This window comes from Spirosoma areae, assembly GCF_054781775.1.
The window spans coordinates 1-42762 of the sequence record NZ_BAAGTT010000044.1; the positions used below are offsets into that span (position 1 = coordinate 1).

The 42762-nt window shown below is 51.2% G+C and carries 46 protein-coding genes and 2 rRNA genes; 21 read left to right on the forward strand and 27 right to left on the reverse strand.

Translation table 11 applies throughout. From position 1 onward, the window contains the following. The 5 genes from ACYVI1_RS27020 to ACYVI1_RS27040 all read left to right on the forward strand — a co-directional run. Nucleotides 1-121 (forward strand): 23S ribosomal RNA (locus tag ACYVI1_RS27020); the annotation flags it as partial. A gap of 155 nt (nucleotides 122-276) precedes the next feature. Beyond that, a 5S ribosomal RNA gene (rrf, locus tag ACYVI1_RS27025) occupies nucleotides 277-389 on the forward strand. 148 nt (nucleotides 390-537) lie between these two features. After that, nucleotides 538-1032: a (2Fe-2S)-binding protein gene (locus tag ACYVI1_RS27030; RefSeq protein WP_460914245.1), complete on the forward strand. Its 495-nt coding sequence runs from the start codon at nucleotides 538-540 to the stop codon at nucleotides 1030-1032. A 2-nt stretch (nucleotides 1033-1034) separates the two neighbouring features. Beyond that, on the forward strand, nucleotides 1035-3194 hold the full coding sequence (locus ACYVI1_RS27035; protein WP_460914247.1) for a xanthine dehydrogenase family protein molybdopterin-binding subunit: 2160 nt from the start codon (nucleotides 1035-1037) through the stop codon (nucleotides 3192-3194). Between the two features lie 52 nt (nucleotides 3195-3246). Then, nucleotides 3247-3543, forward strand: coding sequence for an antibiotic biosynthesis monooxygenase family protein (locus tag ACYVI1_RS27040; RefSeq protein WP_460914249.1), 297 nt, complete (start codon nucleotides 3247-3249; stop codon nucleotides 3541-3543). 52 nt (nucleotides 3544-3595) lie between these two features. On the opposite strand, the gene ACYVI1_RS27045 is transcribed toward ACYVI1_RS27040, so the two are convergent. Further along, nucleotides 3596-3958 carry a hypothetical protein gene (locus ACYVI1_RS27045; RefSeq protein ID WP_460914251.1) on the reverse strand — a complete coding sequence of 121 codons (363 nt, stop codon included), beginning with the start codon at nucleotides 3956-3958 and terminating at the stop codon, nucleotides 3596-3598. Nucleotides 3959-4340: 382 nt separating this feature from the next. On the opposite strand from ACYVI1_RS27045, the gene ACYVI1_RS27050 reads away from it, so the two are divergent. The 3 genes from ACYVI1_RS27050 to ACYVI1_RS27060 all read left to right on the forward strand — a co-directional run bounded on the left by ACYVI1_RS27050 (nucleotide 4341) and on the right by ACYVI1_RS27060 (nucleotide 7174). Continuing rightward, nucleotides 4341-4865, forward strand: coding sequence for a GreA/GreB family elongation factor (locus ACYVI1_RS27050; protein ID WP_460914253.1), 525 nt, complete (start codon nucleotides 4341-4343; stop codon nucleotides 4863-4865). Between the two features lie 84 nt (nucleotides 4866-4949). Then, nucleotides 4950-6026: an endonuclease/exonuclease/phosphatase family protein gene (locus tag ACYVI1_RS27055; protein WP_460914256.1), complete on the forward strand. Its 1077-nt coding sequence runs from the start codon at nucleotides 4950-4952 to the stop codon at nucleotides 6024-6026. A 65-nt stretch (nucleotides 6027-6091) separates the two neighbouring features. After that, entirely contained in the window at nucleotides 6092-7174 is a 1083-nt protein-coding gene (locus ACYVI1_RS27060; protein WP_460914258.1) for a Gfo/Idh/MocA family protein, read from the forward strand. A gap of 244 nt (nucleotides 7175-7418) precedes the next feature. On the opposite strand, the gene ACYVI1_RS27065 is transcribed toward ACYVI1_RS27060, so the two are convergent. The 13 genes from ACYVI1_RS27065 to ACYVI1_RS27125 form a co-directional block, all read right to left on the reverse strand. Next, a complete protein-coding gene (locus tag ACYVI1_RS27065; protein ID WP_460914260.1) occupies nucleotides 7419-7754 on the reverse strand; it encodes a potassium transporter KefB in 336 nt (111 codons plus the stop codon). 352 nt (nucleotides 7755-8106) lie between these two features. Then, nucleotides 8107-9762 (reverse strand): D-alanine--D-alanine ligase family protein, encoded by a 1656-nt coding sequence (locus ACYVI1_RS27070; protein ID WP_460914262.1) that lies wholly within the window; start codon nucleotides 9760-9762, stop codon nucleotides 8107-8109. 281 nt (nucleotides 9763-10043) lie between these two features. Continuing rightward, on the reverse strand, nucleotides 10044-10268 hold the full coding sequence (locus ACYVI1_RS27075) for a DUF433 domain-containing protein (protein ID WP_460914264.1): 225 nt from the start codon (nucleotides 10266-10268) through the stop codon (nucleotides 10044-10046). A gap of 12 nt (nucleotides 10269-10280) precedes the next feature. Further along, a complete protein-coding gene (locus ACYVI1_RS27080) occupies nucleotides 10281-10547 on the reverse strand; it encodes a NifU family protein (protein WP_460914266.1) in 267 nt (88 codons plus the stop codon). Between the two features lie 41 nt (nucleotides 10548-10588). Next, entirely contained in the window at nucleotides 10589-11692 is a 1104-nt protein-coding gene (locus ACYVI1_RS27085) for an Mrp/NBP35 family ATP-binding protein (protein ID WP_460914268.1), read from the reverse strand. A 69-nt stretch (nucleotides 11693-11761) separates the two neighbouring features. Then, the gene (locus tag ACYVI1_RS27090; RefSeq protein ID WP_460914270.1) at nucleotides 11762-12760 is read right to left on the reverse strand and encodes a GSCFA domain-containing protein; all 999 of its coding nucleotides are present in this window, start codon (nucleotides 12758-12760) and stop codon (nucleotides 11762-11764) included. Nucleotides 12761-12833: 73 nt separating this feature from the next. Further along, the gene (locus ACYVI1_RS27095; RefSeq protein WP_460914272.1) at nucleotides 12834-12977 is read right to left on the reverse strand and encodes a hypothetical protein; all 144 of its coding nucleotides are present in this window, start codon (nucleotides 12975-12977) and stop codon (nucleotides 12834-12836) included. A gap of 34 nt (nucleotides 12978-13011) precedes the next feature. Beyond that, nucleotides 13012-13143 carry a Uma2 family endonuclease gene (locus tag ACYVI1_RS27100; RefSeq protein ID WP_460914274.1) on the reverse strand — a complete coding sequence of 44 codons (132 nt, stop codon included), beginning with the start codon at nucleotides 13141-13143 and terminating at the stop codon, nucleotides 13012-13014. 4 nt (nucleotides 13144-13147) lie between these two features. Then, complete coding sequence (locus ACYVI1_RS27105) at nucleotides 13148-13576, reverse strand: Uma2 family endonuclease (protein WP_460914275.1); 429 nt, start codon at nucleotides 13574-13576, stop codon at nucleotides 13148-13150. A gap of 31 nt (nucleotides 13577-13607) precedes the next feature. Continuing rightward, a complete protein-coding gene (gene rplI / locus ACYVI1_RS27110) occupies nucleotides 13608-14051 on the reverse strand; it encodes a 50S ribosomal protein L9 (protein ID WP_460914277.1) in 444 nt (147 codons plus the stop codon). Nucleotides 14052-14159: 108 nt separating this feature from the next. Then, nucleotides 14160-14411, reverse strand: coding sequence for a 30S ribosomal protein S18 (rpsR, locus tag ACYVI1_RS27115; protein ID WP_012925715.1), 252 nt, complete (start codon nucleotides 14409-14411; stop codon nucleotides 14160-14162). Between the two features lie 2 nt (nucleotides 14412-14413). After that, nucleotides 14414-14788 carry a 30S ribosomal protein S6 gene (rpsF, locus tag ACYVI1_RS27120; RefSeq protein WP_460914279.1) on the reverse strand — a complete coding sequence of 125 codons (375 nt, stop codon included), beginning with the start codon at nucleotides 14786-14788 and terminating at the stop codon, nucleotides 14414-14416. A gap of 112 nt (nucleotides 14789-14900) precedes the next feature. After that, nucleotides 14901-15842, reverse strand: coding sequence for a hypothetical protein (locus ACYVI1_RS27125; RefSeq protein ID WP_460914281.1), 942 nt, complete (start codon nucleotides 15840-15842; stop codon nucleotides 14901-14903). 192 nt (nucleotides 15843-16034) lie between these two features. Between ACYVI1_RS27125 and ACYVI1_RS27130 the strand changes: the two genes are divergently transcribed. The 11 genes from ACYVI1_RS27130 to ACYVI1_RS27180 all read left to right on the forward strand — a co-directional run bounded on the left by ACYVI1_RS27130 (nucleotide 16035) and on the right by ACYVI1_RS27180 (nucleotide 25842). Continuing rightward, complete coding sequence (locus tag ACYVI1_RS27130) at nucleotides 16035-16691, forward strand: YggS family pyridoxal phosphate-dependent enzyme (RefSeq protein ID WP_460914283.1); 657 nt, start codon at nucleotides 16035-16037, stop codon at nucleotides 16689-16691. A gap of 80 nt (nucleotides 16692-16771) precedes the next feature. Beyond that, nucleotides 16772-17149: a DUF423 domain-containing protein gene (locus tag ACYVI1_RS27135; protein ID WP_460914285.1), complete on the forward strand. Its 378-nt coding sequence runs from the start codon at nucleotides 16772-16774 to the stop codon at nucleotides 17147-17149. A 115-nt stretch (nucleotides 17150-17264) separates the two neighbouring features. Beyond that, nucleotides 17265-18860 carry a peptide chain release factor 3 gene (locus ACYVI1_RS27140; protein ID WP_460914287.1) on the forward strand — a complete coding sequence of 532 codons (1596 nt, stop codon included), beginning with the start codon at nucleotides 17265-17267 and terminating at the stop codon, nucleotides 18858-18860. Nucleotides 18861-18961: 101 nt separating this feature from the next. Further along, nucleotides 18962-19285, forward strand: a complete 324-nt coding sequence (locus ACYVI1_RS27145; protein WP_460914290.1) for a hypothetical protein — start codon at nucleotides 18962-18964, stop codon at nucleotides 19283-19285. A 108-nt stretch (nucleotides 19286-19393) separates the two neighbouring features. Next, the gene (locus tag ACYVI1_RS27150) at nucleotides 19394-19630 is read left to right on the forward strand and encodes a hypothetical protein (RefSeq protein WP_460914292.1); all 237 of its coding nucleotides are present in this window, start codon (nucleotides 19394-19396) and stop codon (nucleotides 19628-19630) included. Between the two features lie 167 nt (nucleotides 19631-19797). Next, complete coding sequence (locus ACYVI1_RS27155; RefSeq protein ID WP_460914294.1) at nucleotides 19798-20655, forward strand: ATP-binding cassette domain-containing protein; 858 nt, start codon at nucleotides 19798-19800, stop codon at nucleotides 20653-20655. Further along, on the forward strand, nucleotides 20652-21488 hold the full coding sequence (locus ACYVI1_RS27160) for a hypothetical protein (RefSeq protein WP_460914296.1): 837 nt from the start codon (nucleotides 20652-20654) through the stop codon (nucleotides 21486-21488). The genes ACYVI1_RS27155 and ACYVI1_RS27160 overlap by 4 nt, the downstream gene beginning before the upstream one ends. 2 nt (nucleotides 21489-21490) lie before the next feature. Further along, nucleotides 21491-21862, forward strand: coding sequence for a GntR family transcriptional regulator (locus ACYVI1_RS27165; RefSeq protein ID WP_460914298.1), 372 nt, complete (start codon nucleotides 21491-21493; stop codon nucleotides 21860-21862). A gap of 118 nt (nucleotides 21863-21980) precedes the next feature. Continuing rightward, nucleotides 21981-22676 (forward strand): hypothetical protein, encoded by a 696-nt coding sequence (locus ACYVI1_RS27170; protein ID WP_460914300.1) that lies wholly within the window; start codon nucleotides 21981-21983, stop codon nucleotides 22674-22676. Between the two features lie 606 nt (nucleotides 22677-23282). Beyond that, nucleotides 23283-23504 (forward strand): heavy-metal-associated domain-containing protein, encoded by a 222-nt coding sequence (locus tag ACYVI1_RS27175; RefSeq protein WP_460914303.1) that lies wholly within the window; start codon nucleotides 23283-23285, stop codon nucleotides 23502-23504. A gap of 1 nt (nucleotide 23505) precedes the next feature. Beyond that, nucleotides 23506-25842 (forward strand): heavy metal translocating P-type ATPase, encoded by a 2337-nt coding sequence (locus tag ACYVI1_RS27180; RefSeq protein ID WP_460914305.1) that lies wholly within the window; start codon nucleotides 23506-23508, stop codon nucleotides 25840-25842. A 112-nt stretch (nucleotides 25843-25954) separates the two neighbouring features. Here ACYVI1_RS27180 and ACYVI1_RS27185 read toward each other — a convergent pair whose 3' ends face one another. The 9 genes from ACYVI1_RS27185 to ACYVI1_RS27225 form a co-directional block, all read right to left on the reverse strand. After that, complete coding sequence (locus tag ACYVI1_RS27185; protein ID WP_460914308.1) at nucleotides 25955-26521, reverse strand: 50S ribosomal protein L25/general stress protein Ctc; 567 nt, start codon at nucleotides 26519-26521, stop codon at nucleotides 25955-25957. A gap of 110 nt (nucleotides 26522-26631) precedes the next feature. Then, nucleotides 26632-27573, reverse strand: a complete 942-nt coding sequence (locus tag ACYVI1_RS27190) for a ribose-phosphate pyrophosphokinase (RefSeq protein WP_460914310.1) — start codon at nucleotides 27571-27573, stop codon at nucleotides 26632-26634. A 110-nt stretch (nucleotides 27574-27683) separates the two neighbouring features. Further along, nucleotides 27684-28061, reverse strand: coding sequence for a hypothetical protein (locus ACYVI1_RS27195; RefSeq protein ID WP_460914312.1), 378 nt, complete (start codon nucleotides 28059-28061; stop codon nucleotides 27684-27686). 74 nt (nucleotides 28062-28135) lie between these two features. After that, nucleotides 28136-29449: an AAA family ATPase gene (locus ACYVI1_RS27200; protein WP_460914314.1), complete on the reverse strand. Its 1314-nt coding sequence runs from the start codon at nucleotides 29447-29449 to the stop codon at nucleotides 28136-28138. A gap of 52 nt (nucleotides 29450-29501) precedes the next feature. Further along, a complete protein-coding gene (locus ACYVI1_RS27205; RefSeq protein ID WP_460914316.1) occupies nucleotides 29502-29735 on the reverse strand; it encodes a DUF433 domain-containing protein in 234 nt (77 codons plus the stop codon). Between the two features lie 261 nt (nucleotides 29736-29996). After that, entirely contained in the window at nucleotides 29997-31280 is a 1284-nt protein-coding gene (locus tag ACYVI1_RS27210; RefSeq protein WP_460914318.1) for an acetyl-CoA hydrolase/transferase family protein, read from the reverse strand. Nucleotides 31281-31388: 108 nt separating this feature from the next. Then, the gene (locus ACYVI1_RS27215) at nucleotides 31389-32813 is read right to left on the reverse strand and encodes a GH1 family beta-glucosidase (protein ID WP_460914320.1); all 1425 of its coding nucleotides are present in this window, start codon (nucleotides 32811-32813) and stop codon (nucleotides 31389-31391) included. A gap of 118 nt (nucleotides 32814-32931) precedes the next feature. Further along, a complete protein-coding gene (locus ACYVI1_RS27220) occupies nucleotides 32932-33324 on the reverse strand; it encodes a hypothetical protein (protein ID WP_460914323.1) in 393 nt (130 codons plus the stop codon). A gap of 163 nt (nucleotides 33325-33487) precedes the next feature. Next, a complete protein-coding gene (locus ACYVI1_RS27225) occupies nucleotides 33488-34486 on the reverse strand; it encodes a bile acid:sodium symporter family protein (RefSeq protein WP_460914326.1) in 999 nt (332 codons plus the stop codon). A 154-nt stretch (nucleotides 34487-34640) separates the two neighbouring features. Here ACYVI1_RS27225 and ACYVI1_RS27230 point away from each other — a divergent pair, with 154 nt between their 5' ends. Further along, on the forward strand, nucleotides 34641-36245 hold the full coding sequence (locus tag ACYVI1_RS27230) for a sodium:solute symporter family protein (RefSeq protein WP_460914328.1): 1605 nt from the start codon (nucleotides 34641-34643) through the stop codon (nucleotides 36243-36245). 5 nt (nucleotides 36246-36250) lie between these two features. Beyond that, a complete protein-coding gene (locus tag ACYVI1_RS27235; RefSeq protein WP_460914330.1) occupies nucleotides 36251-37201 on the forward strand; it encodes a dihydrodipicolinate synthase family protein in 951 nt (316 codons plus the stop codon). A gap of 42 nt (nucleotides 37202-37243) precedes the next feature. Here ACYVI1_RS27235 and ACYVI1_RS27240 read toward each other — a convergent pair whose 3' ends face one another. From ACYVI1_RS27240 to ACYVI1_RS27255, 4 genes are all read right to left on the reverse strand, one after another. Then, entirely contained in the window at nucleotides 37244-37768 is a 525-nt protein-coding gene (locus ACYVI1_RS27240; protein WP_460914332.1) for a pyridoxamine 5'-phosphate oxidase family protein, read from the reverse strand. A 134-nt stretch (nucleotides 37769-37902) separates the two neighbouring features. Then, a complete protein-coding gene (locus tag ACYVI1_RS27245) occupies nucleotides 37903-39588 on the reverse strand; it encodes a hypothetical protein (RefSeq protein ID WP_460914333.1) in 1686 nt (561 codons plus the stop codon). Nucleotides 39589-39734: 146 nt separating this feature from the next. Continuing rightward, entirely contained in the window at nucleotides 39735-41360 is a 1626-nt protein-coding gene (locus ACYVI1_RS27250) for a hypothetical protein (RefSeq protein WP_460914336.1), read from the reverse strand. 124 nt (nucleotides 41361-41484) lie between these two features. After that, a partial coding sequence (locus ACYVI1_RS27255; RefSeq protein ID WP_460914338.1) for a methylmalonyl-CoA mutase family protein occupies nucleotides 41485-42762 on the reverse strand: 1278 nt, incomplete at its 5' end.

Consider the following 42762-nt stretch of genomic DNA (forward strand, 5'->3'; position numbering starts at 1 on the left):
TGGCCTGAAGATGAGTGTTCTAAGGAAGGGGTGTCGGAGACGACGACGTGGATAGGCGGCAGGTGTAGGCGCAGAGATGCGTAGAGCTGAGCCGTACTAATGACCCCGGGAGCGTGTGCTTCGGCTTATAGGTCCGTGGTAGAGGGGGGTTTGTTGCTGAGCCGGTGGGCTGGTGGGCTGGTTCTGGATAAAGGAGGTCTCTCTCTGTGGGGTTCAAAGAAGGAACAGGTCTTGATGACCCTGTGTTAGGCGGGGTTGTCGTTGAGCTTCAGTCAGGTTGGTGCCGTCAAGGCGGGTGGCCACCTCTTTTCCATTTCGAACAGAGCCGTTAAGCCCCGTACTGCCGATGGTACTGCTGTCACAAGCGGGAGAGTAGGCAGGTGCCACCTGAGTGATATTGCAGCGGAAGCTGGCCGTGAGCCGTTCTTCGAGAGAGGAACGGCTTCTGTGCGTCTAAACGGGTAGATATGTAAGTAGAGTTGACCAAATTCACGCTTTTCTCTACTTCAGCTTCTCTTAGTTAATAAAAAATACTCGATGGCTATCTTCAAACTACAGATCAATGGTCGTGCTTATCAGGCCGATGTTGACGCGGATACGCCCCTACTATGGGTACTCCGCGATAATCTTGGATTAGTTGGTACAAAATACGGGTGTGGCATCGCGCAATGCGGTGCCTGTACAGTACATGTAAATGGCGAGGCCACCCGTTCCTGCGTATTGCCTATATCGGCAATTGGTAAATCGAAAGTGACTACGATTGAGGGCTTGTCGCCTGATGGAAACCATCCTGTTCAGCAAGCCTGGGACAAAATAGATGTTCCCCAGTGCGGGTATTGTCAGAGCGGTCAGATCATGACGGCGGCTGCTTTGCTAAAACGAAATCCGAAACCAACATCGACTGAGATTGATAATGCCATGACGGGCAACATCTGCCGGTGTGGAACTTACCACCGCATTCGTGAAGCCGTAAAAGTAGCAGCTGAAACTACGCCAACTTCTGGGTCTACTAAAACGTCAAAAACGAAATAGCCATGCAGACGTTAGAAAATACGAATCGACGGAATTTTTTGAAACTTACTGCTCTGGCTGGAGGAGGATTGATATTAGGCTTCAACTGGTCGGGAGCGAAAGCTGCAACATCGGTTGTTGATACGGCCGCAACGGCTTTGCCCGGTGTTGATTTTAACAGCTACCTGTCCATCAATCCGCAGGGTATTATCACGATTCTATCACCAAATCCTGAGGTTGGGCAGGGCATCAAAACCGCCTTCCCAATTATTGTGGCTGAGGAATTAGATGCCGACTGGACGAAAGTTGTGGTCGAACAGGCCCCTCTTGATACCAGGAAATTTGAACGGCAGGTTGCCGGAGGCAGTGGCTCCATTCCGCATTCCTGGAAACGCCTTCGGACTGCCGGAGCGACCGCCCGCCAGATGCTGCTGGGAGCGGCCGCCAAGCGCTGGAACGTAGCCGTTGCTGACTGCACAACAGACAATGGCTACGTTCTTCATGCCGCCAGCAACCGTAAACTGAGTTATGGTGAACTGGCTACGGAAGCTGCTCAACTGCCCGTTCCGGCGGACGTTAAGCTAAAAGAAGTCGCCGATTTTAAGCTGATTGGCAGTACCGTTAAGAACGTCGATAATTCTAAAATCATAACGGGCAAGCCGCTCTTTGGCCTGGATTTCTATCGGGAAGGCATGTTGTTTGCGATGCTTCAACGACCGGCATTCGGCTATAAACTGAAATCGCTGGATTCGACGGCGGCTAAGGCCATGTCAGGCATTGTCGATGTGGTGACGTTTGAGAATAACGTGGCTATTGTCGGAAAATCGACCTGGCAGGTGAAGAAGGCCAAAGACGCGCTGAAAATTGAGTGGGAGAAAGCCGGTGTCCTGGAAAGTACGGCTGATCACAATCGGTTGTTTAAAGAATTGTTAGACAGCAAAGATGTAGCGCCTAAGCGCAAGGATGGCGATGTTGAAACGGCCTTCGCTGGTGCGGCTAAAATCGTTAAGGCAGAGTACCAGTGCCCTTTCCTGCCCCATAACCCGTTGGAACCCATGAACTTCTTCGCTCATGTCCGGTCCGATGGTGTGGAACTGGTTGGCCCAACGCAAACACCCGAACTGGCGCGTAACACAACGGCTAAACTGCTGGGAATTTCGCCCGATAAAGTAACGGTGCAACTTACCCGGATGGGCGGTGGATTTGGTCGGCGACTCAAAACTGATTACGTACTGGAAGCGGTACAGGTGTCGAAGTTGGTGAATGCACCGGTGAAACTCATCTGGACGCGCGAAGATGATATGACTGGGGGCAGCTACCGACCCGCCGTTCGCTACCGTTTTGAAGCGGCTTTGGACGCGCAGAACAATCTGATTGGCTATAAACTCCGGGGCGTTGGCATTAATGCTGGCAATACAACCCGCGAAGATAATTTTCCGTCGGGAACCGTTGATAACCTGCTGATTGACAGCGTTGACCATAAATCACCAATCACGACTGGTGCCTGGCGTGCGCCCATTACGAACTTTCTGGCATTTGCCGAACAGTCATTTCTGGATGAAGTCGCCCAGGCAGCAGGCAAAGACCCGGTGCAATTCCGGCTGGAGTTGCTGGACAAAGCCAAACAAAAGCCTGTGGGAGCTATCAAATACGACATCGACCGGATGAAAGGCGTTATCGAATTAGCCGCCGAAAAATCGGGTTGGGGCAAAAAGAAAGGAGCCGATGGCAAGCCCGTTGCACAGGGTTTCAGTGTTTATTTTTCCCACCAGTCCTACGTCGCGCAGGTGGGTGAAGTAGTCATGCAGAAAGGTAAACCCGTCTTACAAAAAGTTTATTCGGCGGCTGATTGTGGCGTAGTGGTCAACCAGAGCGGAGCGCAACAGCAGGTGCGGGGTTGCGTTGTCGATGGTATTGGCCACGCGATGTACGGAAAAATCACCTTTAAAGACGGCGTGCCGGAGCAGAAAAATTTCAACGACTATCGGCTTATTCGACTCAACGAGATTCCCGAAGTAGAAGTACATTTTGTCAAGAATAATATTGACCCAACCGGCCTCGGCGAACCCTCATTACCACCCGCTGGGGCGGCTGTTGCCAATGCTATTTTTAAAGCCACCGGCAAACGTTTACGAAGCCAGCCCTTTGTGGAGCAGGACGAATTTAAGGGTGCGTTATCCTAATAGGTTATAGTCAGTAAAACTATACCTTCCTCAACCTTAATCACTTACTGTTATGTATGCACGGGTTATTCAAGTTCCGTTAAAGCCAGAAAGTATTACCGAAGCAGTTGACTTTTTTCGCAATTCAGTTGGTCCGGCCCTGAAGGAAATCGACGGATTCAAAAATAGCCGTATGCTGACCAATCCGTCCACCAGCAAAGGGCTGATGGTGACTATGTGGGAATCGGAAGCACATCGACAGGCGGCTGAGGCCAGCGGCTTCCTGCAGGGAGTTTTAAAGCAAATGGCGGACTATTTCGCCGGGCCACCCACGATTGATTATTACGAAGTAAATGTACAGGTAGTGTAAAAACAAAAGCCCGGACTTCCATCCGGGCTTTTGTTTTTACACTACCTGTTGCTTATTGCATAGCAATCAGGCGGGTTGTTTTCTGAACGGGTGTGGTCGACAGGTTAAGTTGTTTACGAATACTACCTTCGCTCGACTTTACCTCAATTTCATACTGCCCGTCGGCCAGTTCATTCACATTCAGTTTCACCGCATACTTCGACTCTTTTTTGCTGATGTTTTGCCGAAACAGAATTTCATTCGCTTTGTTGCGGAGAAAAACAACAACATTTACATCGGCGGTCTTTTGTACGGCGACCCGAACTTGGTTGTTGACGGTGACGTAGGCGCTGGCATCGAAAGACAGAGCAACGGGCGTAGTTGGGTTGGTTAACGTAGCGGCACTCAACAGAACGGAGGCAGCAATTTGGCTCATTAGTGAAAACATGGTTGTGTATGTTTAGTGATGTATGATTGGTTGTTTACTGTTCGAGTCATATATGCCAAAGGACGTGCCAATTAGTTTACTTGCTGATAATCAGCATTTTGTCTGCTGGCAATTGATTGGCTATTGTCCGTAACTGGACATCCTTTGTTCACTTGCGGACAAAAGCAGCGGATGCTTTTTGCGCCGGAAACGAGCAAATCAGGAAAGGTAAAACTTGGCCCCTAAAGCGTATGAACTTTGCTCGAAGCCATTTAGGCTACCTTGTAGAACGTGCTGAAAACGACGAATAATGAAGGAAAAGACCATGACACGAACACCGATTTATGAACAACAGGTGCTTTCGGTCGTTAGTGAATAAACTAACCGCGTTATGAGCAGGGCGTTTCTTAAAAATGAGTCGGCGGATGATCCGGTCGTAATTCCCGCGCGTGCTCCCTTGCCACCGGGCGTACCCAATTACGTGACGCCACGCGGTCTGGCCTTACTGCATACCGAACTGGAGGAACTGGAAGCGGAGCGTGGACACGTTCAGACCGGCGAACCCGACGAAACCGAACGCACCCGCCGTCTTGCCGAACTAAACGGGCGTATCGGTGCGCTCAATCAGCGCATTGCCACCGCCAGCGTTGTACAAGGTCACGATCACGCACAAGACCCGCTCATCCGATTTGGTGCAACGGTGACGCTACAGAGCCGCCCGGCTAAACCTGGTGTTGCTGACCGAAAACTAACCCTCGTTGGCGTCGATGAAGCCAATGCCGCACAAAGCAGGATTGCCTTCACAGCCCCCATTGCGCGACAGATGCTGGGTAAGCGTGTTGGCGACCAGATTCCCCTCCGTACACCCCAGGGCGAAACCTCGATGGAAATTACGGCCATCGCCTACAGTGATTGATTACCGGATGGTATAATTAAGACAATTTGCCTTTGTTTAAGCATTAGGCCCTGAGAAGGGTATGCGTATCCCATTCACGTATTTATGCAAGCTATTGACCGTGTTTTGTTTATTTATGCCCTTGTTATTACGGTAGCGTCTTTTATTAACTTCATACGTCTTGATTACTGGTGGATTCGAATGTGGGACTTCCCGCATCTGCAACTTACGGCGCTGGCTTCGGCTGGGCTGATTAGCTGGGCTATCCTGAGTCGTGATAGTAGCTGGCCGATGGTGATGGTACCGGTTAGCCTGCTGGCAACATTGCTTTATCAGGGATGGCTCATTTATCCGTTTACGCCCCTGCATCGGAAGCAGGTGTTAGGCTTACCGCGTCATCGAGCCAACCGTATGGCTAAGGAAAATACCATACGGTTGCTGGTTGCCAACGTGTATATGGAAAATACACAGTCACCGAAAGTTTGTGCACTGGCCAAAAAATACGAGCCGGACGTTGTGCTGGTACTTGAGGCTAACCAGCGGTGGCAGAACGAGTTAGCGCCGATAGAGGCCAGTTATCCCTACCGCATTTTTCATCCGCTCGACAATGCCTACGGCCTGCTGCTATACGCCCGCTTACCCATGCGGCACCACGAACTGCGATTCCTGATTCAGGATGATATTCCATCCGTTTATGTGCAGTTTGAACTAACGTCGGGTCAGGTCGTGCATTTTTATGGGGTTCATCCAATGCCGCCCAGCCCAACGGAACACTACCGGTCAGCCGAACGCGACGCCGAACTGCTGCTGGTTGGTAAAGAAGTCCGAAAACAACAGGAACCGGTCATCGTGGCAGGCGACCTGAACGACGTAGCCTGGTCGCACACAACGCGGTTGTTTCAGCGTGTTAGTGGATTGCTCGACCCACGCATTGGCCGGGGATTTTATAATACGTTCAATGCCCGGTATTTTTTTCTGCGCTGGCCACTCGACCATGTGTTTGTATCGCATCATTTCAGGCTGCGTCAAATTCGTCGCTTACCAAACTGCGGCTCCGACCATTTTCCGATATTTACAACCTTAACCTTTGCTCCCACACCGGGTAAACCAAAGGTCGGGATTCCAGAACCAGAACACGACGATCTGAACGAAGCCCATGAAATAATTGAGCGGGCAACGTAATCGCTCCACGCCGATTCCCGGCTTTTACCAAACGTAGTTAGCCTTTTACCAAAACAAATTAATTTATGTCAATGCCAACTAACTCGCTGCGGGTTCTCGTGGTCGGATGCGGTAATATGGGTGCCTCGCATGCCATCGCTTACCAAACCATCGACGGATTCGAGATTTGTGGTATCGTATCCACCGGAAATAGCAAAGTTGTCCTCAATGAACGTCTGGGTGGCGGATATGCACTCTACGAAAACTACGAAACGGCCCTTCAGGAGACCAGACCTGACGCTGTTTGCATTTCTACTTATCCCGACACGCATGAATCCTTTGCGTTGATGGCCTTTGAGCAAGGGTATCATGTGTTCATGGAGAAACCCATTGCCGATACCGTCGAAGGCGCAAAACGCGTGATGGCGGCTGCCGAACAGGCCGGCAAGAAGTTAGTCGTGGGCTATATTCTGCGGCATCATCCCTCGTGGGAGAAGTTTGTTGAGGTAGCACAGAGCCTGGGCAAGCCCTTAGTGATGCGAATGAACCTCAATCAGCAGAGTCACGGGACAATGTGGACCGTTCACCGGAACCTGATGAAAAGCTTAAGCCCGATTGTGGACTGTGGCGTACATTACATCGACGTTATGTGCCAGATGACCCGTTCCAGGCCTTTGCAGGTCAACGCCATTGGCGCACGGCTCACCAACGACATACCCGCCGACAACTACAACTACGGCCAATTGCAGATTCGGTTTGAAGATGGGTCGATAGGCTGGTATGAAGCGGGTTGGGGACCCATGATGAGCGAAACGGCCTTCTTCGTCAAAGATGTAATCGGACCGGAGGGCTGCGTGTCGATTGTAGCGAAAAATGCCGGAGCCGCCGGGAAGTCAGACAATGTCGATTCACATACGAAGACGGAATCCTTGCGGGTGCATCGGGCTGCATTGGATGCCAATGACCAGTTCGTTGAAACCGACACCTGGATTGATATGCAGGACGAACCCGATCATCAGGAACTCTGCAACCGTGAGCAACGCTATTTTCTACGCGCCATCTGCGAAAATCTCGACCTCACCGATCACATGCAGGACGCTGTCAACAGTCTGCAAATTGCCTTCGCCTGCGATGAATCAGTGCGGACGGGGCAGTCGGTTTTGTTGTAAACTATAAAGTTGAGTCGAGTTGCCAAAGGAAACACAATCCCTCAAGAGCTGATAAGACTACTTCATAAGACACGCGTTTCGGGTAAATAAGCAGACATAAGGCTGCCAATATTTAGCTCGTTAGGTCTTTAGTCAGTTCTCCTCCACTTGCGTTTCCATCGATTCTGTTGAGGCAGTTGTAGCTGACAAGCAGGGTAATAGAATCCAGAGAACCCGCAGAATCTATTTTAGTGAAGTACTTCGGTTAATTCCACAAAGTGCCGTCCAACCCCAACACTGTACCAAGCCAAAGCCCAATGATGTATACAATTAAGCTCACTATATTAATCAATGCTTTTCTCCAGCTTTTCTGGTGAGGCAGATGATTCATGAAGTAAGAAAAGACACTGCCGAGCGCACCGGCTAATGGAACTATAAGTAGAGGCTTAATCATCCACAACCTGGGCCAGTTTGGATTAGGCTCTCCAGCGTTAAGGAGGAAAATACTGATTAATACCAGGGCAATTCCTGCTCCCAGCAGTGCCCGTTTGCCAAGCGATGCCGTTTCTATCGGCTGCTTTAGTTCATTTTGTTCGTACATATTCGTTTAGTTTTAATGCTTCTTTACTCAATAGTTTTTGCTGATTGGTTTCCCATAGTGGTGTCTCCACATAGAAAAAATCGATCCGTGGGTACTCTATGTGCAACAGCCTGCAACTGTCACCTGTGTCGATGACAATAAAATATGGCGGTAGCGCCATCCCAATGACTTATCTTGCTTCTTTTTTTAAAAGTACTTTGTATTGCAAAGTACAAGCCTGTATCTGAAACAAACAAATTAATGGCTAAAAAAATGTTGTTTGTATGGTGGAAAACACGACTCCACTTACCCATGCAACGGTCACGTAAGTGGAGTGAGTTAATGTAAGTGTGGCATCTACCTACTTCGCCTGCTACACATATCGTTCTGTTATATGCCGGGCTAACTCATCGGTTTCAATCAGCAGCGGGTGGCGCGGCTGGCTCAAGGCTGCTTCCAGGTCGTCAATCGTATCTTTGAAGAGCAGATTCACTGGGATTTCGTGCGACTCCAGTTTACTTTTGATATACATCAACGATGGGCGAACCGTACCGGATGCGGCCAGTTCGTTGTATTGCTGTTTAGCAGCAGCGAAGTCCTCATCGCTGCTGCCAAACGATACTACCCGCTCCGGCAGCGGATTGGCTTTTCGATTGGCTAATTGAGCATCGAGGTCGGCAAGCAGACGTTTGAGGTGAAAGGTGTCTTTACCCGTGCGAATGCGCTCGCGCAGCGATTGGCGAATGAGGTAGGTTAGCGAATTAGCCAGATTGAGACCAATTTCGGCCATCTGCTTAAAAATAAGCGAGGAGGGCGACATGCCTGGAATCGTGTTCGGGTCGTGGAGCAGCACATCGCCAGTGGGCGTCAGAAAGCCGTCAATCCGCGAGTATACATTGATGCCCAACCGGGTAAATACCTCGGCTACAGCTAATTGAATCTTGCGATTATTTTCTAAACTTGTCTCGACCGGAATCCGTTTTTTGGTGGTGCTGAGTTTGTACTTCGAGTCAAAATCAAAACTCGTTACGTTATAAATCTCCGTTGGCGGCAGGGCAATGGCAATCTGGTCATCATCCTGAATAACCCCGCACGAGAATTCCTGACCGCTGATAAATTCTTCAAATAAGACTTCATCTTCGGCGTTCAGCGACGCCAGGGAAATCGCCGGGCCACCTTGTTGGGTAATCGCATCGAGTTTGTCAACGAACGCTTTGGGGTGCTTGATTACCTCACCGGTTTGCTCGATAACGACCGGGAAACTGATACCCGAATCCAGACTGACCATTTTCTGCGCCAGTTCGCGCTTGTCATCGGTCGTTAAATCTGCCCACTCACTCAGTTTGCTCCAGCCGTCGGGTTGGAGGCTCATCGTAAAAAAGCATTGTTCAACCGCCCGGCAAAACTCGTTCAGATTAGCTTCACGCACAATTGCTACGCCGATGGACGAGCCCTGATGCGGGGCTTTCACGACAATGGGTAAACCCAGATGCCCGGTCAGCGATTGAAAAAACTGGGCTTTATCGGTTTGCTCATACGTATCCCGGCTGATGGTTGCCGTTTTCTTTTGCTGTCCATTTGCCAGCGCAATCAGTTCGTTTTGCAGGATTTTGTTGATACCCACCGCCGACCCAACCAGGCCCGGCCCGGTATAGGGCATTTTGTACCATTCCAGCAATCCCTGAATGGCCCCGTCTTCGCAATCGGGGCCGTGCATGGCCAGAAACGCTAAATCGAAGTGGTCGCGAAACTGTTCGGGCCGAAGTTCAGGCAGTGCTGCGTCGAGTGCATCGGTGCCGAGCGATTCGTCATAGACCGAAAACCCGGATGCATCCTGCGGCAGGGCTTCGCGCAGGGAGGTATACCGCAGAAAATCGGGTGTGACGAGCCGAAACCGCCCGCGTCCATCCACGAATACCAGAACCGGCTCGAACAAGCCTTTGTCTAAATTTGCCAACGCCGTGCGGCCACCCGCAAACGACACCTCGCGTTCCCGCGCCGGTCCACCAAAGAAAATGCCTATTTTCACTGAATCAAGGGATAATTGCAGGTGCAAAGAAACAAAAAACGCCCAAATAGGCGTTTCAATATTTTCTGATAGAAGGAGTCAATCTGGCGAAATAATAGTGACGCCTTCGGGGATACCACTGGCTAAAGCCGCTCTTATTTTGTCGACCAGTGGTAGTAGAAACTCATAATCGCTACGCTTCACGTTTAAAACAAGAACCGGAATTGGATATTTGATAAAATTTTGCTGATGCTCAAAGCCTTATTTTAGCTTATTGTGAACATTTTCATCCAATAGTATCTTCATGCAACTTCAAGCATTTTATCTGATAAAATGCTTCGACTTATTAGTTGTATAAGAGCGATTGCCTGTTCTTTAGACACGGAGGGAAATCCACTAATGAATTCATCAATTGTTGCATTATTTTCAAGATGGTCCAGCAAGTGTTGAATCGGTACCCGCGTTCCTTTAAACACGGGTGTTCCTCCCATAACCTTTGGATTGATTAAGATAACGTCGGGTAACATAGCCGGAATAAATTAAAACGCGGGCGTAAGATTAACTGCTTCCACTTTCGTTATCTCCGGTACAGCTTTCAGAATGGCTTCTTCCAAACCGCCCTTGAAGGTCATGGCCGACATTGGACACGAGCCGCATGAACCGATTAATTCAAGCCGCACCGTCTTATCCTCGGTCACTTCCAGCACCTTAACATTGCCGCCGTCGGCAGCCAGATAGGGACGCATGCTGTCGAGTGCCCGTTCGATTTTGGTAATCAGTTGGTCGTTAGTAACTACCGTCTCCATTGATTATTTGATTTACGGTAAATTTATACCTTCTATATGATTTATGCAACCTGAACGCGCTCGGTTCGGTCGATGGTTGCGTTGCGGATGGCCACTTGTTGGGCCAGCGCTTCGGCAGCCGACCGAAAGGCTTCGCTGGCAACGGGTTCGCCCACGCTAATGGCCGGGCGGCCTTCGTCGCCCGCTTCGCGAATGCTCTGCACGAGCGGAATCTGCCCCAGCATCGGCACGTCGAACTGATCGGCCAGAAGCTGACCACCGCCCTTACCAAAAATATAATATTTGTGGTCGGGGAGTTCGGCGGGGGTGAACCAGGACATGTTTTCGATAACTCCCAGCACCGGCACGTTAATCTGCGGTTGTCGGAACATCGAAAGCCCCTTCGTCGCATCGGCCAGGGCCACTTTCTGGGGCGTAGTCACGATGATAGCGCCCGTAACGGGCACGGTTTGCACTAAGGTCAGGTGAATGTCGCCCGTTCCCGGTGGCAGGTCGATAAGCAGGTAGTCCAACTCGCCCCAGTCGGCATCGGAGAAAAATTGCTGCAAGGCCCGCCCGGCCATCGTGCCGCGCCAGATAATGGCCTGTCCAGGGGCAACCAACAAACCCATCGACAGTAGTTTGATGCCAAACTGCTGAATCGGCTCCATGCGGGTTTGACCGTCTTTCTGGAAAATTCGCGGCTGCATGTTTTCTGCGCCAAACATAGTTGGCATCGAAGGGCCATAAATGTCGGCGTCGATAATGCCCACTTTCGCGCCCGATCTGTGCAGGGCAATGGCCAGGTTAGCCGTAACAGTTGATTTGCCAACCCCACCCTTCCCCGACGAAACGGCAATAATGTTTTTCACTCCGGGTAGCGTCGGCGCGTTAGCCCGCGTTGAGGTCACGTCCGACGTCATGTCGATTGCAACCTGAATATCCGGGCCAATATGGGTATGAATCGCGTCTTCGCAGCGTTTGCGAATAACTTCTTTGAGCGGACAGGCGGGTGTGGTCAGGACCACCGTAAAGCGAACGGAGCCAATGCCCAGCGTTACATCCTTGACCATGTTGAGCGAAACGATATCGCGCTTCAAATCGGGTTCCTCAACGGTGCTCAACGCCCGTAGAACGGCATCTTTTGATAATTGATAATCAGACATTCAGAAAATGGATAATGAATAATGGATAACGAACAATGTGAAATGGCTGATTCCGCAAACCATTCTCCATTATACATTGTCCATTATACATTTTTCTAAACGCCTTCGCACCTCAGCCAGTTCCGCCGACACATCAACCCGCTTCGACATCGTTTCTAATTTGGCTGACAGCGTAACCAGAAATGCCTGATGCGCCGGGCTATTTTCACCATAAAGTGGCCGGTGCCCCAATGATTTGCTCACCTCTGTCCACTCGCTAACGAAGCCGCGAAGTTCGGTGTCGAACGCGCTTTCAGCAAACTTCCCGAAAATATAGTCGTGTGCCTGCGCGTTTGGGTGAATCAGGTCAGCTTCATAAAAACGATAGTCGCGCAAATCGTCCAGCATCAGTTCATAAGCCGGAAAATACGACACCCAATCGTTCCAGACGGTCAATTCATGCGTGATGACGCGCAACGTGGATTTACTCACGCTATTGAGCGGCAGCGTGTCGCGGGTGTGCCGGACCGGACTAACCGTCAGCAGAACGTTTAGTTTCGGATTGACTTTGTGCAGTGTTTTCAGCAACCGCGTCAGGTCGTCGCGGAGGTGGTCGATGTTATACAGGTATTTCTCGAACAGTGAACCCGGCATTTTGTGGCAGTTGGCCACTACTTTGCCCGTTTCGATGTGGCGATACACCACTGCCGATCCAAGCGTCAGGAGCAGAAAATCAGCCTTACGGATGGCGTCGGCGGTTTGAGCTAAACAGGTTATCAGTTTATCACGAAGCTCAGGCTGGCTATTCGCCCAGAGCGATGAGTGAAAATCATAGTGAAACCAGACGCCCTCGCGCTCGACATAGCGGTTTTCGTCGGGGGAATTGCCATACAATGCCATCGTCAGCAGTTTCGCGATGGAAACCGGGTTGAAAATGGTGCCGAATGGGTTGTTCAGCACGGTTAGTTTATGATCGGCCAGCCGACGCCCCATGACCTCGGCAAAACACGAACCCACCGTCACAATCTGGCTGTTCAGGCCAACGCGATGGAGAAGGGGTTCGGGCGAAAATTCGGTATGAAACTGCATACTTTTTTAACAAAAAAACGGGCCGTTTAGGTCCGTTTTTTTTAACTATTATAGCTTTGTAAATTCTTGTTTATCAGTGCGATAACAAGTTGTTTAGTGCTTCAATATTCGCTTGTTCATCGAACACGGCCAGGACCGGAATCCGAAAGCCAATAACCTGCTCCGACGCAATTTCTTCGCGGTTCGTAACCGTTTTTACGTGGGCATACTCTTCCATATCAAGGTCAAGTATATACTGCTCAATCGTCTGTTTACCGGGGGTTAACAATCCAGTATTCGGCAATGCCGTTGGCTGCATAATCCGTGAATTTAACCCCCCGGTCCCGGCGGGCCGTGCTTTTTGACAATACTTCAATAACCAAATCGGGCGCCGGTAATTTCATCTGGTCAGCCGTGAACTGACTTGCCTTTTCCTGCTTCCAAAAGCAGATATCCGGCCGCGTCGGCGGTCCGATCGTAGTCGTTACGCAACAGGGCAATCAGGGCTTTCTCCGAAGCTACCCGGCCTACTTTGTGCTTAATGGCGTAGGAGCTTAGCAGGCGATGAATATTGCCAACCGCAGCCCAGTGCCGCTCCTTCACGGGCGAGTGCATAACAATATGGCCATTAATAAACTCGGCCTTAACGTCATCCCGCAACCAGGCATAAAAGTCGTCACGACGCCGGGCCTCTAAGCGCAGGGCAGCTTCAGCCTGCCGCAGGAGTTGCGGCAAATTAGGGGCGTCTAAGAGTTGTTCTAAATCCAGTGCAGCCATCGGATTGGTTTGTTTCTCTTCAAAGATAACAAAAAACCGACCGGCTTCGTCGCAAAACAAGCCGGTCGGTTTGGGTTAAAATCAGGATAGCTTATTCAGCCGAAACGACTTCAAATTTCACTTTATGCTTCACATCCTTGTGGAGATCGAGCGAAGCCTCGTAGGTGCCAAGGGTTTTCACATCTTCAACCGTAATTTTCTTGCGGTCGATGTCGAAGCCTTTGGCGCGGAGCGCGTCGGCAACCTGTGTGTTGGTGACGCGGCCAAAAATTTTACCACTTTCACCTGCCTTCGCCGGAATGGTCAGCGTCATATCGCCGATCCCATCGGCGATAGTCTGCGCGTCAGTTTTAATTTTTTCGGCTTTGTGGGCCGCCTGGCGAATGTTTTCGGCAACGATTTTTTTGTTTGAATCAGTCGCCATCATGGCAAACCCCTGGGGAATCAGGTAGTTGCGGCCATAGCCGGGCTTCACCGCAACGGTGTCGTTCTTATAGCCCAGGCCGGCAATATCGGTTTTTAGGATGATGTCCATTTTTTGAAAAAGTTATAGAGTTGTATAGTTATAGAGTTGTATAGTTGTTACTGCCGTAACTGGTAGCCACTGGAACTCTACAACCTTACAACTTTATGACTATACAACTTATTTTAGTGAATCGCCTACATAAGGCAGGATGGCTAAATGACGAGCGCGTTTGACAGCCTGGGCCACTTTGCGCTGGTTTTTGAGGCTGGTGCCGGTGAGCCGACGGGGCAGAATTTTGCCTTGTTCGTTCAACAGCTTCAGCAGGAAGTTGCCATCCTTATAATCGATATATTTGATACCGGCTTTCTTGAAGCGGTCGTATTTTTTGCGGTTCTCGGTTTTTGAAACAGATTCGTTCTGTAAGCTCATGATTACTTGGCCTCCGCGGCGTTTTCGGTTTGTTTTTTCTTACCCACTAAGCCATTGCGCTTCCGGTCGTTGTAGGCAACAGCGTGCTTGTCGAGCGAAATCGTCAGGTGACGGATGATGCGCTCGTCGCGGAGATACTCGGTATTGAGTTTCTCGATAATCGTGCCGGGGGCTTTAAACTCGAAGAGTTGGTAGTAACCCGTGTTTTTGTGCTGAATGGGATAGGCCAGCTTGCGAAGGCCCATGTTGTCTTCGTGAACAAGCTCCGCACCGTTTTCGGTCAGCACTTTGCGGAACTTGTCAACGGCGTCCTTCATCTGAGCATCAGATAAAACGGGAGTTAAAATGAACACCGTCTCGTAGTTATTAGGAAACATTTTTTTGGAATTGATTTGAAATGAGGGCGCAAAGGTAGTTAAAAAAAAGCACGGTGCCAAGAGCAGGGGGCAGAAATACGCCATGCTCCTGGCACCGTGCTCCTCGCTCCGGCTACTTCACGGTAAACTCGCCTTCGCCAATGCGGAAGCCCTCGCAGTAGATTTCAATGGTATGCGCTCCTTCGTTGAAACGCTGCCCACCCCGGCCGAAGATGAAATCGACACGCTGGCGGGTGTTATCGAACGTAAAGCGCTGCATGGCGGTGTAGATCATGCCCTGGCCGTTGTAAGTAAACTCACCCGAACCAGTCGCCATGTCGGATATTACAGCGCCACTGGGGTCTATGATTCGCATGTAGAGTTCTTTTTCTTCCTGCTTCGCCAGGCCGTTAGGCGCCAGCTTTACGGACACGTGTATTTTATCGAGTCTCTTCGCTTTATAAGTACCGCCGTCGCTTTCTTTCCCGCGGGTATTGATGGCATTCACGGTCACCGCTTCAGCCCGCAGGGCGGCTGCTATGGTAACTTTCTCGGCTAACTCCTGATTCTTGGAGGCCACCGCCACCACCGAGTCGCTCAGGGTCTGTTTCTCGGCTTTCAGGCCGGTGTTCTCCTGCGCCAGCGTCTGATTCTGCTGCGCCAGAACGCCGTTCTCTTCTTTCAGCCGGGCTATTTCCTGATCTTTCTGGGCCAGTATGGCCTGATAATTCCGGATTTTCTGATCATATTTTCGGCTGTCAAACGTGCCCACATTTTTCAATTCGCGTTTGTCAATTTCTAACTGGGCTTTCACTTTCATCAGTGAATCGACGCTACCGCCTAATTGTTGAATTTCGGCAATTTTGGCGTCCAACTGGGCCGAAATAGAATCGAGTTTGGTTTTAGCAATCAGTACTTCTTCGGTTTTAGCGGCAATTGTTGCGTCTTTCGTTTTGTTATCCTGCCGCTCCTGATAATAGAAATACAGCAATAATACATTCAACGCGGCCAGAATGAGTAATGCTGCCAATAAGTAGCTGCGGCTGTTGTTTCGGGACTGAGGGCGAGGTTCCATAGGGGGTGTGTCCTAACGTGGGTGGTTGCAGTTTAAGTCGTTACCAAAACCAAAGCAACACATGAATTATTGTGCTGTTGGCGCAGTTTATTATGTATTTCGGCCAAAAACTACACGTTTCTACGTAGTTCTCAAACTTATATTTGTACAATATTAACAAACGACAGTTAGTAAGTCGCTACTATAGAAAATATGATTGCTGAAACGATTCGCGTGATTGAGACTGAATTACAGACTAAAGCCAGGCTAATTGCTGTTACCAAAACGAAGCCCGTTGCACTGCTACTGGAGGCTTACGAAGCGGGCTGCCGTCGGTTTGGGGAAAACAAAGTACAGGAAATGACGGATAAACAGCCCCAATTGCCCGCCGATGTCGAGTGGCATTTAATTGGTCATCTGCAAACCAACAAAGTTAAATACATCGCCCCGTTTGTAACGCTGGTTCATTCGGTCGATAGCCTGAAACTGCTCCAGGAAATTGATAGGCAGGCCGCTAAAGTCAATCGCATCATCGACTGTCTGTTGCAAATTCACATCGCCAGCGAAGAAACCAAGTTTGGTCTCTCGCCAGACGAAGCCGAAGCGCTGCTCAATGAGCCGACAGTAAGCAATCTGCATCATGTCAACATTATTGGCCTGATGGGACTGGCAACTAATACCGACGACGACGACCAAATTCGCCGGGAATTCAGAGGCTTGAAACAACTCTATGACAAACTGGCTCAACGTCAGCGCCCGGCTGTTCACTTCAGTGAACTGTCGATGGGCATGAGTGGCGACTACCGCATTGCCATAGAGGAAGGCAGCACACTGGTTCGGGTAGGGAGTGCTATTTTTGGGAGTCGATAATGTAAGGTAGCCTGGACGGCCACGTCCGGGTGAAAATAATCTCATCCTCTCACCCGGACGTGGCCGTCCAGGCTACTTCCATGAAATTCTTCATTCAATCAGGTGCGGTGTTAGGGTTACTTGGCGTGGGGCTGGGCGCTTTTGGCGCTCATGCGTTTCGCGCCATGCTCGATGCGTCGGGAAGAACGGCTACGTTCGAGACCGCCGTTAAGTACCAGTTCTACCACGCGCTGGCCCTTATACTGGTGGGCCTGTTGATGCATACATTTGGCAGCAATCCAGCCATTGTTAAACTGCTCAACTGGGCCGGGTATTCATTTCTGGGGGGTGTACTCATTTTTTCCGGCTCACTCTACGTGCTTTGCTTCACGGGCATTACCTGGCTCGGTGCCATCACACCACTGGGCGGCCTGGCCCTGATTGCAGGCTGGGCACTGCTGCTGTGGGCTTTTTTATAGAATGATGAATGATGATAGGCTTATGCGTCAGCCAATTCATCATTCATCACTGGAACGCCAGCCCGGTCATAATTCATCATTCAATTCGTATCTTTGTCCTCTGATTCTGAGAATAATGCAAACAAATATACAGGCTGAAACCGCTCGTCGGCGGACGTTCGCCATTATTAGCCACCCCGATGCCGGGAAAACTACGCTCACCGAAAAGCTACTGCTTTTTGGGGGTGCTATTCAAACTGCCGGGGCGGTAAAGTCAAACAAAATCAAGAAATCGGCAACCTCAGATTTCATGGAAATCGAGAAGCAGCGGGGAATTTCCGTGGCTACGTCGGTGATGACATTTGAGTACGACAAGCTGAAGATAAATATCCTTGATACGCCCGGCCACAAAGATTTTGCCGAAGACACCTATCGAACACTCACTGCCGTAGACAGCGTTATTCTGGTAATCGACTGCGTGAAAGGCGTGGAAGAACAAACCGAGCGGCTGATGGAAGTTTGCCGGATGCGCGATACGCCGGTGATCATTTTCATCAATAAACTCGACCGTGAAGGCCGCAACCCATTCGACCTCTTAGACGAACTGGAAGAGAAACTCAACATCCGGGTGCGTCCCATGACATGGCCGGTAAACATGGGGTCCAACTTTAAGGGTGTTTACAGTCTCATCGAGAAAAAATTATATTTCTTTAAAGCAAACAAGACCAAAGTCGAGGCCGATGTACTGCCCATTGACCTGGCCGACGACTTGCTCGACCAGAAAGTGGGTGAGCGCGATGCCGCCCAACTTCGCGAAGATGTTGAACTGATTGATGGCGTTTATGACAGCTTCGACCGGCAGGCGTATCTCGACGGGAAGTTGGCTCCGGTATTCTTCGGATCGGCGGTCAATAATTTTGGGGTGAAAGAATTGCTCGAAGGCTTCTGCGACATCTCGCCCGAACCCATCGCCCGCCCGACGGCTACCCGCGAAGTGCTGCCCGGCGAGAAAAATTTCAGTGGGTTTGTCTTTAAAATTCACGCCAACCTCGACCCGCGTCACCGCGACCGCATTGCGTTCCTGCGTATTTGCTCCGGGGTGTTTGAACGAAATAAGTTTTATCACCACACCCGTCTGGATAAAAACGTGCGGTTTGCCAGTCCGTTTAGTTTCATGGCCGACAGCAAAAGCATTGTCGATGAGGGTTTCCCCGGCGATGTGGTGGGGCTGTATGACACCGGTACGTTTAAAATTGGCGATACCCTGACCGAGGGTGAAGATCTACAGTTTCAGGGCATTCCAAGTTTCTCGCCCGAGATTTTTAAGGAACTTATCAATCTTGACCCCATGAAATCCAAGCAGTTGGAGAAGGGCATTCAACAACTGACGGATGAGGGCGTCGCTCAATTGTTTACCCTGGAGTTGGGTAACCGAAAAATAGTGGGTACGGTTGGTGAGCTTCAGTTCGAAGTCATCCAGTATCGATTAGAAAATGAATATGGCGCCAAATGCCGATGGGTGCCGCTCAACTACACTAAAGCTTGCTGGATCACCGCCGAAAATCCGGTCAAACTGACGGAGTTCATCCGCCTGAAAGGGAATCAGATTGCGTATGACAAAGATAAGAATCCGGTTTTCCTGGCCGAGTCTGACTGGATGCTGCGGATGAATCAGCAGAATAACCCCGATATCACGTTCCACCTCACATCGGAGTTTAAAGTGGCTGCGTAGCCTTCACAAGACCTTTTCGTATAGATTTTTCAAGTCTGAATAAAACTCCCTGCCGCGAGTGGAGTTGTTAAGGTATTACTCACGTTAATCAGTGTAAAGTCATGACAAATTCACTCGCAACCCTTGCCCTCGCATTCCTCCTCAGCGGAACAGCCCTGGCGCAGCAACAACCCCGACGCGCCAAAAGCAGCAAAGCTGCAACCAGTTCATCAACTGATGCCACTGGCTCAACCTCGTCGGCGGCCAATACGCAGGATGCCACAAACGGGGCTACTGCCGGAACCGGTTTAACAAATGAACAACTTCAGGCTCAGGGGGCTGGTAGTTCGACAAAGCAAACGACAAAAGTTGATGCCCGCAGCAGTACCCGAACCAGCGCGTCGTCGGTGAAAGCCCGTAAGAAATCGACGAAGCCAGGCAATTGATTGTTGGCACTCGCCGGACGTGTTCAACTGCAGATTACTGATTAGCCGAAACTTTCCGAAGGCTGGCGGGTTGTAGTTGAGTCACTACCACTTAAACCAAATACATACATGAAAAAGCTAATGATCATTGCCACTGCCACCCTGCTGATGACAGGTGCTGCTTTCGCTCAGGATAAGGTAAAGAAAGAGGCAAAAATGGAGATGAAGGAGATGAAGCACGATGCCAAGATGGAAAAAAAAGAAGCTAAGATGAAGGGCGACCACATGAAAGCAGATGCGGCAAAAGAAATGAAGCATGACGCCAAAATGATGAAGAAAACAGCCAAAAAAACGGCTGAGAATTGATTAAATACCCCTTATTCGTAAAAAAGCTTCTCAGTAAGAGAGGCTTTTTTTATGCTTGCATAAATCTTGTGAAAAATAAATAACAGCCGTTGCTTGACTTGTAGAGCTAAGAATACGTACTATTGCAGTGTACTATTTATCTAATACACTATAACAACTTCTCCTGTATGATTCAACTACGCAATGTGTCCTTTGGCTACCGGCGCGGAAAATCATTGTACGAAGGATTAAATCTGACGCTTGCACCCGGTTCAATTTATGGGTTGATTGGCCCAAACGGGGCGGGTAAATCAACACTGCTTCGGTTACTGGCTGGTTTGCTGTATCCCAAAGCCGGTAGCATTCAGGTTGGTACATACAGACCTGGTGAACGCCTGCCCGCCTTTCTGGAAGACTTGTTCATGGTGCCGGAAGAATTTTATCTGCCATCGGTACGAATTCGGCAATACATCGACTCCAACGCGCCATTTTATCCTCGTTTCGACTGGGAACAAATGGCGGATTACGTTCGCGAGTTTGGCCTGACCGACGATCAGAAACTGAACGAGTTGTCGTATGGTCAGAAAAAGAAAATACTGATCGGTTTCGGGCTGGCAACGAACACCGCGGTCCTGCTGCTGGATGAACCCACCAATGGGCTGGATATTCCGTCGAAGAGCCAGTTCCGGCGGCTGGTAGCCGGAGCCGTTGATGACCGGCGGACGGTGCTGATTTCGACTCACCAGGTGCGCGACCTCGAAACCCTCATCGACCCTATTGTGATTCTGTCCGAGCGGGGTATTGCCCTCAAAGCAGGTGTAGAAGAAATCACCAGGCGGCTGTGGTTCGGGATGGTTGCCGATCTGGACATTGGTCGCCCGGTGCTTTATTCAGAACGGGCGGTAGGTGGCTATGCCGTTATTGCCGAAAATCGCACGGGCGAGCCCAGCCGATTAGATTTAGAGCGGCTGTTCAATGCCGTACAGGCTGACCCAGCGCGTATTAAGAATATATTTTCGGCCACCTCAACCTACGCAAACGTATGAATCAGACTTTCTCAATAACCCGTTTTGGGCGTCTGCTGCGCCAGTATTTTACCGATAACCGGGGAGCTTTAGGTGCAAACATTGGCTTGCTCATCGGCGGTTTGCTGGTGGCGAGTGCAATGGCTTATCAGGGCTCTCCGGGTGCGGTCAGTGAGCAACGGTTTGTACTCTTTTTTGTGTTAGGATGGCCCTGCTGGTATGTGTTTACCGTGCAGCAGACGGCGGTTCTGAATCAGAAAGAACGGGCCATTAACTACTTCATGCAACCCGCATCGCAGCTTGAGAAACTCCTGCTGATCTGGCTTATTTCGGGTGTAGGCTTTGTGGTTGTCTACGCATCCACTTTTGCTTTGTTCGATGCGATGTGGATTTCTTATGTCAACAACCGCGACTGGTCGCCCGAACAATTGGATATGATGCGTCAGCAGGGCAGTCTTTTTGAACTCCGGTCCATTTTCGGTGAAAAAAGTATGGACGACATACCGAAGCAACTGTGGGTGTTTACGGCCCTGCTGCATTCGTTCACGATGGCCTTTTCGCTGCTGGTCCGCCGATATACATTGCCGTTAGTCGTTGTGATTGCCTTTGCGCTGCTGATTTTCAGTCACTTCGGTAATAATTTTCTGCTGCATGCACTGACCGGTTCGGGGAGAATTGGCAGTCCTACTCCGTTCACCGACGCCAATGCTATGTCGCCCACGGAGCAGTATCGGTATCGAACGGTCGAGTTGCCCCAACCGATTGGTAATCAGATTCGCTACCTGGTGGGAATCATCGCGGTAATCCTGCTATACCTAACAGCGTATGTTCGGCTTAAAGAACGGGAGGTATAACGATGGATTTTCGGGACAAACAAGCCATTTACCTGCAAATTGCTGAATACGTCAGCGAGCAGGTGCTACTGAGCCGATGGCCGGTGGGCGAGAAGATACCGTCGGTGCGCGACCTGGCCGCTGAACTGGAAGTAAACCCCAACACAGTGATGCGGACGTATGAATTCCTGAGTCAGAAGGAGGTGATTGCCAACAAACGGGGTATTGGCTACTTTGTGGCCGACGAAGCCCCCGACCGCATCCGGGCCTATCGGCGCGAACAGTTTTTAGCCCACGATCTGCCGGGTTTCTTCAGGAATCTGTACTTGCTGGGCATTGAGTTGCCAGAGATTGAAACGCGCTATGAGCAATTCGTAGCGGCTCATTATCAATAATTTAATGAATTATGTGCAATAACTTAATGAATAATGTGCAATGGAAAATGTAGAATAAAGCTACGCCTGAGCGCATGTTCATCCTGTTCCATTATACACTCTCCATTGTCTGTCAGCCATGAAAACAAGCTATATCCTCCTGGCAATCCTTGCTGTTGTGACGCTCACCAGCATGATTGCGACCGATGTGCTGCTTAAACAGCAGTACGATAAAATTGACTGGCGTAATCCGTATCAGCATTTCGAGAAACGAAGCCTGCCTTCGGCGAAACACGTAGTGATCGAAGGCACACCGATTAATGAAATCATTGTTTTACAGAGTGCCGATAAACCGCAGGCGCTGATTGAACCCGGCGACGTGAAATTTTACCGCAGCCAACAACAGGGCGATACGCTTTTTGTGAACTTCACTCCCGACTACAGCGGATACAAGAACAGCCCCCGTGACGACGCCGGTCCTGAACATCGTATTCTTATTCGGTTGGTGCTCCGGCTGCCTACCCTGCAAACGCTGCGCGCAGCAAATTCCCGGCTGACGGTATCGGATTTTACGACTGACAAACTTGGGATTATGTTGATGAACAGTCGGCTCCGAACACATAAGCTAACCATCTCAGATGCCTTTAGCCTAACTATTAGCCAGCATAGTTTTGCCGTGCTGGGAACTGCCGACCGGTATACGTCAGTCCACGCAAGTGTGCAGGATTCGAGTGGCATCTACTTAAACAATACATCCGTTAACACATTAACGACTGACGTTTCACCAAAAGCTGAAGTGCAGTTGCGAGGGCAGGCCTTGAAATGGCTTAGGTAGTAAATAGTGAACTATACGGGCGGACACAGGGAGGTATATACGCTGCCATCCCCATTTTACTTGTACGCAGGTAACTTTTTGTCTTGTAATTCGGCAGAAAACAAAAAAGCCGCTCCGAAAATCGGAGCGGCTTTCCGCTTCTATCCACACCATTTCAAGACCGGCGACCGGGCGGCCGCCAAATCTTGATGTTCAACCTTCCCTTTGTAAAGGATCGTTTGCGCTAAACTAAGCAATTTCTTTTACAGTACAAGAAAACAGGCTTCTATGTTAACTGCGTGATACTGCAAAGGTTGCAATATCCTGTTAATAAAACGATAATAAACGGCTAAAATTATTTAACGCGCAAAAAATGCGCTCTCGGTTCAGATTCGTGCCAGTATACAAGTGGGGAATTGCTGGAAACAGGCCTTTTCTGTGAACAAAACAATTGATGAAAGCTACTGAATACCAATGTTATAGTCTTACTAACTGGGGTAGAACTTGTAGCCAGACTCCTGCTGGGTCTCCTCAAAACGGCGCGAATACTATATAACACATACCAACAATTGTGTAAAACTAACGCACCTGTCAATGACGACCTTTGTTATGTAATAAACAACCAATATGGAAACACTCAACCCAGTATCAGCCCGATTTAAAACCAATATCAAGTGTGGCGGTTGCATAGCCACCGTAACGCCTTTTCTCAACGAAGCCGTTGGCGACGGGCACTGGCAGGTCGATACGCAAAGTCCGGATAAAATACTAACCGTTGAAACGAGCGATGCTGCCCTTGTGAAACAGGCCATTGAAAAAGCTGGCTATAAAGCTGAGTTGCTGAACTGACATGTCAACCGAGGTAATTACGCAACAGAAACGAAGCACACCAGCCAGTCCGTCATCGGAAATTCGGGAAACCTTTCCCGTACTGGAGATGAGTTGCGCGGCCTGTGCCGTCAGCGTTGAATCGACATTGAAGCATACGCCCGGCGTTAGCGATGCCGGCGTAAACTACGCCAGTCAAACTGCCTGGGTGCAGTTCAATCCGGCTGCTGTAACACCGCCCGATTTGCAACAGGCAGTTCGGGCGGTGGGCTACGATCTTGTGGTGGAAACCGAAGACCCGTTTCGGGTACAGGAAGAAGCCAGGCAACAACGAAGCGAGGACATTAAAAAACGAACGATCTGGGCCTTGATTCTATCCGTGCCGGTCGTCCTGATTGGGATGTTCTTCATGCGTATGCCGTATGCGAACGGGATCATGATGGCCTTATCGGCCCCGGTTGTGTTCGGGCTGGGTCGATTGTTCTTCGTCAACGCCTGGAAACAGGCCCGTCATGGCAAAGCCAATATGGATACGCTGGTGGCGCTTAGCACTGGCATTGCGTTTTTGTTCAGCGCATTCAACACGATTTATCCCGAATTCTGGCATCAGCGCGGTCAGCATCCGCACGTCTACTTTGAAGCCGCTTCGGTGGTAATTGCCTTTATCCTACTGGGTAAACTACTCGAAGAACGGGCCAAATCAAACACATCATCGGCGCTTAAAAAACTCATGGGCCTGCAGTCGAAAACGGTTCGATTGATTGAGGACGACAGCGAACGTGAGGTTTCTATCGCATCCGTGCGGGCGGGGAATCTGCTGCTGGTTCGGCCCGGCGAGAAAATTCCCGTAGACGGACGGGTCGAATCCGGGCGTTCGTATGTAGACGAGAGCATGATAAGCGGGGAGCCGGTGCCGGTCGAAAAACAAGCTGGTAACCCTGTTTTCGCTGGAACGATTAACCAGAAAGGAAGCTTTCGGTTCCGGGCCGAAAAAGTGGGAGCTGATACCCTCCTGGCCCAGATCATCCGACAGGTGCAGGAGGCCCAGGGAAGTAAAGCTCCCGTGCAGCAACTGGTTGACCGAATTGCGGGCGTTTTTGTGCCGGTCGTGCTGGGCATCGCCCTGCTGACGTTTGTTATCTGGGCGCTGTTTGGTCAGGTGCTGGTGCTGGGGTCCGATTCGCTTACAACAGCCTTACTAACCTCGGTAACCGTGCTGGTCATCGCCTGTCCATGCGCGCTGGGCCTGGCCACGCCAACGGCAATTATGGTGGGCGTTGGGAAAGGGGCCGGAAACAATATTTTGATTAAAGATGCTGAAAGCCTGGAAGTAGCCCAGCGGGTCAATGCCGTTGTGCTCGATAAAACCGGCACCATTACCGCCGGAAAACCCGTTGTAACCGACCAGTACTGGTCGGTATCCGACAAGGAGAAAACGCAGGTACAGCGCGTGCTGTTGTCGATGGAAGCACAATCCGAACATCCGCTGGCCGAAGCCGTCACAGCCTGTCTGACCAGTGTAGAATCGGTAGCACTGGATTCTTTTGACAGCCTGACAGGCAGGGGTGTGATGGCGAATTATCAGGACGATACGTATTTTGTAGGTAACTATTCTCTTCTGACAGAGAACCAGATTGCCTTATCGGATGACCTGATTCAGCAAGCCAGTCAATGGCAGGAGCAGGCTAAAACCGTCATCTTTTTTGCCCGGACTGGAGGGTCCCGGACTGGAGGGTCCCGGACTGGAGGGTCCCGGACTGGAGTTGATAGACTGGAGAACGTACTGGCCATCCTTGCCATTGCCGATCCGGTGAAAGCCACCTCGAAGCAAGCCGTTGACACATTGCAGCGCCGGGGAATTGACGTCTACATGCTGACCGGCGATACGAGTCAAACCGCAGCCGCCGTAGCCAGGCAGGTTGGGATTCAGCACTATAAAGCCGGGCTGATGCCCGTTGATAAAGCCAATTTTGTGAAGGCATTACAAGCGGCTGGCAAGGTGGTTGCGATGGTTGGCGATGGCATCAACGACGCGCAGGCACTGGCTCAGGCGGACATCAGTATTGCCATGGGGAAGGGTTCCGACATTGCAATGGACGTCGCCCGGATAACGCTCATCACCTCCGACCTGACCAGCGTACCGAAAGCATTGCAGTTGTCGACGCAAACGGTTCGGGTTATTCGGCAAAACCTATTCTGGGCCTTTATTTATAACCTGGTTGGCATCCCAATTGCTGCCGGCGTGTTGTTCCCGGCATTCGGTTTTCTGCTCAATCCGATGCTTGCCGGAGCCGCAATGGCCCTGAGTTCCGTGTCGGTTGTGAGCAATAGCCTGCGGCTGCGCGGCATGAAATTGTGAGTATGCTACGCCAACCAACGCCACAACCTGACGATAAAAAGCCCCGCCAGAAATCTGGCGGGGCTTTTTATCAATCTATCAGCCTTAAAAGACAGCCGGTAAACGGCCGGATTTATTTGGCAACCGTACCACGCAGTGCACGCGGAATTTCGATGCTGGCTACCGGGTTCGATGCCTGTTCGAGCATCTCGATGTTTTTCACTGGGATCTGACCAACGCGGACGGATTTGCCCAGGTCAAGACCAGATACATCCACGTCAATAAAATCAGGAATATTCTCAATAGCCCCTTTCACGCGCAGTTTCCTGACGCGGGTTACTAATTTGCCTCCTTTTTGCACACCCGGAGCCGTACCGACCAACCGGACAGGAACGGCAATCTTAACGGGTTTTTTGTCCGTTATCAGCAGAAAATCAGCGTGCACCAGTACATCGCTTACCGGATGAAACTGGGTTTCCTGAAGAATAGCCCGGTACTCGTCACCTTCGATGTTGAGGGCAACTTCGTAAATATTGGGCGTATAAATTAAGTCGCGGAACAGAATGGCCGGCGCATAAAAATGCACCTGATCTTCGCCACCATACAACACACACGGAACATTGCCCTCGGCCCGAATCGCTTGTGATTCCGTGCGGCCGAGATTCGCTCGTTGATACCCTACAATCTCGATTTTTTTCATGACAAAATTTAATTTTGACCGGGTCGCCGGTGCGATGATAGAATGATTGAGTTAGTGAATGATGGACGAGATGGTTTATTCAGTCATTCGCTCATTCAAAATTCAATCATTCAGTACTTTATAAACAGTGAACTAATAGATTCATGGTCACGAATGCGGCCAATGGCTTTGGCAAATAACTCCGCCACCGACAGCACTCTGATTTTTGGATTGGCCTGCTGCATGGGCAGCGTGTCGGCCACAACCAACTCCTGTAACACCGAGCTGGCAATGTTTTCGTGCGCCTTTCCTGACATAATCGGGTGCGTACATACGGCCCGCACCGACAAGGCGCCTTTTTCCATAATAATCTGGGCTGCTTTGGCCATCGTGCCGCCTGTGTCGATTAAATCGTCTACCAGCACCACGTTGGCCCCTTCAACATCGCCAATGACCTGCATCGAGGCAATCTCGTTGGCTCGTTTGCGGTGCTTGTCGCACAGCACAATGTCAGCGTTGAAATGCTTCGCAAACGTGCGGGCACGGTTGGCGCCACCCACATCCGGCGAGGCAACCACCAGATTTTCTAAGTTCAGGCTTTTGATGTACGGTACAAAAACCGACGTTCCTTCCAGGTGGTCGACCGGGAAGTCAAAAAAGCCCTGAATTTGCCCGGCATGAAGGTCAATCGTCATCAACCGGTCGACACCCGATGCGGCCAGCATGTTGGCTACTAACTTAGCGGCAATCGACACGCGGGGCTTATCTTTCCGATCCTGTCGGGCATAGCCGAAATACGGAATAACGGCCGTAACATAGTGAGCCGAGGCCCGCCGGGCAGCATCCACCATCAGCAGCAGTTCCATCAGGTTATCACCGGGTGGGGGCGTAGACTGAATCAGAAATACATCGCAGCCCCGGACCGACTCCTCAAAACTGGGCGACATCTCCCCATCGCTGAACCGTCGGCAGGTGTAGCCGCCTAAGTCTTTACCGTAGTAATGCGCGATTTTTTCGGCCAGATACGTGGATTGACTTCCCGAAAAAATCTTAACCGGATTAAACGATGCCATGGTGTGCCCGACAAATTTCCCGCAAAGGTACGGAAAAAACGGGCAGGGTATTGAATCAATTTGAAGTTTCTTTAGGAAAACCAGTTGGCCATATGAAAAGGTCCTGTAGCCTAAACGGTATAATTGTCGTAATCGATTTCTTCAGGCCGGGCAACGGCGCAGGCTTGTACGCCATCAAACTTTGGGTGGCTATTCACGGCATCCCGAAAAGCTTTGTCGATGATGATGGCTATTTTTCGGTTGGAGAGCAGGACTGCCTTCAAATGCCAGTAGTCTTTATTCAGTTTCAGGCATTTCTCATCCAGCCGCTTCGGAAATTTCACGGCCTTCATTTCATCAGTAGATATTTTGACTAACCGCCCGCTTACTGTCAATTGGTTGATTATGGTGATAATACTCCGCCCAAAGTTACCCTGATTACTGGCATGATATTCCGCAAGTAGTTTTTGGGTAAGTACCAAATGTCCCTCTTTGAATAACCAATCCATTAATTTTAGGTATTCCGGGTCAGCGGGATTCTTGAAATTCTTGGCGACGTTATTGTCAACGAATAAATCTTTTATCATGCTACAGCATTCATCGCAATGTTCATTACATCAAGTCCGTAGGTATCAAAGAACCCCTGCGGTGCGCCTTTAATTTGTCCATCGGTTGCAAACTCAACATCATGCACCGTGCTTTTCACACCGTCGTTTTCAAAATATAGTACTCGTACATCTTCTGGTTTTAATTCTCCAGTGACTAATAAAAGACGAATTCGATTGAGTAGGTACTCACTATGAGTTTCAACAATATATTGCTTTTGGGTCTTCTTAATTTGATTGGATAAGTAGTTGCCAAATTGTGCCTGAATTTTGGGGTGTAGGTGAATTTCAGGTTGGGATATGGCAAGGCAGGATTGGTCAGAGAGTTGTAAATCGGCTACGATGATTGGCAGAAATTGGCTAATTCCAAAACCAACGTCTACTAAAGAATTGTACAAGGCAGAATTAGGTGTTTTAATATTGAGTTCGAATCTACCCCCTTTGCTTTTATTGGATTGTATTTCGTCAAATAGCTGTAAATCTTTTAATAAAAGATTTAATTCATTAAGCTTTTTAGGGTCTGTCACTTCCCATTCCATAATTTGATCAATATATCCTTCTCCAGAAGAACTGATTTTAGCTTCAGCTTTTGTCTTTTGATAATATGTTCTTTCAGGGGGTAAGCGAAAAGAGCCTATATAATTAAAATTATATAACTGTAATGCATAAGGGGATACTCCTATGCCACCAATGGAGTAATTTCGAAAATCTTCTAAAATGGGTAAAAGAAAAGTTCTAATCATTTTATCTGCTGAAGGGAACTTAATATTATTGAATATCAAATTTCCTTCAGTAGATATAATAAATTCGTCTTGTGACCTACCTTTGATACTTGTAAGAATAAAAGCTTCTGGAAGCTTTTTGTTTTTATGCTGGCTAAATAAACTTAAGTTAACTGAATAGTTTCCACTATTCATATTAATCGATAATTCTAAGCGTTTGTTTTTTAATTCTAAATTATGCAATACAGGTAACCCACCACTATCACCTTTCCAAGTAGTGTTGTAATATAATTCATCAAAATAATTGGATCTTATAGAAAATTTTATCGAGATATTTTTCTGAATATCTTTTCCCAATACTACTTCCTCAAAACTTCCCATATTCACATACTTACCGTTGGGCGACAAATAGAAAGGAAATTGCTCTGTTTGTAAAACAGCTAAAATTGCGTAGATCAACGAACTCTTGCCGCTGCTATTTGCACCCGTCAGTATAGTAATAGGGGCAAACTTTACGTCGAGTTCTTCAAAGCACTTGAAATTCTTTAGGCCGAGTGAGTTAATCAGCATAGTTTTTTGTCGGTAAAGTAGGCGAGTAAAAAATTCATGTCTATAACTAACTTCATGCAGCACGGGAGAGAGACACCTCAATTTCTTCGACCCGCCAAGCCGCAAACGCCAATGATTCGCGGATGTCATCAGCTTCAAGATACGGATAAGCCGCTAAAATTTTCTCTGTCGAGTAGCCTACCGAAACAAGACCTACAATGGTGCCGACCGTGACCCGAATCCCCCGAATGCAGGGCTTGCCGCCCATGACTTCGGGGTCAAGGGTAATGCGTGTGAATTGTTGCATGATGTTGAAATCGGTTAAGGGACAAAGCTATGAAATTAGCGTCAGCACGAAAGCGGCACTTAGGCATAAAAATGTATTTCCGCGGTTACTACAAATACTCTCCGTTCGCGCTTGGTACTGTAGCCGAACAGACTCTTTTTTCTGGTTAGGTCCAGTGTGTCGTTGTGGATGTCCACAACTCGCAGCCCTCACAAGGGATAAATCTTAAATAGACTTAGCAGGCGCTGACTGGCAGCAGAAATCTTCCTTTTCTCTCCCCTTCTATACGTGTCCAAACCGCGCGAACGCCTGCCGTTCCAGTTCTTCCTGATGGTCGGGGTGGGCGATGTGGATGAGGGCGCGGGCACGCTGGCGCAGATTCTGCCCGTAGAGGTCGGCGATGCCAAACTCGGTGACGATGTAATGAACGTGAGCACGGGTGGTCGTTACGCCCGCACCTTCCTTCAAAAAGGGCACGATTTTGCTCAATCCTTTGCTCGTTGTGGACGGCAGGGCAATAATCGGCTTGCCCCCTTCCGAAAGGGTGGCTCCGCGCACGAAATCCATTTGCCCGCCAACACCTGAGTACTGAACCGTACCAATGGTGTCGGCGCAGACCTGCCCGGTCATGTCAATCTCGATGGCTGAGTTGATGGCCGTTACCTTCGGGTTCCGCCGAATGATGGCCGTATCGTTGGTGTAGCTGGCCTGCTTCATGGCCACGCCGGGGTTATCGTCGATAAAGTCGTATACACGCTGACTGCCCATCACAAACGCCGACACGATGCGGTGCGGCAAAACCGTTTTGTGTTCGCCCGTAATGACGCCCCGCTCCACCAAATCAATCACGCCGTCTGAAAACATTTCGGTATGAATGCCCAGCCCTTTGTGGTGAATCAGTTCGCCCAGTGTTGCGTTCGGAATGCCGCCGATGCCAAGTTGAAGCGTGGCGCCATCTTCGACTAAACTGGCCACGTACTGCCCAATTTTGCGGTCTTCCGCACTGATTTCACCCGGTAACACTTCATACAGGGGTTCATCGACCTCAATGGCCGCGTGGAGCATCGAGGCCGGAATCAGCCCGTCGCCGTGGGTGCGCGGCACACGCGGATTAATCTGGGCAATGACGTATTTAGCCGTCTGAATGGCCGCTAAGGAAACATCCACCGACGGGCCGAGGGAGCAATACCCATGTGCATCCGGGGGCGACACCTGAATCAGGGCTACGTCGATGGGCAGAATTTTCCGCCGGAACAGCAGCGGTACTTCGCTCAGAAATACCGGAACATAATCGCCAATGCCCTGCGCTAACTGTTTCCGCATATTGGCCCCGATAAAGAAGGAATTGGGCCGGAATGATTCGCGGTATTTCTTGTCTAAATAGGGCAGGGGGCCTTCAGTATGAATGTGACATATTTCCACATCGCGCAGACGGTCGGCCTGCGCCACCAGTGCGTCGATAAGTACGTGGGGCGTCTGGGCAACGCTGTGGATGAATACCCGATTGCCCGACTGAATGGCTGAAACGGCCTGTTCGGGAGTGGTAATGGGAAGAATGGCTGGCATAGTTAAGATCTGAAACAGGCGCTGGCTGTTCCAGGCGTGAAAACAATAACGCCTGAGCGAACGGAGGAGTTTGAAAAATGATTGACTTTTCTGGCTTATCGATTTGTGTCAGAGATTCGACGGTAGAGCCGACACGATTTGAGGAACCTCCGCCGTGAGTAGTTGCTGGAACCATCGCCCGGATGCCTTCACGATGCGCTGCTGGGTTCGGAAATCCACGTAGACTAAGCCAAACCGGGGCCGGTAGCCTTCAGCCCACTCGAAATTATCTAAGAACGTCCAGGCGAAATAACCGTTTACTGGTAAACCTTCCTGTTTGGCCTGCAACACCTGCCGGAGGTAACTCTGGTGGTACTCCACCCGCGCCCGGTCATTGACCTGACCCTGCTCGACCGAATCGAAAAAGGCGGCACCGCTTTCGGTAATGTAGATTTTTTTGACGCCTTCATACTGACTGAACTGCCTGATAACCTGGTACATACTTTCGGGATAAACCTCCCAGCCCATTTCGGTGATGGTCGGCACGTTCCGTCGGAGGGGCGACACCTGAGTTGCCCACAGATATGGGATGAAATAGGATTGCTCAACCACCACCCGGAAATAATGCTGTAGTCCAACAAAATCGAAGTTGAAAGCCAGCCGCTCCATATCGCCGGGTTTGGCCACTTTTTTAGCAATACCCGCCAGAAACGGTAGTTCTTTGGTTGGATAGCCCAATCCGAGGGCTGGTTCGATAAAAAGTCGGTTCATCAGGGCGTCAGCACGGGCGGCTGCGGCCTGGTCGCGGGGAGTAAAGGGGGTAATGGGCGAACACGAAAACGTTGTGCCAACCTGGGCATCCGGCACATTCGCCCGCACAATTCGCCCACCTTCGGCCTGTGCCAGGGCGGTATGATGAATGACCGGCAGCAAGTTCCGAAAACTCCGCCGGCCGGGGGCGTGCTGGCCCGTGAAATAGCCGAGTACCGAAAACGCAATCGGTTCATTGAGAATAATCCAGTGCTTCACTTTAAGGCCGTAGGCTTTTGTGCAAACGTCTACATAGTCGGCAAACCAGTGAATGATATTACGATTGGGCCAGCCGCCTTTGTTTTCGAGTGCCTGGGGTAAGTCCCAGTGGTAGAGGGTGATCCAGGGGGTAATGCCGAGCGCAAGGCAATGGTCGATCAGGCGGTCGTAGAAACGCAAACCTGCTTCGTTGATGCGGCCACCCTGGGCCGGGCCAACGCCATCGGGCAAAATGCGCGACCACGACAGTGAGAACCGAAAGGCAGTCAGTCCTAACTCGTTGTGTAAGAGCAGGTCGGATTCGTAGCGGTCGTAAAATTCGCAGGCACTATCGGCAGTTTCGCCGGTTTTAATTTTGCCTTTCTGACGGCTGAACGTATCCCAAATGCAGGGCGTTCGCCCGTCGCGGTCAACGGCCCCTTCAATTTGATAAGCGGCTGTGGCGGTTCCCCAAACGAAGTCCGGGCCAAAATCGGAACGGTTAAAATTCGGCGGAGTAGCCGTTGAGTCAGGTCGATTCGTCACTCGTTGGGCAGTCTGATAACTTGTAAAATTAACCGATTGCTATCAACAAAAAATCCCCAGCCTGATAAGTTAATATACCAGGCTGGGGATTCATCAGGTTACGGTGAGGGTAGCGATACTAACCGCGACGGCCATAGGGGGCGTTGCGGGGGCGGTACTGTTGCTGAACAAACAAGCGGTCGCGTTGGGCGGAGGTCAGCACGGCCATCATATCCTGCCGTTTCCGAAGTTGAAGCTGCCGATAGCCATCCGGTGTCAGCCGCGACGTTGCCATCTGGCGGTCATACTGGTCTTCAATCTTGTGGAGTTGCTTTTCCTGCCGGCGCGATAAACCAACGATGTCGTCGATGCGCTCAATTTTCAACTCGTCCCGGTTCTGGTCCTGGTCGTAGCCACGTCCGCCGTACTGTGGAGGGCGATTGTCGAACGGCCTCGAATAAACGCGCTGGGCCAGCGAAACGCCGGTGGTTAGGGTCAGGAAAGCAAAGGCGGCAATGAGTGTCTTTTTCATGATCAGATTGTGTAGTTTATGTGTTACTGACGGTTAGAGAAAAATTGCCCGGCCGGGTTTAATGAGCACGATGAGCTTATGGTCGAATGCCATTTTTCGGCTCCCGAATTGGCCTAAAAGCAGGATAAATTTGTTTTGGCCCGGCTGTAATCCTGTCAGAAAATTAGTCTTTCTGGTTTCGGCGGGCCATTGCCTGCGCCAGCATACTGGCCACAATGAGTTGCAGGGCGTGATAGAGCATGATCGGCAGGAGCGCAATACCGGCCAGGCTGCCCGGAAACAGTACAGTCGCCATCACGCTGCCCTGCACCAACGACTTCTTGGAGCCGCAGAACAGGGCCGTAATGCGGTCTTCCCGATTGAAACTCAGCAGGCGGCAAACCAGGTGAACGAAACCGAACATCAGGAAAAATAGCCCCAGCATCAGACCCGCCAGCCACAGTAGATCGCGGGCCGTATACCGGGCAAACAGATGCCGCGAAAACGACTCGCAGAAGGCCGTATACACAATGAGCAGAATGGTAAGCTGATCAAAATAACGCAGGGATTGCTTATGCCGCTCTGCAAACCAACCCAGCCGCCGGTTCAGCAACAGACCCAGCACAACCGGGACAATAACCTGAAGGGTCAGCTTGCCAATAACACTGCCGAGGTCGTACTGGCCCGTCGTATTCGCCAGTAAGAAGCTCATCCAGAGGGGCGTAATAAATACCCCTATCAGACTGGAGATGCTGGCGTTGAAAATGGCCGCCGGGATATTGCCGCCCGCAATAGACACCATCACGACCGACGATGATACGGTTGAGGGCAGCGCGGCTACGTAGAAAATACCGAGCCAGAGCAAGGCCGTGTCGGTTGTCATCAGCAACGAACGGGCGGCCAGCACCACCGCCGGAAAAACAAGGAACGTGGTCAGGTGAATGACCAAATGAAGCCGGTAATTCTGAAGGCCTGCCCGCAACTGAGCAAAATTCAGGCGTAGGCCGTAGAAGAAAAAGATCAGCGTGACGCCATAACCCGCCAGCGACGCTACCGACAGCGGCCCCTCCTGAATGCCGGGGCCGGGCCACAGTTTAGCCAGCCCGATCATGGCCAGCAGAGCCAGAATAAACCAATCCAGCCCAACGCGGGCCATTAACGAACCAAAAGACGCTTTTGCCATACGAAGAGTAACCGGGTCCAGACCGATTTCGTTTACCTACGACGGATTCATGAAACAGAAGGGTCAGTCCAGCCATCGGTCCAAGTAAGTTCAGGTAAAAATAGCTTTTGGTATCAGCCGCTGCTAACGGCTGTTCGCCAACCCAGTCCTCGGTATGAACCACCTGCCTCTACTCGACTTCCTGGTTCTGGCCCTCTATATGGCCGGTATGGTGGCCGTCGGCGTTTACTTTTCCCGTAAGAACAAACAGGCGGGGAGCCAGAACGCCGACCAGTTCACTACAGCCTCCGGCCTGATTCCGGGCTGGGCCGTGGGCCTATCGCTGTATGCCACCTTTCTGAGCAGCAATACGTTTCTGGGGGTGCCCGGCAAGGCATTCGGCAGCAACTGGAATTCGTTTGTCTTCAGCTTGTCCATGCCCCTGGCGGCCTGGGTCGCGTCGCGCTTTTTTGTTCCCTTTTACCGACATACCGGCGAAATATCAGCCTATACTCACCTCGAGAAACGGTTTGGTCCCTGGGCCAGATCGTACACAGTCGTTTGTTTTCTGCTGACTCAACTGGCCCGCATGGGGTCCATCTTTTTCGGCGTTGCCCTAACGCTCCAGGCGCTTACTGGCTTCCCGCTCGTCTCGATTATGATCGTCACGGGGATATGTATCACGGTCTACACCGTGCTGGGTGGGATGGAAGCCGTGATCTGGACGGAAGTGGTGCAGGGCATCATCAAAACGCTGGGGGCGCTGCTGATCATTGGCCTGATTGTAGCGGACCTTCCGGGCGGAGTCGCCCGCATCATTGACATTGGCCAGGCAAACGATAAATTCTCGCTTGGTAGTTTTTCGCCCGATTTTACCCGGAGTTCATTCTGGGTGGTGCTCCTGTACGGGTTTTTCATCAACCTGAACAACTTCGGCATGGATCAAAATTACGTTCAGCGGTACCATACGGCCCTTTCATCCCGGCAGGCCAGCCGGTCGGTTTGGATATGCGTACTGATCTACGTACCGGCATCTTTCCTGTTTTTTATCATTGGTTCGGCCCTGTTTGCTTATTATCAGGTCCATCCTGACCTGATGAATGCGGTAAAAATGCAGGTTGCCACCGAAAAACTTCCCGGCGCCAGTCCGCAGGCAATCAGCCGGTTCGTTTCCCAACTGACACCCGCTGACATTGGCGACCGGATCATGCCGCATTTTATGGTTACGAACGTGCCGCAGGGCCTGGTTGGGCTGATTGTCGCTGCTATCCTGTCGGCGGCTATGAGCACCATCAGTTCGGGGATGAATGCGTCCGCCACCGTTTTTTCCATCGACCTCTATCAGCGGTATGTGCGCCCGAACCTGTCGCAGCGGCAGGCCCTGCGGGTGCTTTACGTAACAACCACGTTTTTCGGTGTGGCGGGTATGGCCGTTGGCGTTGCCATGATTGGAATTAAGAGCGTGCTGGACACCTGGTGGCAGTTGTCGGGTATTTTTGCAGGGGGCATGCTGGGCCTGTTTTTAGTTGGGTTCATTGCCCGCCAAGCCCGTAGTGCCGAAGCCCTGACAGCCGTCATTCTGGGCGTTCTGGTCATTCTCTGGATGACATTTTCCTACTTACTGCCCGATCAGCTGCATTTTCTGCAAAATCCGTTCCACACCCACATGACCATTGTTGTCGGAACGCTGACAATATTTTTGACGGGCCTGCTTCTGAGCAGCCGACTGCGTCAGAAGCTGCCTGAACCCGTTGCTCTGAATCAACACAACCCGTCGTAAGTCACATGAAATCAACGCTACTGCCGCAGGGCCTCATTCCGGTCATGCTGATGCCTTTTACCAACGAAAACCGAATCGACGTGGGTGGGCTGGAACACCTAATCGAGTTTTACCTGCGGGCCGGGGCTGCGGGTCTGTTTGCCAACTGTCTGTCTACCGAAATGTACTACCTGAGTGAGCAGGAACGCCTGGACCACACCCGGCAGGTGGTTGAACAAACAAAAGGACGGGTGCCGGTGGTCGCGTCGGGCACGTTTGGCGGTACAATCCGGCAGCAGGCCGCCTTCATCCGAAAGATGTATGCTACCGGCGTTGATGCCGTCATTTTGATTACGAATCAACTCGTTGCCGCAGACGAATCCGATGGCGTGTTCCTGAGCCGCCTGCATGAGCTGCTCCGATTAACAGGAGATATTCCATTGGGTTTATACGAATGCCCGGTACCCTACAAACGGTTGGTGAGCGTTCCTGTGCTTGAGGAACTCGTCGCTACCGGGCGAATAATCTACCACAAAGATACGTCCTGCTCCGTGCCGGATGTTACCCGGAAAATGGCGGTTCTGCGCGGGCGGGCGTTTGGGTTCTACGACGCGCACCTGCCCAATGCACTGGCATCGCTTCGGCTGGGTGCCCGTGGCCTGTCGGCTATTGCGGGTAATTTCTTTCCTGAGTTTGTGGTCTGGCTTTGCGCTAATTTCGATGCGCCCAGCCAGCAGCAGCAAGTCGGGTGGCTGCAAACGGAACTCACCCGAACCAACGCGCTGATTCATGCCGACTATCCCGTGAGTGCCAAATATTTTCTTCAGCGCCGGGGCTTACCCATCACGCTGCACAGCCGCTCGTACCCACATCTGCTGAGCGCGGAGCAGCGCCGTGCGCTCGATGCGCTGGGTGAAACCGTTGAGGAGTGGCGTAATCGGCTCACTCCTCAATCGGTTCCAGACGTCGGCTTATGAGCCGATTTAATGTACATTAGATAAACAACGAACTCCCTGCAACTACACCGTCAGTTCGCCTTCTACGCCATCGTCCATCGTTTTTCCCGTTACTAAGGAGGCCGCCATCTTGAGATAAGCCACCATGCGATTGTTCTTAGTATCCCAATAGTGGATGGTTTCGGGCTGCACCCGGATGACGGTGAGGTCGGGGTCGTCCTTACCGCCCTGAAACCAGGTTTTCACGAAGGGGTTCCAGTACTCCTCGATCTTGTCCCGGTCGCGCGAGATGGTGACGCTGCCGTACAGGCTGAGGTATTCGGAGGGGCCTTCCTTGCCGAAAAAGAGCTGCACGGTCGGGTCGGCGGTTAGCTCTTTGTTTTTGTCGGAGGAGGCTGCACTGAAGAAATAGAGAGCGCCATCTTCGTCTACCCCCTGCACGGCCATTGGGCGGCTGGGCGCCGGTCGGCTATCGGTAAAGGTGGTGAACATACAGATGCCTTCGGCGAGGTCTTTGAGCTTTTTGAGCGCGTCGGGGCCAGTGAGGTTTTTGATATGGCCGTCTTCATCGTGACGTGGGTCTTGCATAAGCTGAGCCGTTTAGAAACAAGGTGAGTGCTCAAAACTGCGTGTAGACAAGTTATGTTTTGCCAACCATGAAGCGCAGCGCGTCGACAGTCGATAAACGACGCCGGGCCGGTACGTTCACGTCACTAATCCGCTCACGGCGTGAGTATGCGGGACGTGCGGTAGATGGTAAGCTGTCCGTTTTGGAGCGTCAGAAAGCCTGCCTGGTAGCGTTTTGCAGGCATAAATGTCTTGAACAAATCTGTTCGGTAGCCGTTCACGAACCAGGTCTGGTTCAGCCAGAACGACCGCCCGTCTGGATTAGGAAAGCGATAGACCGGAAATAGTAAATAATGGTCGTCGGCCCACAAAATGACCATGTTCCACTCGTTCGGCAACTGGCTGTTAGGAACCTGCCTGTTCTCAATCGAGTACTTCTCGCTGTCTTCCACCAGGGTCGGAATCAGTTGATCCTGAAGGGGGTAGGTGGCCGGGTTGGGCGCTATCTCCCGTGTCAGTTTGGCTACCAAAGCGGCCTCCTCGCCCGACGGGGTAAACACGGTAGCAATCAGTTGTTGCGTCGCCGGAGGTTGCACCTGCGTCCAGTTTTGGTAGAAGGTCAGCACCCGGTTCTGGAACAGATACGCGTTGCCCACCTGACGCCTGAAAATGCCGACCCACATCAGCACGCTCACGCCGAGGGCAATCCAGGCCAAACGGTCAGCAACCCATTGCTGTCGACTGAATACGACCATCAACTGTACATAACCCGTCAGCACGAGCATGGTCGAATAGAGCCGATAGCGGCCTTCCAGCAGGCCGGTCCACCCCGAAAAACTCAGCCGGTTTTCGACCGCTGCTCCCGCCGACAGGCCAATGAAGCCCACCATCAGGATGGTAATGAGCAACACCCGCTGCGGTTGGGTGAGTGGCTTTTGAGAGCGCCAGGATTGCCAGAGCTGCCAGCTACTCCAGGCGGTTAAGGCCAGCACCGGCAGGCAAACCAGCAGGCCATTCAGCAGATGGTATCGGTAGGTTGAGGATTGAAAATAACAGTCCACGTGCGGTCCCAGAAATAGAAACGTGGCCTTCACCTTGTCGAAGAAACTGTCGGTGTAGCTTACCGGGAACGCAGCCGGACGCTTATAGGCCCCAAAATAAACCAGTACCAATCCCGCCGTGAGCACCGCCCAGACCACTAAATCGCGCCACCGGCGTTGATACAGCAACGCACCGGCGGCCAGCACCAGGGCAATAAATCCGTTGCCCGACGTGAAACAGAGCAGCACGGCAACACCCCAACTGGCCATCCAGGGCCATCGGCGCGGGCTGGTGACTAAGCCAAACAGCAATGGATAGAGGGCATGAACGGTCAGGTTTTGCAGCGAGGCCATGCCCCACAACGAGTTTTCATAATAATTGACCTGAAATAATATCCAGCTAAGCGGAATTACGGCCAGCCACGTGTTGCCCGCCCGAAGCAGCAGCCAGGTCAAAAAAGCCCAGATCCCCACTAACGACAGATTGCCTACGACCGTAAGGGCAGAGTAAGAGATGGTGCCGTTCAGGGCGTGAATGAGCCAGAACCAGAACCGGGTATAGGCGATGCGGTGTTCATTGAGCTGGCTAAACAAAACACTCAGCTTGCCCAGGAGCGTGGGAGCCGCGTTCAGGCGCGTCAGCTCCAGTTGAACCACGTAGTCATCAAAGATGGGCAGGTTCTGGTGCAGATGGCCGATAAAAAAAATGTACCCCAGCAGGGGCAGTACCATCAGCAGACCAATAAGCAGCGTAAATACAGTTAACCGACTATTTTTCTGGAGGGGGGTGTGAACAAGCATAAGAAGACTAAAATGAACGGGCAAAATTAGGGTTGGCAATTGAATTTAATGTTCTGTTTACCCGTAAAGTTGAAAACAGCCCTATGTCGGCCAGCAACATGGGGCTGTTAACGGCAACCGGCAGATGAAACGGTTTGGCCTGTCGGCTACACGAAATGCGCCCGCAAAAAATCGACACCGTTGCTGAAACTCAGTTTTTCAATGACATCATCAGGGAGTTGAATGGGGTTGCTGAAAATGGGGTGTGTGTTCAGGTGATCGACCATGATTGCCAGGAATTTTTTCATCTCCTGCCCGAATAAACTGGGCAGGTGTTCGGCCGAGGGTGATTTTTTCAGGGCTGTAATCAGCCCGTCGTAATCGGAGCCGAGGCAGACATGCGCCCAGGGATCAAGGGTGGCTGGCACCTGCGTGTCGCCGGGTGGGTTGCCTTTAGCCAGTTCCGTAATCAGCACAATGTGAACAACCGACTGGCAGAAGGCCCACATATCCTGAATGGCCAGACTTTGATTGCCACTGAATTCATGGGGCAGGGGCGTGGGTGGATAAAAAGAGACGGGATTGGGCTGACCCGATTGCCACGTCGGCGGTATGTCGGCTTTGCTGAACCGTTCGTCTTCGATACCCACCTGCGCGACGGTTGCCCCGATAATCCGCCGATCCAGCGATACCCCAATCAGACCGCCCGACCGCATAATTTGGACAATGTCTTCATCATACAGATTAATTGACCAGGGGTTGAACGGAATTCGGGTCAGCCCGGCATTGGTGGCATCGGGGGGTATTCGGCGCAGGAATCCGCCAAGTTTGTTATAGCTGATAATAAAATTTCTGGGCCGGTCGGCGGGCGAGCGGATATCGGAAATGGGCGGTTGCTCCCAGGACGTTCCGGCCACGCCCATGTGCGTTGCCAGAATCGGCACCCCCGGAAAGTCGCGCTGCATCAGGGCATACACCTGCTTGCGGGCCGCCAGGCTCAAATGCTTGACATCGACCAGAATGCGTTTTTCGGTTTGATTCTCGCGCAGAGCAATTCGCAAAAACTGCTCACCAACGGCACTAAGCCCATTGCCGGTTGGGTCGAAAGAACCCACATCGACGGTGTTGGTTGCAAACCGAACCGGAATGGCCCAGGCATGATTTGTCAGTGCGTTCTGGCCGTGGTGGGCCAGGGTAATATACAGCAGCCGGGGAAATTGGTCGGGATCAGTGGCCGACTGTTGTTTCCAGGTCACCAGCCGATTAACAATTTCCTGTGGATGGGCTTCCTGATCGGCCAGTTTCGGGCGCGTATAAAAATTGTGCCCACCCTCTACCGAAGCAATCACGTAAATGATTTCGGGATCGGGTTCGCTGGGGTATTCCGTTATAGTTTTTAGTAATTTGTACTGGCGAAGGCCGACTTTCCGGGTGGCAAAGGCCCGAAAATGGGCCATATCGCGTGCGGTCATGAGCTGGTGATACCCTTCGGTCTGATGGCGCATATTCGCCAGAATTGTCGCGCCTAAATTCTTTATTTTGCTGAGATCGCTAACAAAGGCATAAACCCGCTCAAACGCGAGAAAACTGACAACAACCAGACTGCCGCCCTGGATTTGGCCGAAACTGGACTGCGAATCCAAGGAGTTGCCAACTAATTTTTCTACGCAGGATGAAAACGGAACGTTGAGCTGAATGTCGACCGCAATAACGGGGTTTGGGCACGCGGTTACATCGTCGTTCAGTAAGGCTGACTTAAACGAGGGATGGCAATGAAGGTCGAAGAAAGGCATGGCTGACGGGTTTTCGGTATGCCGTAAAGCTAAACCGGAAGACACACGAAAACAACGGGGAATTACGCGTATTTGTCCTGATAATCAAGCCTTTTAGGGAACGGTATGGGTAAGTAATACTACGTTACATATTTCGCCGATATTGCCCGCCAACGGCATACAGCGCGTTGGACAATTGCCCCAGCGAACACACCTTGGCCGCTTCCATCAACTGCTCAAAAATGTTGCCATTGGCTAAAGCAGTAGTCTGCAAATTCGCCAGGGCTGTGTCGGCTTCGGTCTGATGGGCGGCCTGAAACGCCCGGCAACTGGCCACCTGATACCGTTTTTCGTCATCGGTGCTGCGGATAACCTCGGTGGGAACGATCGTTGGCGAACCCGCCGGGTCTAAGAACGTGTTGACCCCCACAATGGGCAGGTCGCCGTTGTGCTTCAGCGTTTCGTAGTACATCGACTCCTCCTGGATTTTGCTGCGCTGGTACATCCGCTCCATCGCGCCCAATACGCCACCGCGCTCGTTGATGGCCAGAAACTCCTGATAAACAGCCTCTTCCACTAAGTCGGTCATCTCCTCCACAACAAATGCGCCCTGCAGGGGATTTTCGTTTTTGGTCAGGCCAAACTCCCGGTTGATGATCAACTGAATCGCCATGGCCCGCCGGACCGACTCTTCGGTTGGGGTCGTGATGGCTTCATCGTAAGCGTTGGTATGCAGGGAGTTGCAGTTATCATAAATGGCCAGCAGCGCCTGCAGCGTTGTGCGGATGTCGTTGAAGCCAATCTCCTGCGCGTGCAGACTTCGGCCCGAGGTTTGAATGTGGTATTTGAGTTTCTGAGCGCGGTCGCTGGCCCGGTAGTTGTACTTCATGGCCTTCGCCCAGATGCGCCGGGCTACCCGGCCCAGCACGGTATATTCGGGGTCCATGCCATTCGAGAAAAAGAACGACAGATTTGGCGCAAAGTCATCGACGTTCATACCCCGGCTGAGGTAGTACTCCACGAACGTAAAACCATTGGAGAGCGTAAAAGCCAACTGCGAAATCGGGTTGGCGCCAGCTTCGGCAATGTGGTAACCCGAAATTGACACGGAATAAAAATTCTGTACCCGATTGTCGATGAAATATTGCTGGATGTCGCCCATCATTTTGAGCGCAAATTCGGTCGAGAAGATGCAGGTATTCTGCGCCTGATCCTCTTTCAGTATATCGGCCTGCACCGTTCCCCGCACCCGGCGAAGTGTGTCGGCCTTAATTTGTTCATACACCTCGCGCGGCAGCACCTTATCGCCCGTAGTGCCCAGCAGCATCAGGCCCAGCCCATCGCTGCCATCGGGGAGGGGGCCGTTGTAGCCAGAAGCAGGGAGCAGGGAGCGGGGGGCCGGGGGTTGCTGACCGTGACGACG

Coding starts and splice junctions, on each gene's coding strand:
- ACYVI1_RS27030 (WP_460914245.1), top strand. CDS start 538: ATGGCTATCTTCAAACTACAGATCAATGGTCGTGCTTATCAGGCCGAT.
- ACYVI1_RS27035 (WP_460914247.1), top strand. CDS start 1,035: ATGCAGACGTTAGAAAATACGAATCGACGGAATTTTTTGAAACTTACT.
- ACYVI1_RS27040 (WP_460914249.1), top strand. CDS start 3,247: ATGTATGCACGGGTTATTCAAGTTCCGTTAAAGCCAGAAAGTATTACC.
- ACYVI1_RS27045 (WP_460914251.1), bottom strand. CDS start 3,958: ATGAGCCAAATTGCTGCCTCCGTTCTGTTGAGTGCCGCTACGTTAACC.
- ACYVI1_RS27050 (WP_460914253.1), top strand. CDS start 4,341: ATGAGCAGGGCGTTTCTTAAAAATGAGTCGGCGGATGATCCGGTCGTA.
- ACYVI1_RS27055 (WP_460914256.1), top strand. CDS start 4,950: ATGCAAGCTATTGACCGTGTTTTGTTTATTTATGCCCTTGTTATTACG.
- ACYVI1_RS27060 (WP_460914258.1), top strand. CDS start 6,092: ATGTCAATGCCAACTAACTCGCTGCGGGTTCTCGTGGTCGGATGCGGT.
- ACYVI1_RS27065 (WP_460914260.1), bottom strand. CDS start 7,754: ATGTACGAACAAAATGAACTAAAGCAGCCGATAGAAACGGCATCGCTT.
- ACYVI1_RS27075 (WP_460914264.1), bottom strand. CDS start 10,268: ATGTTACCCGACGTTATCTTAATCAATCCAAAGGTTATGGGAGGAACA.
- ACYVI1_RS27080 (WP_460914266.1), bottom strand. CDS start 10,547: ATGGAGACGGTAGTTACTAACGACCAACTGATTACCAAAATCGAACGG.
- ACYVI1_RS27085 (WP_460914268.1), bottom strand. CDS start 11,692: ATGTCTGATTATCAATTATCAAAAGATGCCGTTCTACGGGCGTTGAGC.
- ACYVI1_RS27090 (WP_460914270.1), bottom strand. CDS start 12,760: ATGCAGTTTCATACCGAATTTTCGCCCGAACCCCTTCTCCATCGCGTT.
- ACYVI1_RS27095 (WP_460914272.1), bottom strand. CDS start 12,977: ATGGAAGAGTATGCCCACGTAAAAACGGTTACGAACCGCGAAGAAATT.
- ACYVI1_RS27100 (WP_460914274.1), bottom strand. CDS start 13,143: ATGAAATTACCGGCGCCCGATTTGGTTATTGAAGTATTGTCAAAAAGC.
- rplI (WP_460914277.1), bottom strand. CDS start 14,051: ATGGACATCATCCTAAAAACCGATATTGCCGGCCTGGGCTATAAGAAC.
- rpsR (WP_012925715.1), bottom strand. CDS start 14,411: ATGAGCTTACAGAACGAATCTGTTTCAAAAACCGAGAACCGCAAAAAA.
- rpsF (WP_460914279.1), bottom strand. CDS start 14,788: ATGTTTCCTAATAACTACGAGACGGTGTTCATTTTAACTCCCGTTTTA.
- ACYVI1_RS27125 (WP_460914281.1), bottom strand. CDS start 15,842: ATGGAACCTCGCCCTCAGTCCCGAAACAACAGCCGCAGCTACTTATTG.
- ACYVI1_RS27130 (WP_460914283.1), top strand. CDS start 16,035: ATGATTGCTGAAACGATTCGCGTGATTGAGACTGAATTACAGACTAAA.
- ACYVI1_RS27135 (WP_460914285.1), top strand. CDS start 16,772: ATGAAATTCTTCATTCAATCAGGTGCGGTGTTAGGGTTACTTGGCGTG.
- ACYVI1_RS27140 (WP_460914287.1), top strand. CDS start 17,265: ATGCAAACAAATATACAGGCTGAAACCGCTCGTCGGCGGACGTTCGCC.
- ACYVI1_RS27145 (WP_460914290.1), top strand. CDS start 18,962: ATGACAAATTCACTCGCAACCCTTGCCCTCGCATTCCTCCTCAGCGGA.
- ACYVI1_RS27150 (WP_460914292.1), top strand. CDS start 19,394: ATGAAAAAGCTAATGATCATTGCCACTGCCACCCTGCTGATGACAGGT.
- ACYVI1_RS27155 (WP_460914294.1), top strand. CDS start 19,798: ATGATTCAACTACGCAATGTGTCCTTTGGCTACCGGCGCGGAAAATCA.
- ACYVI1_RS27160 (WP_460914296.1), top strand. CDS start 20,652: ATGAATCAGACTTTCTCAATAACCCGTTTTGGGCGTCTGCTGCGCCAG.
- ACYVI1_RS27165 (WP_460914298.1), top strand. CDS start 21,491: ATGGATTTTCGGGACAAACAAGCCATTTACCTGCAAATTGCTGAATAC.
- ACYVI1_RS27170 (WP_460914300.1), top strand. CDS start 21,981: ATGAAAACAAGCTATATCCTCCTGGCAATCCTTGCTGTTGTGACGCTC.
- ACYVI1_RS27175 (WP_460914303.1), top strand. CDS start 23,283: ATGGAAACACTCAACCCAGTATCAGCCCGATTTAAAACCAATATCAAG.
- ACYVI1_RS27180 (WP_460914305.1), top strand. CDS start 23,506: ATGTCAACCGAGGTAATTACGCAACAGAAACGAAGCACACCAGCCAGT.
- ACYVI1_RS27185 (WP_460914308.1), bottom strand. CDS start 26,521: ATGAAAAAAATCGAGATTGTAGGGTATCAACGAGCGAATCTCGGCCGC.
- ACYVI1_RS27190 (WP_460914310.1), bottom strand. CDS start 27,573: ATGGCATCGTTTAATCCGGTTAAGATTTTTTCGGGAAGTCAATCCACG.
- ACYVI1_RS27195 (WP_460914312.1), bottom strand. CDS start 28,061: ATGGATTGGTTATTCAAAGAGGGACATTTGGTACTTACCCAAAAACTA.
- ACYVI1_RS27200 (WP_460914314.1), bottom strand. CDS start 29,449: ATGCTGATTAACTCACTCGGCCTAAAGAATTTCAAGTGCTTTGAAGAA.
- ACYVI1_RS27205 (WP_460914316.1), bottom strand. CDS start 29,735: ATGCAACAATTCACACGCATTACCCTTGACCCCGAAGTCATGGGCGGC.
- ACYVI1_RS27210 (WP_460914318.1), bottom strand. CDS start 31,280: ATGCCAGCCATTCTTCCCATTACCACTCCCGAACAGGCCGTTTCAGCC.
- ACYVI1_RS27220 (WP_460914323.1), bottom strand. CDS start 33,324: ATGAAAAAGACACTCATTGCCGCCTTTGCTTTCCTGACCCTAACCACC.
- ACYVI1_RS27225 (WP_460914326.1), bottom strand. CDS start 34,486: ATGGCAAAAGCGTCTTTTGGTTCGTTAATGGCCCGCGTTGGGCTGGAT.
- ACYVI1_RS27230 (WP_460914328.1), top strand. CDS start 34,641: ATGAACCACCTGCCTCTACTCGACTTCCTGGTTCTGGCCCTCTATATG.
- ACYVI1_RS27235 (WP_460914330.1), top strand. CDS start 36,251: ATGAAATCAACGCTACTGCCGCAGGGCCTCATTCCGGTCATGCTGATG.
- ACYVI1_RS27240 (WP_460914332.1), bottom strand. CDS start 37,768: ATGCAAGACCCACGTCACGATGAAGACGGCCATATCAAAAACCTCACT.
- ACYVI1_RS27245 (WP_460914333.1), bottom strand. CDS start 39,588: ATGCTTGTTCACACCCCCCTCCAGAAAAATAGTCGGTTAACTGTATTT.
- ACYVI1_RS27250 (WP_460914336.1), bottom strand. CDS start 41,360: ATGCCTTTCTTCGACCTTCATTGCCATCCCTCGTTTAAGTCAGCCTTA.